This is a genomic window from Prevotella melaninogenica (genome assembly GCF_018128065.1).
Classification (GTDB): domain Bacteria; phylum Bacteroidota; class Bacteroidia; order Bacteroidales; family Bacteroidaceae; genus Prevotella.
Window position 1 is genome coordinate 310,172 of the sequence record NZ_CP072360.1, and the last position, 57,671, is coordinate 367,842.

Below are 57,671 nucleotides of genomic sequence, written 5' to 3' on the forward strand. Positions count from 1 at the left end.
TTGCAGCCGTTAAACCATAGAAAATATGAAAGTTAGTAAGTTAATCTTTACTTTAGGTATGATGGCTATTGCTATAGCCGCACATGGTCAGACATCAACAATATCAGGTGTATTGCTCGATTCCCTTACCCATGAGGGTGAGCCTTATGCCACTATCAGAGTCTACAAAGGCAAGAAGAGCGAGACACCAGTGGCTATGTCGGTGACAGCAAAGGACGGAAAGTTCTCTCAAAAGGTAACAGGACAGGGCAGTTATTTCGTTTCTTTTACTTCAATGGGACGTAAGGAAATTCTGCGTAAGGTACAACTTACGGCAACAGGTGGTACCATCAACCTTGGAAATCTCCTTGTACAAGACGATACAAAGCAGTTGAAAGATGTCGAGGTTGTGGCACAGAAGCCGCTTGTAAAGATGGAAACCGACAAGATGACCTACGATGTACAAAGCGACAATGATGTCAAGACAAATACCGTACTTGATATGTTGCGTAAGGTTCCGATGGTAACTGTGGACGGACAAGACAACATTACTGTCAACGGACAAGGTTCTTTCAAGGTCTATGTAGACGGAAAACCTAACGTAATGTTCTCTTCCAATCCTTCACAGATATTCAAGGCTATGCCTGCTTCGGCTGTGAAATCTATCGAAGTAGTTACTAATCCCGGTGCAAAATATGATGCAGAAGGAGTCGGTGGTGTGCTGAATATCATCATGAACACTGGTGATGGAAAGAGCAAGGCAAAGCTGAACGGATATAATGGTAGTGTGGCTGCCACCATGAGTAACAAGGGATACCGTGGCTCAACCTTCTTTAGCGGACAGCAAGGAAAGCTCACCTACAGTGCTAACTTAATGGTATCAAAAGGTAAGTCAGACGGAACAGAAACAGAGATACGCCGTACCTCATCTGTTGGGTCACGTATGGACTACTGGCAGAGGGGTAATACTAATTTTAATTTCACGATGGGTAATATTAGTTTAGGCTATGAACTCGATTCGGTGAGTAATATTGGTGCTACGTTCGGTTTGACTGGTTACGCGATGAAGAATGATGGTCATCCTACAACAACCTTCTCTGGTGGAGCCTATGGTACTGGCTTTACGTATGGCAACGAGATGACGATGGAGAATAAAAACAAGTCATTTAATGGAAGTGTAGACTATCAACGCTTCTTTAATAAGGAACGTACAAGCAGCCTGACACTAAGTTATCTCTTCACAACTTCCCCTGCGGAGAACAACAACCGACGTATTTATGATGCTTTGCCAGCAGGTGTGACAATTCCTTTATCAGATCTTTATTCTGCGGCTAAGACACGTGGAACAGAACATACAGTGCAGGTTGACTTCACAACACCATTAGGAAAAAAACAAACGTTGAGTACTGGTTTAAAGTTTATCTCTCATCGTAACTCGTCTGACTCTAAGTTTTATGATATCATAGGCGGTACAGAAGTCTATAATGCAGCCAACAGTGTGAACTATAAGAATACACAGAGTATCTTGGCTGAATATGCAGAGTACAGTGCAACTATGGGTAAGTTTGGAGCAAAGGCAGGTTTGCGTTATGAGCACACGTGGGAGAAGGTGAACTTTATCGTTGGTTCTGGTTCCGACTTCAAGAAGAATTATGGAAGTCTGGTACCCTCTGCCAGCTTCAGCTATAACATCTCTGGTGGTGTCAATTTAGGCTTGAATTATAACATGCGTATCAGCCGCCCGGGCGTTAGTTACCTCAACCCATACATTGATCGTTCTAACCCAACGGTCTTGAGTTATGGTAATCCAGACCTGTCGGTTGAGAAGAGCCACAACGTTAGCTTAGTATTCAATTACTTTACACCGAAGTTTATGATGAACATGACACTCGGTGAAGCTTTTGCCAACAATCAAATTGAGCAGTATTCGTTTATGAACGGAACAGTGCTGAACACAACTTATGGCAATATCGTACGTAGCCGTTGGACCAATTTCAGCACCTTTATGAACTATGCTGTCACCCCTAAGACACGTATCATGCTCAATGGAAGCTTTGATTATGGAGATATCCGTTCCCAGCAGTTGGGCGAATACAACCACGGCTGGCAAGCAAGTGCATTCTTGGGCGTACAGCAAACCTTCCCATGGAAGATAAATTGGAGTGTGTTTATGGGTGGACTGACAAAGAAATACTTATTGCAGGGACATAATGGAGGTTTTAATATGTTCACATCAACCCTCTCAAAGAGTTTTATCAAGGACAAGCTCAATCTTAGTTTGATGTACTTTGTACCTTTGACTGGAAAGATGCACATCAAGCAATACAGCCACGGTGCTAACTTTGAGAATCACATGAACATTACGATTCCAGCACAACACGTGGCATTGACCATCACTTGGAATTTTGGAAATACAAAGAAGCAGTTCCAAACACACAAGAGTAATATTTCAAATGACTTCCAAGAGAAGAAGAATGATCAGCAAATGAACGGTATTGGAATGGGTTCTGGCGGTGGTATGTAGCCATAACTTATATTTTTTCCATGAAGAAAGATATTTCTTTTCAGAAGAGGAAAGTACAAAGCCTCTGAACGCAAATGATCATCACACAAAAGACATCAAGAAGATGCTACCTTGATAATGTCCAATTCTAAGCGGACTGTAAAAGGTAAAGAAACAAGAAAATGCCACTTCCTAACACAATACTTGTGCGCCAGGAAGTGGCATTTGTCGGTATTTTACACCTGCTATTGAGGAAAGAGTTTACTCTGCTCTGAATATTTAAATGGATTGTCTGTCCACAACAGTTACGTCTTTTATTCTTTCTGTGCAAGTGTTTTTTGTCTTGTTTTCCTACTCTTTAACCTCCCAAATTTCGTTGGTTTCAAGCATTTCCATGAAAGTATGATAATGCTTCTGTGCTTTTATCTCTTCAATCTGTTGGTTGACAGCAGCATCATAGGTAGGTGCTTCGACATCACGGATAACGCCAAGAGCAATAGGGAAGCCGTCTTCATTACTCATCATAGCAAGTTTCAACTGCAAAGTATTATCTTGGCAATGAGCATCATGTATGAGAATATCATCACGGGTAACACCATTCTCTCCAATCTTAACAACTTTCAAGCCGAAACCTTCTTGTATAAGTCCATACTCATTGTTAGCACCAAAGATCAATGGTTCGCCATGTTTAACGTAGATAGAGTTTTCTTTTCTACCTGCAGAGGTATAAACAGAGTTGTGACAACCATCATTAAAGATGACACAGTTCTGCAAAATCTCACACACGGCAGCTCCCTTATGCTGATAAGCAGCCTTCAGGATATCGATTGTCTCAGTATTGTCGCTGGCAACACTACGTGCGAAGAAGTTACCGCGAGCACCAAAACAAAGCTCTGCTGGACGGAATGGGTCTTCTGTCGTACCGTAAGGACTTGACTTAGAGACGAAGCCACGTGGGCTGGTTGGTGAATACTGTCCCTTTGTTAAGCCATAGATACGGTTGTTCAAAAGTATCATATTCAGGTCCACATTACGGCGCATGGCATGGATAAAGTGGTTACCACCGATGGCAAGAGCATCACCATCGCCCGATACTTGCCAGATGGTAAGGTTCGGATTGGTTACCTTTGCACCAGTAGAGATTGCTGCTGCACGACCATGAATGGTCTGCATTGCGTATGTGTTAGCATAATATGGTAATCGGCTTGAACATCCAATACCACTGATAACGGCTGTTTCATGAGGTGGAACACCTAACTCTGCCATCGCTTTCTGCAAACTGGCAAGGAAGAAATGGTCACCACAGCCAGGACACCAACGTGGCTGTCCCTTCTTAAAATCTTGTGCTGTATATTGATTCATGACTTTTTTATTTAATTCAAAATTCACTGTTTGTAATTCAAAATTCAGAATTCAGAATTATGATTACTTCTATTTGCTATGAACTATTACAAGCAACTTGTCAACTTGTCAACCCATCAACTTGTATCGCTGTGGGTTATTACAAGCAACTTGTCTACTCGCTTATTCAAGTATTTTCGTATAGAAAGTACCCGTTTCTTCCTTTGGTAATGGAGCCTTAAGGAGCTTTTCAAAGGTTGACACCAATTCAGTGACAACGAATGGCTGTCCCTTAACTTGGTTATACTGATAAGGAGCGAAATGGTTGATACGGATACGAAGGAGGGCAGCAAGCTGTCCAAGATTCTGTTCAGCAACAACAACCTTCTTGTAACGACTAAGCACCTCTGCGGTATTCTTTGGCAATGGGTTTACATACTTAAACTGCGCCAAAGCAACCTTATGTCCCTTCTTGCGCAATTCTTTCATTGCAGAATAGAGGTGACCATACGTACTTCCGAAGCCAACAATGAGCAAGTCGGCATCCTTCTCATCACCCAAAACCTTCAAATCAGGCACAGGGATACGAGCGACCTTTTCCCAACGGATATGATCCATCTTGTCATGGTTCTCTGGATCGGTTGAGATGGCACCTGTCTCGCCGTCTTTCTCCAAGCCACCAAGGATGTGTGTATAGCCTTCCGTACCTGGAATAGCCCAGTAACGTGCCAATGTCTTAGGGTCACGTTTGTATGGAGTATACTTATACTTCTGATCTTCTGTAACGAAGTGAGGGCGGATTTCTGGCAACTCATCGATATCTGGAAGTTTCCAAGCAGAAGAACCATTAGCAATGAAAGCATCGGTAAGGAGCACAACTGGTGTCATATGTTCCAATGCAATCTTACATGCGTTGTAGGCTGCATCAAAGCAATCAGTAGGACTTGTAGCTGCAATAACAGGCATTGGACTCTCTCCATTACGACCATAAAGCACCTGTAGGAGGTCGGTCTGCTCACTCTTGGTAGGCATACCCGTTGATGGACCACCACGTTGTACGTCAATAATTACCAATGGAAGCTCGTCGATAAGCGCAAGGTTCATTGCCTCACTCTTCAAACATATACCAGGACCAGAGGTTGAAGTAGCTGCCAAGGCACCAGCGAAAGCTGCACCAATAGCCGATGCACAACCTGCAATCTCGTCTTCACACTGTACGGTTGTCACACCCATTGACTTATGTTTTGCCAACTCGTGTAAGATATCTGTTGCAGGAGTGATAGGATAAGAACCCAAGAAAAGACGCAATCCAGCACGTTCTGCAGCTGCCATCAATCCGTAGGCTGTAGCCTTATTACCTGTAATATCCATGTAACGTCCAGGTTCCTTCACTTTTGACTCAATACGATAGGTATTAGGAACAGAGGCATGTACGTTATGACCATAGTCATATCCTGCACGTACCACCTTAATATTCGCCTCAGCAATGGCTGGTTTCTTCTTGAACTTTGTTTCAAGATAGTTATTAACCAACTCCAAGTCGCGATTGAAAAGCCAGCAGACAAGACCCAGGGCAAACATATTACGGCACTTCAACATAGACTTGTTATCCATGCCTGTATCAGCCAAACAGTCCTTCACCATCTTTGTTATCGGACAAGCCACTACCCGATCAGGGTCAATACCCATCTCGCCTAAATAGTCATCACTACGAAATTCAGCCTTCTGAAGGTCTCTCTGACCGAATGAATCAGTATCGATAATAATCGTACTGTTAGGTTTACAATGTTTGTACTGCATCTTTAACGCAGCAGCATTCATTGCCACGAGAACGTCACAGAGGTCACCAGGCGTATAAACTTTGCCCGAACCGATATGAACTTGGAATCCACTCACACCGGTTAAGGAGCCTTGCGGGGCACGGATGTCTGCTGGATAGTCTGGGAACGTAGATACACCATTGCCGATAGAAGCCGATACGGTTGTAAAAATGTTACCCGCAAGCTGCATACCATCACCTGAGTCACCAGAAAAGTGTATTACAACACTGTCGAGTTCTTTCACTTCGATTTGTTCTTCCATAGATTATTTCTTGTTTATGTTAGTAAATCGTTTCTGTATTTCTTGCTTTTCCCGCTGTAGCGGTCATACTTATTTTATGATTTTCTCACCATTAGAGACATAAATTCCCTTGGGTAACTCACGCTCATTTGTCCCCATCTTAACCCCCTGCAACGAATAGATTTCGTTGCTTTCCTTGCTTTCTTGAATCCTTGTCATCGGAACACTGACACCTAATGGAATATGTTTTTTCTTCTGATAGACACGTATCCAGTCAATACACATCTCATAGGTATGATTCTCATTAGGGTTTTTCGCCCACGAACCATTGCCCACAGACTGATTGAGAATCAGGTAGAAATTGGACTTATCAAACGGCCATTGCTCTTGACTATCATTCTGTTTCTTATATTGAAACACACGTTTACCATCGGCAAAGAATGTCAGCACGTCCTCTTCCCACTCTACTGCATAGGTGTGATAACGATTCATTGGCATCAAAAGATTGCTTGAGTGTAGCTCATTTCTATGACTCTGAGTCCACGCAGAGTGTACTGTTGCATAACAACGCTGCTCATTATCAATCTGCTCAAAGATATCAATCTCACCGCCTTTCGGCCATCCAAACTTTGACTTTGGCATCATCCAAATAGCTGGGAAATTACCAATAAAAGGATTGACCAACGCCCGACACTCTACACGACCAAAGCGGAAAGTAAAGCTCTGACTGGTTTCAATACCACCCGTAAGCATTGACACATTGTCTTTTGACTTATCAGGGTTAGGAATGGCACGCAGAACGAGATTGCCATCCTTTATAAAAGCGACTTCAGGAGAATTGCTCAAATATCGCGCCCATGTTACTTTTGGACGTCGAGTACAGTATCTCCACACCTTAGCATCAGGCAACGTTCCGTCTGGTTCATTAAACTCATCTCTAAAGACAAGCATATATTCGGGACCAGGCGTTTCCTCATCAGCAGCCAACGCCTCTACTCCCTTTGCCGAGTTAGCGAGTTGTGCAAATGATGCTGTGGAGAACAATGCCATTGTTAGCACTGCAAGTATTCTCTTATTGTTCTTCTTTTGTAACATATTTTTATTAAGATATCATCCAAAGAGATATTATCAGAGAAATGTAGAATCAACCTGTATAATAGATGCTTACAGAAAGATTCTGACAAATTATAGGTTTACTTTTTCCTACGTTGCTTTCTCGACTTTCCCTTTCTTAGATTATCTTTTGTTTACGTTAGTGTATTCTGAGGACAAAAGTGCGAAATATTATTGAGAAAACAAAATCTTTTGAGGAGAAAAAATATATTTTTGTATCTTACGAGTAAAAAGCATCAAGATTTTAATTATAATACTAAAGTTTCCCACCCCTCTATTTCATGGGTATTTTAGCTAAATTGCTTTGTGAATGCTCATGAACATGACCATCATTCGATAATAGCAGTTGCATCCAGTGCTGAGAAGATGGTAGATAATCTTCTTAGTGTATTGTCTCACCATTAATGCGGAAAAGACGAATGGAAAGAATCAGTTGAACAGTGGAGATACCATCGTGTTTCTCTAAAGAAAGTCTACAGTGTAGACGTCCAAGACCAAGTTTTGATAATTTCTTCAAATCATTTCTACTGAAAAGGACAGCTATTCCACGTGTAGTGAATTACGTCACTGGTACGACACAGGAATAGCTGTCCTTCGTTTTATTTATATTTATTAGGTAGAAAAAAGTATCTACCACTTAATTCACGCTAATATTAGCGGATTGCTTGTGACAGAATTGAGATTGAAGAGTCTATACTCTATCGATCAAGTTTCCACGTAACACCGTCCTTGGTGTCCTTAACTTGGAAGCCAGCCTCAGCGAGGGCATCACGAATCTGGTCGCTAACAGCCCAGTTCTTCTCTGCTTTCGCCTTTGCACGGAGGTCGAGTACCATATCAACAACCTTACCGTAAGCCTCCTCACGAGTATCGTTATTAGCTCCTCGCTCATTCTGAAGACCGAGGATATCGAAAGCAAAGAGCTGCATAGCCTCGCTGAGTTCCTTAAGGTCGTCGGCTGATATCTGTGCCTTATGGTCGATGAGGATGTTCACCAAGTGGCAAGCCTCAAAGAGAGTTGAGATAGCAGCGGGTGTCATCAAATCGTCGTTCATTGCATCGTAACACTTCTGACGGAAGCCAGCAACAAACTTCTTTGTATTCTCATCAGATGCTGCAGCAGTCTGAATGCGTGCCAACTCTTCAATACCATTCATCAAACGCTCATATCCCTTCTCAGCAGCTTGTAGTGCCTCGTTAGAGAAGTCGACTGTTCCACGATAGTGAGCAGAGAGGATGAAGAAGCGAATCGTCATCGGAGAGTAAGCCTGTGTGAGCGTATCATGCTCGCCAGTGAAGAACTGTTCAAGCGTAATGAAGTTGCCGAGAGACTTGCCCATCTTCTGTCCATTGATGGTAATCATATTGTTATGCATCCAATACTTCACCATTTCATCACCCTGTGAAGCCACAGCTTGTGCAATCTCGCACTCATGATGAGGGAAGATAAGGTCCATACCGCCACCGTGGATATCGAAGTGATTGCCCAAATACTTGCGCCCCATCGCTGTACACTCACAGTGCCAGCCCGGAAAACCATCGCTCCAAGGGGATGGCCATCGCATGATATGTTCTGGCATAGCACGCTTCCAAAGGGCGAAGTCAATCTGATTTCGCTTTTCATCAACGCCTGCCAACTCACGTGAGTTATTAATCATATCAGTGATGTTACGACCAGAAAGAACACCATAGTGGTGGTCTTTATCGTATTTCTCCACATCAAAATAGATACTTCCATTGCTTTCATAGGCATAGCCGTTGGCAAGAATCTGCTTAACAACTTCTTCCTGTTCAATGATATGACCCGTAGCATGTGGTTCGATGCTTGGTGGGAGAACGTTGAGCGAACGCATAGCATCATGGTAGCGGTTGGTATAGTACTGCGCAATCTCCATTGGCTCCAACTGCTCAAGACGTGCCTTCTTCTCAATCTTATCATCACCTTCGTCAGCATCATGCTCCAAATGACCAACGTCCGTGATGTTACGAACATAACGAACCTTGTATCCTATGTGTTTCAGATAGCGGAAAAGAATATCAAAGGTGATAGCAGGACGTGCGTGTCCGAGGTGTGGATCGCCATAAACAGTTGGTCCACAGACATACATTCCCACGTTAGGTGCTGCAATCGGTTGGAAGAGTTCCTTTTTACGATGCAGTGTATTGTAAATAACTAAGTCTTGCATAATCCGTTGTTTATATCTTAATGATGCAAAATTACAAAATTATTGTCAGCCATGATGCGTCTACATAGAATTTTTATTATCTTTGTCATGTATTTGTAAGACATCAAGTAATAAGTCTACATAAATTATATTATCAATACTGACAAAAGTAAGCATCCAAAATTCGCCGTCTTTTGTGGATACCGCATTGTTGCTACCTTTGTACAAAAAAGATGTTTGCACTGAATGAAACAAATGTTTATCGGGTTTGTTGTTCTCCTGTGGATATGCGCCAGGGAATGCTTCGATTATGTCAATTCGTCCGTGGTAACGATTTTAATCCATCTGATGGTTGTGTCTATGTGTTTTATAATCGTTCTCGCAATCGTATCAAGCTGCTTCATTGGGAACGATGTGGTTTTGTCGTATACCACAAGCAGATAGCACAGGGTTGTTTAAGTGGTAAAATCATGCAGCAAACCAAGGGATTTTATGAACTTCGATGGGATGAATTGGTCCTTTATATAGAAGGTATAAATCCTCATTGTTATCGAAGAAAACGTTACAATAAACCTTAGAAAATTCTTGCAAAATCCAGATATTTTTCGTACCTTTGTATCATATAAATAACTGGTTTCTGATGAATACATCCAACAATAAGACTGCGTCTAACTATCATTTTTTAACTCGAGAAGATGTTATAAATCTTCTTGAGCAGAAAGACATGGAGCTTAAAAGTAAGGATGTAGAACTTAAGAGCAAGAATGTAGAACTTAAGCAGAAGGATGCAGAACTTAAGCAAAAGGACGAAGAGCTTAAGCAAAAGGATGCAGAGTTAGCAAGAAAATCTCAACGTATTCTTGAACTTGAGCGTATGGTATTCGGTAGACGTAGCGAAAAGCGTTTACCTGAGAGTCCCAACGGCTGGGCAGGTTCGTTCTTTGATAAAGATTGGGCAAAAGAAGGTAAACAACTTTCGGGGGAAATACCAACTATCATTAAGGAAGTAGAGAAGCAAGCTAAGCAGCGCAGGGAAGCAAGCTGTAACGCTCGTTCTACGAGAAAAGGCAAGCCATATGCCTCTTATGTTCCTAAGGATATAGAGCGTGTGGTTACTGAGATTTATCCAGACGGTTATGATGAAAACCGTATGGTTATCATCGGTCACGATAAGACAGAACACTTGTGCTTACGTCCCTCAAGCTTTTATGTTAAGGTTGAAGACCGCATCGTCTGCCGTTTGAAAGATGCAAAACCCACGGATGCAAAGATTGACATACTGGAAGCTCCTTTACAGAAGCAAGCTGTGGATTGTTTTGCCGATGCCTCTCTGCTGGCTGAGATTATCACAGGAAAGTTTGTCTATCATTTGCCAGAGTATAGACAAAGCACCAGATGGAAAGAGCATGGCATCAACATCCCAACCTCTACCATAAACAGCTGGGTTCACAGCACAGCTAACGCTTTATATCCTCTATATAAACTCCAAGCGAAGTTGATTTTACAGAGTCCCTACTTACAAGTTGATGAGACAAGCGTACAAGTTGCCGACCGTAAGGGTAAGACTCGCAAGGGTTATCTGTGGGGAGTAAGAGATGCGCTGCACTGCCGAGGGGTCTTCTTTCATTGGAAGGAAGGTTCACGATCGGGAGCTGTACCCGACGAACTCTTCAAAGGCTATCATGGTGCTATACAATCCGATGGGTATGAAGCTTACAGCAGATTTGAAAACGTTCAAGGCATAGAGCTCTTGGGATGTATGGCACATGTCCGGCGAAAGTTCGAGCATTTATCGACAAATGATAAGAATGCCGCCCATATCGTTAAGATGATCGCTGTACTCTACGAGTTAGAAGCAAACTTAAAACACAGTAACGCCAGCTACGAAGAGATTCAGGCTGAAAGAAAATCCAAAGCATATCCTATATTAAAGGCTCTTGAAGCATATATGAAGGAGGTACACAAGGAGTATCTCCCTGGCGAAGCTATGGAGAAAGCTCTGCGCTATGCCTTCTCCGTATGGATACGTATCAGCCGATACGTACAAGATGGGCGTTTCAATATAGACAACAATCTTATGGAGCAAGCCATCAGACCCATTACGTTAGGAAGGAAGAACTATCTTTTCTGTGGCAACAACGAAGGAGCTGAAAACAATGCCATCTTCTATACGTTCATGGCATGTTGTAGGGAGGCAAAGATAGAACCTAATGTGTGGTTAAGGCAGGTATTAGCAAAACCCTTGCTGGACATGGAGGATGAGGAATTGATTAAGCTGCTACCCATAAACTATAAATAGCATAGAACCCTTATATGAAGCCAGTCATATAAGGATTTTTTGTGAAGTGGCAAGACGGCGAATTTTGGATGCTTACTGACAAAAGATTATGATTATTACAACAACCCCAACCATTGAAGGTCGTCCTATCAAAGAGTATAAAGGAATTGTCACAGGAGAGACAATTATCGGTGCTAACTTCCTAAAAGACTTCCTTGCTGGCATCAGGGACTTCATAGGTGGACGTAGCGGAGCCTATGAAAAGGTGCTGCGTGAAGGCAAAGAAACCTCCATTCTGGAAATGATGCAACGTGCAGAAGTGCTTGGTGCCAACGCTATTGTTGGTATCGATCTTGATTATGAGACCGTCGGGCAGGGTGGATCTATGCTCATGGTCACCTGTTCTGGTACTGCCGTGGTTATATAAGAGACGGTTGTCGCAAGTCTTAAAAGGCTCTGAAATACAGAAAAGAGTGCTTCCTCTCGCTGAAGAATAGTGGGGAAACATATAGAACACATAAACAAAGCACGCCATGAAATCCTGCATGGCGTGCTTTGTTTATATATTTGCTGTCTTTTCAATCATCAAAGCCTATTGGACGAAACTGATGCTGTTCTTCACTATATACATAGCCAGCATCATGCAAGTAGGCTTTAAGTTTCTCTACATCTTCATTGAAATGGTAACAGAGTGACTCCAAAGTGTCAAACTCTTCATCACGAAGTAACATGTTTACACTGCTTACCAATATCGCAGGGTTTTTTGGTAAATAATCCATAACTTTATTCTTAAAAGTGTGAACGGACTACTTCATCGATTCTCCTATAAATTGGAGAGGTAATAAGTCCTTTACACTATTGATAACATATACGCCATTCGTACCATAAAGAAGAATACGAATAGGTTGTTTATAACGATCTTCTATCTCTAAAATAACTTGACGACAGGCACCACAAGGTACTATCGGGTCGCGCATCAAACCATACTCATTAGCTGCTGCAATGGCAAGAGTAGTGACTGCTTGACCTGGATAAACAGACTGAGCAGCAAAGATAGCTGAGCGCTCAGCGCATAAGCCCGATGGAAAAGCAGCATTCTCCTGATTGGCTCCGATAACTTCTGTACCATCGGCAAGCAGCAAAGCAGCACCAACACGGAAGCGGCTATAAGGAGAATAACTATTACCAGTTGCCTCAACAGCTCTTTGAATGAGGTGCTGATCAGCCGTAGAGAGTTCCTCTACTTGGCAAAAACCAATCTTAATGCTTATGTCTATTGTTTTCATATTTGATATTTATTATTGTTGGTGGGGGGTATAAGGCAAATTAGCCCTATTAGGCTTATATGCCCAATTAGCCTGATTAGCCTAATAACCTTAATTAGTAATCAGCTCATAACAGCCAATGTCTGGCTTACTATCACGCTGCTTACCATCATGATCAGTTGCAAAACGAGGGTCACCGAGGACAAGACCTGCATCAATCGCAGGATATTTCTCTCCTTTCTCAGCCTTCTTCAAATGAAAATCATACTTCTGTTTGTCACCATCTACCAGCACAAACTGCTTTGAACCACCATCAGGATAATCCTTACTATTCTCCCAAATGACATCTGTGAAACGTGCTAACAGAGCCGCATCCTTAGGCTTTGGCGTACGAAGAATACAATTATAGAACTGATAGTTGGCTGTAACACCATCCTTGTTACCGCCCATAAGCACATCATCTGCATATCCCGTCACAAGCGAGTTGACGACGTGGAAAGTCTGAAGTGGATAATCTTTGTTGTTTATATGGTTGCCAAAGCTCAACGCCGCACCACGATTACTATCGAAAGGATAGAACTGTGCGAAGGTACAATGCGTCAAAGTCACCTCACCACCCACAAAGGCTGCACAGTCCATCAGCGTGTTAGAGAACTGAGAGTTATAAGCAACAACCTTACTATTTATCGCTTGCAAACCATAGCCTTGACAGTTATGAACAGTAGAATTGACAAGTGTCAGCTTCGTACGAGCAGTTGTTGCCGTATCGCAAAGAATGCCATTATAAGTCGAATGAATATCCGTATAGGTTAGTACATTATCGTAACTATCCTTATGGAAACGTACTCCCTGCCACTGACCGCTGACCCTATCGTAAGGAAGATACTTAAACATCTTGTCCAAACGGTCGCCACGCAACGTCACAGGATGCTCAGCTGTACCCTCACAACGCAGCGTTCCATACACATCAAGGGCAGCCTTCTGCGAGAAGTAAACGGTTGTTCCAGCTGGAATAGTAAGTGTAGCACCTGCCTCCACCTTCAATGTATCTTGGAAAACGATAGGTTTCGTACTTGCCAACGTGGTATTCGTTGCAATCTTACGTCCCTTTATCAACTCTGCATCCCAGCTATAGACACGTAGGTTCACCTTCTGTTGCACACCACTTTCAAGCGTAAAAACGAGGTTATCTGCTACTTCTTGCGGAGTGGTTGCATTATTAAGCGGAGACGTCATCTCAACGAATACCTGAATACTATCCTTGTTGCGCACTTCTAATTCACGAACCTGATAGCCATTGGCAGCTGAAAGTTCAACCCCATCTACATTCACACGAAAGCCCGTCTGATTACCTTGTGCCAAACGAACATTCGTCAGTCGCAATCCATTACCCGACTTATTATACACCCAGAAAATCTTTGTAGGTGTCGGAACGTTGGAGAATGTGGTGTCGAGTCGTAGTGTGTCAGTCGAGAAAGAAAGCATATTGCTCCGTGATGTTGTGAAAGTATCATCATCGGAGCAGGCTGCCATCATCATAATGGCTGACAGTAAAAACAATATAGATAACTTCTTCATTCTTTTCTTTTTATGTTCTTATCTAACGACTCAAAAGGCTGTTTTATTGCCTTTCAACGGTTTACTCCAAGTCTACATGCTCAACATTGACTTGCTCATGTAGGAAGATACGTGCCGTTTCTTTGAACTTTTCTGGGTTTTCGGTGGTGAAATATTTCACTGTCGCATGCTTAGTACAACGAGCATCCATATCGGGATGACGACGAAAATAGTCTTGTAGGCTCTCCGCCACATACTCTCCTTGTGGTACAATTCGCACGCCACGTGGCACATGCTTTAATATCTTTGGCATAAGGATAGGATAATGCGTGCAGCCAAGAATGAGCGTATCAATCTGTGGGTCGAGTCGCATGATATGGTCGAGTCGCTTTTTCACGAAATAGTCAGCACCGGGACTGTCTGCCTCATTATTCTCGATGATTGGCACCCAAAGTGGACAAGGAACACCCGTTACTTTCACATCATTCCACAGCTTTTGTATTTCGAGGTTATAACTATTGCTCTTGATAGTTCCTTCAGTAGCCAACACGCCCACATGGCGAGAGTGTGTAAGCCTCCCTATCACCTCTGCCGTAGGACGAATCACACCTAACACACGCCTATCAGGGTCGAGATGGGGCAAGTCATTCTGCTGAATTGTACGGAGTGCTTTGGCAGAAGCGGTGTTGCAACCTAAGATAACCAATTGGCAACCGAGTTCGAAGAGTTTCATCACAGCCTGACGAGTGAACTGATAAACCACATCAAAGGAGCGTGAACCATAGGGAGCACGCGCATTATCACCCAAGTAAAGATAATCGTATTCAGGAAGTAGCTGACGAATACCATGCAGGATGGTCAGTCCGCCATATCCAGAATCGAAGATACCGATAGGTCCTGGCTGTTTAGAATACTTTGTCATTAGTCTTTTCAATTACAATTAATCGTTGTCCGATATCACCACGTACAGATTGGTGCGGACGCTCCGCACATCCTGTGCGGATGCCTAACACGCTTTGTGCTGAGCATCCGCACCACCCGTGTAGAGCCTTCTCTGCGGTAAAGACAATTATTTCAAGGCTGTTATCAACGCCTCTGTAACATCCTCTCCCATCGCTGTATTTACGAATGGAACACTGTTATTATCAGTATTCAGGATGAAAGCGTAACCGCTTTCTTTGCCCATCTGACGTACAGTATTGTTTAACTTTGTGCGAACAGGTGCGTAGATATCCTCTTCTGCCTTCTTCAGCAGCCGTTCAGATTCCTTACGGAACGCAATGTTGCGCTCCATCAGTTCCTCTAATTCAGCCTGTCGCTTGCGAAGAATAGATGGTTCCAACTTACGCTGTACTTCCAAGAAATCTTCATATCGGCTATTGAAATCATCAACAGAACGCTTCGTTTCTGCATCATACTTCGCTTTCAGTTCATTAAGACTACGTGTTGCTGTTGCATAGTCTGTCATTGCGTGTAACACTTTATCATAGCTAAAGTAAGCAAACTTAAATGCAGGAACACTCTGCTGTGCTACTGCCAAGAGTGGCAAAAGCATGAAAGCAAGGGAAAAGAATAGCTTTTTCATTATTTCTTTTATTATCTCTACAATATAAAAACAAAAATGAGATCATCGCAAGAACATATATCCGTGCGGTGACCTCACCCTTTTATCTCCTCAGAAACAGTGTTAGTTCGTTGATTGGAAAAGCTCTTTTCCTACTCAATCAACAGATAGGATGATTAGGAATGCTATGATAACCAGTTAGGCTAATTACGCAAGAAAAGCTTAACTCCACGCTAACTTAAGGAGAATCGACCACGGGGCAAAGGCACCCGCAATATTTTACTTCATCTTAGCCAACTGAGCCTTTACCTCTGCAGTGATATCCTTGCTGAGTGCCTCGTTGATATACAATGGCTGACCAGCAGCCTTCTCCATGATGTAAACGTAGTTACCTGCCTTTGCAACAGCTGCGATAGCGTTACGAACCTTCTCAAGGACAGGACCGAGCTGCTTCTGCTGTTCCTCGTTGAAAGCCTTCTGGTTGTCCTGAGCTGTCTGCTGAATCTTGCTGTACATATCCTGCAAGTTCTTCTCTGTCTCAGCCTGCTTTGTAGCGTTCATAGTGCTCTTAGACTTGTCGTATGCCTCTGCCTGACGCTGCAATTCTGCCTGCATGTCTTCGAGCTGCTTCTGATACTCCTTACCCTTAGCCTCCAACTTACTCTGAACAGCTGTAGCCTCTGGGAGTGACTGGAGGAGAGCCTGTGAGTCAAGGTGGCCAAACTTCTGTGCGAACAATGTCATTGGTGCACAGAGCATCAACATCAAAAATAACTTTTTCATTTCTTTTTATTGTTTAATTGTTTATTATTTTGCTTTTTATCTGCGGTGATAGTATTCCTAGGGTCCCTAGGACTACTAGGTTAGCTAGGACTACTAGGGTGTCTAGGACTGCTAGGATATCCAGCTTCTTCCAAATTCCTTACTGATAAGAATATCCCAACTTCTGCAGCACCTCATTACTGATATCCACCTTTGGCGAACCATAGATAATACCAGCTGCATTACTTGAACGGTCAATAACCAAACTATAACCACGCTGGTCAGAGATATCCTTTACAGCATTGTAAATCTCATCTTGTATAGGAGTAACCAAGCTGGTACGCTTCTTAAAAAGCTCGCCTTCTGGACCAAAGTACTTACGCTTGAGGTCAGACGCCTGCTTTTCTTTTGCAAGGATAGCCTCTTGCTTTTTCTTCTTCTGGTCTTGCGAAAGGAAGACAACCTCGTTTTGATAGTTCTTATACATTGTTGAAGCCTCTGTGTTGAGTGCCTCAACCTCAGCCTGCCACTTCTTACTTACCTGATTTAACTGCTCATTTGCACGCTCGTAAGCTGGCACATTCTTGAGGATATACTCCATATCAATCAGCGCAAACTTCTGTGCAGAAGCTGTCAAAGGTAAAAGAGTAAAAAGGTAAAGAGGTAAAACGTATCGCAATACACTCTTAAAAATATTCTTCTTCATCTCTTTTAATTCAAAATTCAAAATTCATAATTCACAATTATGATTACCGATACTCACTTAATTTATTGCTGCAAGCAACTCATTCACTCGTCAACTTGTCAACTCGTCAACTAAACTAAAACTCCTGTCCAAGGATGAAGTGGAACTGGCTGCCACCCTTTGTACCAAATACCTTATCGAATCCATAAGCCCAGTCGATACCCATCATACCCACCATTGGGAGGAAGATACGAACGCCAAGACCAGCAGAACGTTTCATATCAAATGGATTGAACTTACTTGTCTCTGTCCATGCGTTACCAGCCTCAACGAATCCAAGACCATAAATGGTTGTATTACCCAAGAGGAATGGATAACGAAGCTCCAATGACATACGAGTATAAGCATAACCCTCAGCACCGTATGGAGTAAGTGAACCATTCTCATAACCACGAAGACCGATTGTCTCCTCAGCGTAACCAGTAGAGTATCCACTCATACCATCACCACCCATGTAGTAGGTTTCAAACGGACTTTTCTTGTTTTTATTGTAGCTACCCAACAATCCGAGTTCAACACGAGTCATCAAAACAAAACATTTCTGACCACTTGTGAGGGCTGTAAAGGTACGAGCCTTGAACTTCCACTTATGATATTCAACCCAACGATATTTCTCCTGTTGCTCCTGTGAGTAGGTAGGAGAGTTGCGGTCGGTTGCCAAGTGTGCGTAGTCCTTACCATCCCACTTAGACCAAGGTGGAGTGATTGTCAATGATACTGAGAAGTCAGAACCACGACGTGGGAAGAGTTGGTTGTCTGTTGACGTACGATTAAGCGTGATATTAAGGTTCAAGTTGTTTGCTGAACCATTTGACATAATGAAGTAACGCCAGTTACGCAACATGTAACGCTGATACTGCAACTGGAGTGACAAAGTGAAATAGTCATCAGGCCAGTTAAGACGTTTACCCCAACCAGCATAGATACTGAAGAGTTTTACGTACTTGTTCGGGTCATAATAATTCTCGTAACTGTTGTAATTGTAGTTACCATAACCGTAACGATAGTTGTTATAGTTATTCAAGTAACCACTGTTATAATAGTTACTTGATACGTCCGTCTGCTTTGAGAAAGACATACCCACATTGAATTGGATAGGACGTTTACCTCCCAACCAGTTGGTTGAGTACTGAGCATTGTATGACTGGTAGTAAGTACCGTTAGTCTGTGCGCCCAATGAGAGTGTCTCACCATCACCGATAGGCATAATACCACGATGTTCGCGGTTCCTATGGAAAAGGTTTGCCATTGAGAAGTTATTCAACTTCAAACCGACACGACCGATAACACCCGTCTGACCCCAACCAAGTGAAAGTTCAACCTGGTCGTTTGATTTCTGCTTGAGGTTATAATTGATGTCAACAGTTCCGTCCTCATAGTTTGGCTCTGGTACTGGGTTAATAGCCTCTGGGTCGAAGTGTCCCATAGAAGCCAACTCACGTGCAGAACGCTGGAGTGCCTCCTTAGAGAAGAGGTCGCCTGGCTTTGTACGCAACTCACGACGTACAACATTCTCGTAAAGACGGTCGTTACCATTAATCTTCACACGGTTAATATGTGCCTGCTGCCCTTCAACGATACGCATCTCAAGGTCGATAGAGTCGCCGACAATATTTACCTCTGTTGGTTGCAAGTTATAGAAGAGGTAACCATTGTTCCAATAAGCATTGCCCACAGCATCCTCATCCTGTGAAAGACGCTTGTTCAAATAGGTCTGGTTGTACACGTCACCTTTCTTCATATCAAGCAAACGAGACAGATAGTCGGTTGAGTAAACAGTATTACCTACCCATTTGATATTACGGATATAATACTTCTTACCCTCATCAACCTTTACATAGATATTAACATGCTTTGGATCAACGTTCCAAACGCTATCCTTCAAAATCATAGCATCACGGTATCCATGCTCATTGTACTTCGTGATAAGATTCTTCTTATCCTCTGCCCAACGCTCTGGTGTAAACTTCTTCGACTTTAAGATATTAGAAAGCTTGCCTGCCTCATGGGTCTTAGCAAAGGCACCCTTGCTAAACATGGTTCCCTTAATCTTCTTATCGCCCAATTGGTTGTCGCCATCAATGATGATAGAGCGCACCTTCATTTTCTCCTTCTTATCTACATCGATATCAAGGATGACCTGATTCTTTGCTGCAACATCGTCACGCTGACGGATAAAGACCTCAGCATTCTTATAACCCTTGTCTTCAAAGTACTTCTTTGCAAGTATTTTCGCACGGTCAAGCATATTAGGCGTAATCTGTCCACCCTTCAAAAGACCGAGTTTCTTCTCCATATCCTCACGTTCAGTCTTCTTCAAACCATTATAGTTGATGGTTGAGATACGAGGACGTGGTGTGAGGTGTATCTTTAGATAGATATCATCTCCTACGATAGAGTCAGCAGTAATGGATACATCAGAAAAGAGTCCGTGCTTCCAATAACGCTTCACAGCATCAGTAACAGCTGTACCTGGAACCTCTAACTCTTGTCCAACACTGAGTCCAGAGATACCTGTGAGGACATAATCCTCATAGCCATCAATACCAGTAACAGCCAGTCCTGCTAACTTGTAAGTCTTAGGAGTACCTGAATAAGTGATGTCTGGGTTTACAATCTTCTGCTGTGCACTCGCCACAAGCGAAACTCCGGAGAATGCAAGGAGCATCAACACCTTATTTATTTTAGTCATCTATTGCGTAACTTAATTGTTTTCTTTTTCTTCTACTTGTTTCTCAGTCTTTCCAAAGCGACGCTGTCTGCTCTGGAAACTCGCTATGGCTTTCTGCAAATCCTGTTCATTGAAGTCAGGCCAATAGGTATCACAGAAGTATAGCTCAGAGTAAGCTATCTGCCATAAGAGATAATTGGAGATGCGAAGCTCACCACCCGTTCTTATCAAGAGGTCTGGGTCGGGCATAAAGTTTGTTTCCAAATGCTCGCTAATCATCTCTTCTGTAATCGTTTCGGGACGCAGTGGCTCAGTGCTATTTGCCTGATGTTCTGCAACGATCTCCCTCAACGCTTTTGTTATCTCCCAACGTGCACTGTAGCTAAGTGCTACAACCATCGTCATTGCAGAGTTCTTTGCGGTATGCTCTTCCGTCTCACGCAGCTTCTTCTGCACCTCTTTTGGCAGACGAGCCATATCGCCAATAACGCGGAAACGCACATTATTCTTCATAAAGATTTCATCTTCCAAAGACGTAAGCACAAGCCCCATCAATGCAGCAATCTCATCCGTAGGACGATTCCAGTTCTCTGTTGAGAAAGTATAGAGCGTGAGAAACTTCACACCCAATCGTACACATTCTGATGTTATGCGACGAACGGTATCTACTCCTGCTTGATGTCCGTAGGAGCGTGGCTTATTGCGTTCGGTTGCCCAACGTCCATTACCATCCATTGTGATGGCAATATGCTGGGGTATTCGTGTCATATCTAATTCTTCTGCCATATCTTTTGAAGAGATAAACCTATGTTTTGTGTTGTACAGCACATACGTCTGTACATTTCAGACATTACCTTATATAATAAGGTCGGAACTTCTATCCCTTACTCGTCCTCGTTATGACAAGTCTTACACTTTGCCATGAAACTATAAGAGAACGTCAGTTGCAGGGTTGAATAGCTATCTGTATTCTTAAAGAGTCCACTACTCTTAATGCCGTAGGGGTCTTTCTGACCGTCTAACTCATCGCTCAACGAGAAGTGTAACGCCCATTCCAATCCTACGTTCATACGTTCATTCATCTTATACTTCACACCCAATCCAATTGGAAGATTAGCTGTGAGCGCCGACTTACGGTCGCCACCCTTGATATTAACATAGGTGGCACCCAATCCTATTGTCACGTATGGGGACAAACGCTGTGCACCACGATAGTCACGACCTGTACCGTATGGCAGGAAGTTATATTCGTATGCAAAGCCCACGTCAACCAATGAGTTGTCAAATGTATAAGGAGCTGAAGCAAAACGTGGATAGTAAGTCTTGACATCAGCCGACGAACCTTTCATCTTTCCAAACGATACGTTCATCTTTAATCCCATATAGGGACTGAGATTATATCTTGCTAAAACCGTTCCCATCGGCTGCAAATCCTTCAGCAACGACTCATTGAAGTCGCCTAAGTAACCCATCATACCGACACCAGCACCAATCTCCATCTTATATTCTGGGTCAGACTGCGCCAAGAGTGGCGTAGCTGCAAGGAAGAGCAGAAGGTTGATGACGATACATTTCATTGTTACTCAATATTTATTTATCGTTTTCTTACAGACGACTAAGGTCCAACTCCCAGCCAACTCTATTGAGTCTGCCACGCCAAACCTTTGTACCACAGATTATCCATAGGTATTCATCGCTATCAACGGTAGCTGTGAAAGCTGTTGACGCTTGTAAATCTGTTGGATAAGTGAAAGACTTATCGCTCTTCCATGTGATACCTCCATCACGTGAGAGAAGCATAGAAGCTAAATTACCACTATTATCAATACCTAATGCAAGGGCAGATTTATCATAGTTTACAACCGAAAGGCTCTTGTAAAGAGGAAGCAGGAACTTATTAGCATTACTCTCAACATAGTTCCAAGCTGCATCCTGTCGGTAAGAAAGCTTCGTCCATGAAACATTCTTTGTACCATTTGACAATGTTCCAACAAGCAGCACACGATACAAATCTGATGTAACTGCTGTGAGCGAAGAGTTAATATTGTTTGCTGGAAGTAGTGATGCATTACTGTCTAATGTCTCGTTAGTCCACGTAGCACCATTATCTTTTGAAGCCAACAATGTTCCAGTAGTTGACAAGGCAAACAACTCTGCAGGCGATGCTGCCACTAACTGCTTCAAACTGCTGTTGGTTGCAACTGTTGTCCAACTGCTGCCATCTGTAGAGTTATATACCACACCATTATCGATAACGAAAAGCTTTGTACCCTGCACGGCTACGCTCTTATAAGCATTTGCTGTAAAAGTTTTGCTAAGCTTTGTCCAGCTGTTGCCATTGTCCTTTGTCGCAGCATAGCCAACCGTCTGACTACCATTCGTACCGAAGACAAATACCTTACTACCTGTACTAACAGCTTTCATTGCTGTAAACGACGAAAAGTTGCTGTTTGCTTGCAGTGCTTGCCAGCTGAACACGTTTCCCTTCTGCTTATGAACATTCACAGAAACCTTATAGTCCCGATACTCGCCTCCATTGTTTGAATAAACACGGAACATGCGAGGAGTACTAAAATTAATGGAATCATTGTTGCGGTAATAAGTATACTTCTCGTCAGTTGTTGATTTTATAACAATGGTTCCGTTATTCTTTGCCACAACCTTTGCTAACACGTTGGCTGTCTTTGTACCGTATGGCAAAGAGTCAGGGTTATAAATCAAACCCTGAGCCTGATCAATATAAAACTTAACTTTAGCAGCATTGAACTTGCCTGTATAAGTACTATCGCTACCGTTCTTAGCAACGGTATCACGTACTTGTTTCAACTGTCCCAAAGAAAAGCTCAAAATAGCTGTGTCTTTGTAACTTACACCATTGTTCTCGTCATCGCTATTAAGACAAGAAGTCATTGTCAAAGTAGCCACCATTAAAGCTACAAGAGTATATATCTTATTACGCATCAGATACTAATAATTGAATTTAGCTGCAAATTTAATCAGAATTCTTCAGAATCAACGTCTTTAACGAGGTTAATTATGTAAAATATCGAAAATAACTGCTTTTTTTTAAGTTTGTTTAGTAAGTATTGTCATAAGAACGATAAACTTGAAGAAAAATAAGGAGAAAAACACATTTTACCACCTTCTGCTTTCTTATTAGCTTAAACACAAATGTTTCAATAGCTTGCTTTTCTCGCAGACTCTTTATCTATCAACTCCAAACCCTATTCATTCATCGTCATTCAGCACAGTCTCTGAATGATCATTCTTCGTATTACGTTGCTCATCAATACACTTCGAAAGAGATAATGTAAATCACAATCGAAGAAGAAAAATAATGAAACGAGTTTTTCAAACGAATAATGTGCTTCCAACTAAAAGAACCTTTTGTAATAAAAATTCACAACTCCAAAACGTATTGAGGCTTAACAGCACTTGAATTAACGCCCAATTGGCTTGTAAAAGATGCCCTTTTGAGGTCTTACTAACGCCCTTTTGAAGTCCAATTAAGCACCTTTCACTTCGCATTCTCGTAACTAATTGATTACAAGAAACTTAAAGAGGCCTTAAAATGGGCATTTTTAATGGAGAGAAAAGTTTTTTGGATTAATTGTTTGTAAATATATTTCGCACAGACATACGTCCTATTTACTTCTAATTTTTTGTTACGTTTAACCTACTCAGCAGCTAATATAGAAGAGGAAGACCGAAAGCTAACCAACATATCAATCTTTTTCAAAGATAAAAAGAAAAAAACTCCCACCTACATTGCTGCAGATGGGAGCTGTAATTATTTATTCAGAAGTATTTCCGAAAGACTTAGAGCTGTGGACCAGCTGCTACGAGAGCCTTACCAGCCTCGTTATTCTCGTACTTCTTGAAGTTCTTGATGAAACGTTCTGCGAGGTCTTTAGCCTTCTTATCCCACTCAGCTGCATCAGCGTAAGTGTCACGTGGATCAAGAATGTCAGTAGCAACACCTTCGAGCTGTGTAGGAACAGTGAAGTTGAAGTAAGGGATCTGTTTTGTTGGAGCAGCATCAATAGAGTGGTTCAAGATAGCGTCGATGATACCACGTGTATCGCGGATAGAGATACGCTTGCCAGTACCGTTCCAACCAGTGTTAACCAAGTAAGCCTTAGCACCACTCTGTTCCATCTTCTTAACAAGCTCCTCAGCATACTTTGTTGGGTGGAGCTCCAAGAATGCCTGACCGAAGCAAGCAGAGAATGTTGGAGTAGGCTCAGTGATACCACGCTCTGTACCAGCCAACTTAGCTGTGAAACCAGAGAGGAAGTAGTACTTAGTCTGCTCTGAATCCAAGATAGATACTGGAGGCAATACACCGAATGCGTCAGCTGACAAGAAGATTACCTGCTTAGCAGCTGGACCCTGAGACTCTGGACGCTGGATGTTCTTAATGTGATAAATTGGGTAAGAAACACGAGTATTCTCAGTTACGCTCTTATCACAGAAATCAATCTTACCATCCTTATCAACAGTTACGTTTTCGAGGAGAGCATCACGTGTGATAGCACCATAGATGTCTGGCTCTGACTCCTTATCAAGGTTGATAACCTTAGCGTAGCAACCACCTTCATAGTTGAAGACACCCTGATCATCCCATCCGTGCTCGTCATCACCGATGAGCTTACGCTTTGGATCGGTAGAAAGAGTAGTCTTACCTGTACCAGAAAGACCGAAGAAGATAGCTGTGTTTTCACCATTCATGTCAGTGTTAGCAGAGCAGTGCATAGAAGCAATACCCTTCAATGGCAAGAAGTAGTTCATCATAGAGAACATACCCTTCTTCATCTCACCACCATACCATGTATTGATGATAACTTGCTCTTTAGAAGTAACGTTGAACACAACAGCTGTCTCTGAATGCAGACCAAGCTCCTTCCAGTTCTCAACCTTAGCCTTTGAAGCATTGTAAACGATGAAGTCTGGCTCCTGATCGAAGTCTGCCTCTGACTTTGGACGGATGAACATGTTTGTTACAAAGTGAGCCTGCCAAGCAACCTCAACGATGAAACGAATCTTCATACGTGTGTCCTTGTGTGTACCGCAGAAACCGTCAACAACGAAAAGACGCTTGTTTGACAATTCCTTCTTAGCGATATCCTTTACAGCTACCCAAGCCTCCTTAGAAGCGCGGTGGTTATCATTGTGATACTCCTCTGAATCCCACCATACATTGTCGTGAGAGTTCTCGTCGTCTACAATGAACTTATCCTTAGGAGAACGACCAGTGTAGATACCAGTCATTACGTTTACAGCACCAAGCTCAGTTTCCTGACCTTTTTCATAACCCTGAAGGCTCTCTTTTGTCTCTTCATTAAACAATACCTCGTAAGAAGGATTGTAAAGCACTTCTGTTGTACCTGTAATACCGTACTTTTCAAGTACGCTCTTATCAAACTTTGCCATTTCTTATAAATGTATTTAGTTGAAAATTGATTTAAACTATATTTTTACGTTGCATATAAAGACACCGCAAAGGTAATATAAATATTAAATTCACACAAAAATAGCGAAAAAAAAGTATCAAAGTATTTGCTTAGAAAGGTTAAAGAAATTAAAATAATAACGAGTATAACTATATTTGCAAATTAGACTTTGCAAAACCTCGAATTTATTTCTTACTTTTGCCGAAATTTTGCAGAGCAAGTTGCTAACATGCTTATATATAACACCTAAGATAGAAAAATGGACATTATTAACTTTTCAGAACAGAACTCTATCATTAATCAGTATTTGGCTGAAATCCGTGATAAGGATTATCAGAAGAATCGTTTGCTCTTCCGCAACAATGTTATGCGTATCGGAGAGTTCGAAGCTTTTGAGATTTCTAAGACATTGAACTACAAACCAAAAGATGTTGTTACACCATTAGGTACAGCTCAGGTTAATGTACCAATCGACAAGATTGTTTTGGCAACTATTTTCCGTGCTGGACTTCCTTTTCATAATGGCTTCCTTAACATTTTTGACCACGCTGGTAACGCTTTTGTAAGTGCCTATCGCGAATACAAGGATGCAGAGCATCATGAGGTGGGTATTCACGTTGAATATCTTGCTACGCCTGACATCAATGGCAAAACACTCATCATCGCTGACCCAATGTTGGCAACGGGTGGTTCTATGGAGCTTGGCTACAAGGCTATCCTTTCTAAGGGAACGCCTCGTCACGTACATGTTGCTTGTCTTTTGGCTACACCAGAAGGCATCGCACACATCCGCAAAACCTTCCCTGAAGACTCAACAACCATCTGGTGTGCAGCGATTGATGAAGGACTGAATGAACATAAGTACATTGTTCCGGGCTTCGGTGATGCTGGCGACTTGTGCTATGGAGAGAAGTTATAAAAAGCTAAGACGATATTAAACTATTGTCTTGTTGTTTGATGTATTCATCAGTATACCATTTTTTTAGTCCAAATGTACGAAAGGGTTTGGATTTAGCAAGGACTTCCTAAGGTTTATTGCAACGTTTTCTTCGATAACAATGAGGATTTATACCTTGCTATATAAAGGACCATTTCGTCCCATCGAAGTTCATAAAATACAATGGATTGCTGCATGAATTTACCACTTAAACAACTCTGATTCATCTGCTTGTGATACACAGCAAAGTCGCAAGTTCCCAATGAAGCAACCTGATACGATTACGGGAATGATTATAGGTGACTTCTATGTCTTGTTGATTTCAAATATACATAAGTATTTGTAAATAAGTATTTTAAACTAATATAATTTCATGTCACACAAGTTTGTGCAACACAAACTTGTGTGATTACTGTTTTATTACTATATTTGCAGTCGTAAGATAGACTAAAACCGTAATGATTATGTGCAAGAAGTTTGTTTATGGAGTGGCGGTTTCTGACTATAACTTCATAGGAAGGGAGGCGGAAACAAAGCGCCTTATGAATGATTTCAGAGGTGGTATCAATGTTATTCTGATGTCTCCTCGCCGTTTGGGAAAGACTTCCTTGGTGATGCGTGTCTGCGATAAGCTAAAGTCAGAAGATATTATTACTGTGTATTTAGATATCTTTGGCTGTAAGAGTGAGTATGAATTTTACAATCGTTTGGCATCAGAAGTGTTGAGGCAGACGGCATCAAAGCAGAGTATTTGGCTTGAGGAGGCAAAGGAATTCCTATATAGACTAACGCCAAAAATATCATTCAGTCCTGAGCCAAACTCTGATTTTACACTTTCTTTGGGAATAACACCGAAGACACATACGCCTGAGGAGGTGCTTGAGATGGCTGAGAAGATTGCAGTAAAGAAGGGAAAGCATATCGTTGTTTGCATAGATGAATTCCAACAGATAGGTGAGATGGCGGATAGCAAGCAGGTGCAGGCACGTATGAGAACTGTTTGGCAGCATCAGAAGCACGTGTCTTACTGCCTTTTCGGTAGTAGACATCACTTGATGAGCAGTATCTTCCTGCATCGTAGTATGCCTTTCTATCAGTTTGGTGACTTGATCGTGTTGGATAAGATTCCAACGGCTGAATGGGTGGAGTATATTGTTAGTCATTTTGCAGATGGTAATAGAACCATCAGTCCAGCCTTAGCAGAGGAAATTTGCAGGTTCACAGATAATTATTCGGCTTATGTTCAGCAGTTGTCTTGGATCGTTTATACACAGAAGGAAGAAGGAGAAACGGTGGATGAAATCGATGTGAAACAGGCTACGGACGACCTCTTAGCTACGAATGAAGTGCTCTTCATGCAACTGGTAGAGCCACTTTCAGAGTATCAGCTTAACTTCCTACGTGCCATTACCTCTGGTGTTACGAAAGACTTCGGATTGGCAAAGGTGCGAGAGAAGTACCAGTTGGGAAGTTACTCGAATATCAACCGATTGAAGACTGCCCTCCTTGAGCGTGACTTGATTGAGAAACGTGGAACAGAATTGGTAATCACCGACCCAGTTTTTGCCAAGTGGTTCCAACGGAAAATGATGTTTTAGAGAGAATAGAAGTGAAGAAAACAAAAGGCGTCAAGCCAATAGCTTATCGTATAGAGGAATAGTATGATACGATAAAAGCTATTGGCTTGACGTCTTTTATTTCGTTGTTGCTCTTTTTATTTCGTGACAGCTATGTTTTATTATTTCGTTATCATCTTTCTTGATATGCGTAAGAGGATGGCAAAAAGGATGCAGGCAGAGACGAAACCAACGATGGCATCAATGAGATAATGCGCTTGGATATAGACTGTGGCACAGCAAAGGAGGAGATAGAGAGGTGCCAATGCTGCTAAGAACTTATAGTTACGATCGTGCCAAAGGAGCAACATACAGATGGTGCTGACACCAACGTGTGAGCTTGGGAAGGCTGCAGTAGGACGTTCTCCAGTGGCTTTGGCAGACTCAACAAGGTGATAGAAGATACCATCTGTGTATCCAGGACTTGGTAAACAAGTCTGGTTGTGATTGAAGTAATCGTGTATATTAGGGAAGACACCTGCTACAACGTTCTGCATACCTATTGCCTTGTAATAGAACGTAGGACCAGCAACAGGCACAAAGAGGAAGACAATGTAATAAAGGAAGAACGAAGACAAGATGATGAAGGTTGCTCTGTTGAACTCCTTATAATACCATCCGAAGTAATAGACAGCTGTTGCGGCAATCATTGGATAATAGGCTGCATACCCCATATCGAATAACTCGCTGAAGACAGAACCAGGCAAAGCCTTTGAGAAGAGCAGAGCTGGTTGACAACCAAAGAGGTCTTGCTCCCATTGTGCAAAGAGATAGTCGAGGTTGGGCAGGTGCCTATTGATTTCAAACGTGTCAGGATACCACCAAGCAAGCAGTCCTAACTGTACGCCAACACGTGCAAAGCGAGTCGCTCTACAAGGTACTATGCGATAGACAAGCCACATGGCAGCTGTCAACGCCACGATGCGAAGCCGTCCGAAGATCATTGCCTGTGGGTTGTTTAAGGTGGTGTACATAAGGAAGATGACGATGAGTGTCAACAGCAAGTAAGCCATTACCACCCACTCGTATGCCATAAGTCCTTTTACGGGTTTCTTTTCTAATTTGAATAAGTCTATGATGAAATGTTTCATTGTTTTGTTGTTATTGGGCCAATTGGGCTTATTAGGCATATTAGTCCAATAAGACCAATAAGCCTAATAATAATTAGCTATTTTATAGCCAGCCTTCTTTTTTATACCATTTTATCGTCTCTTTCACACCTCGTTTGAGGTCATATTCAGGCTTATAGCCTAACTCCTCAATCGCAGGACGGATGTTACAACGCCAGTTACGTTGTTTTAGAATCTGGTATTTATCATTGTTCAAAGCAGAAATCTTACCCGTCATTTGTCCGATAAGGTCGCCGAAGAACGTTACGACACGCAGCACCCATATCGGAGCTGTGATGCGGATCCACCAAGGGCGACCTAATTCCTCGTGGATGAGGTCGCTAAAGGTAGTACTCTGGTAGACATTACCATCGCTTAGGAAGTAGGCACTGCCCGTCTTTCCATGGTCGAGTGCGAGGAAAGTAGCCTGCACAACGTCCTTTACATATACAAAAGTGATATCTTGCTGTTTGTAGCCAACAGCAAAGTCGCTGTGTCCCTTGATACTCTTTGCCATCAGGAAGTAATCTTTCTCACGTGGTCCATATACGCCAGTTGGGCGCAAGATGACATAAGGGAAAGAAGATGGCAGCAACTGTTCAGCCTCTAACTTACTCTTACCATAAGCCGTGTTAGGCTGTGGAGTATCTGTTGGCTCAATCTCTTTATAAGGTTGTTGCTCTCTGATAGCACCAAAGATACTAAGACTTGAGAGGAAAACAAATCGCTCTAATGGCTGGTGAAGGGTTTGAAGTGCCTCTGCAAAGTTACGTGTACCATCACGATTGACACGGAAGAAGTCTTCCTTGTTCAGACATTTCGTAACGCCTGCTGCATGAACAACATAGTCAAACTGATGTCCAGAGAGCTGTTCTTTTAGTTTACCGACAGATGAGAAGTCTAATTCTATGAAATGAATACGCTCATCTTGTAGGTATTCTCGTGAGGAAGTACGGCGTACTACCGCCCAAGTTTCCATACCCCTGCGCAGTGCTTCCTCCACGAGAAAGGAGCCAATGAAGCCCGATGCGCCTGTTATAAGTATCTTTTTCATTAAAAATTTCTTTGCAAACGTTTGCAAAGATACGAACTTTTTCGTTACTTTGTAGAAAATAACAAAACTCAAGTTTTGGTTTTTAGATGTTTTGTATAGAATGAAGTACATTGCAACTAAGTATCAAATCGTGTTGTCCGAACCTCTCGGACACGTGTTACGGCTATTCTGGACAATTTGTCCGAAGCCTTCGGACAAAAGTGTTCGATGGTCTTTTGGACCACTTAAGATAACCATTACTTGAGCTTCAAACTACTAATTCCACTATGAGGAAAGAAAAGAAAGGCAGCAAGCGATTGACCAAGAAACAGCTTGCGGAGAAACTCATGAGTTTCTTTCAGACACAACCCGAAGAGACATTTAGCTTTAAACAGATATTTCATGCACTCAAGCTCACCACCCATCCTGCCAAGATGCTGGCAATAGATGTGATGGAGGAATTGGCGTGGGACGACTTCCTGTCAAAGGTTGGAGAGAGTGCTTACACGTTGAATACCAAGGGACAGGTGCAGGAGGGTACCTTTATCCGCAAGGCAAATGGTAAAAATACATTCCTGCCAGAGGACGGTGGTACACCCGTCTTTGTCTCTGAGCGTAATTCTATGGCGGCTTTGAACGGCGACCATGTGAGAGTTCAGTTTATGGCACGCCGTCAGAACCATATCAAAGAGGCAATGGTCATCGCGATACTGCAACGGAAGAAAGACACCTTCGTTGGAAGGTTGCGTGTCGAGAAGGACATTGCCTTCCTTGTAACACAGGAGAATCTCTTTATTCACGATATCCTTATCCCTAAGAAGAAACTAAAGGGAGGAAAGACAGACGACCGTGCTTTGGTGAAGATTACCAAGTGGCCTGATGCCGACCATAAAAACCTTGTGGGCGAAGTGGTGGATGTCTTAGGTGAGGCAGGTGATAATGATGTGGAGATGAATACCATCCTTGCACAGTACGGATTGCCTTATAAATATCCAAAACGTGTCGAGGAGGCTGCCGAGAAGATTAGTGCTGAGATTACAGCGCAGGACTATGCGGAGCGTGAAGACTTCCGTGACGTATGGACTTGTACGATAGACCCAAAGGATGCAAAGGACTTTGACGATGCACTCTCTATCCGAAAGCTGGAGAACGGATTATGGGAAGTGGGCGTACATATTGCTGATGTGTCGCATTATGTCAAAGAAGGCGATATTATCGACCGTGAAGCTCAGCAACGTGCAACGTCGGTTTATCTTGTAGACCGCACTATTCCGATGCTTCCCGAGCGTCTTTGTAACTTTATCTGTTCGCTCCGTCCAGATGAGGAGAAACTTGCTTTCAGTTGTATCTTCAACCTTGACGATGAAGCAAACGTAAAGGCTTACCGCATTGTGCACACTGTTATCAAGTCGAATCGTCGTTATGCTTACGAAGAGGCACAACAGATACTGGAAGACAATGGCGTTGTTGATGGTATTGGCGAACCTGCTCCAAAGCCGGGAAAGGCTGGATATAAGGGCGAGAATGCCGAACAAATCATCACGCTCGACCGTCTTGCAAAGCAGATTCGTGCACGTCGTATGAAGGCGGGAAGTGTTAAATTCGATTCTGAAGAGCTCCACTTCGACATTGATGAGAAGGGCAAGCCAATCCGTTGTTACTTTAAGCGTTCAAAGGATGCCAACAAGTTGATTGAAGAATTTATGCTATTAGCTAACAGAACAGTAGCTGAAAGCATCGGCATAGTGAAGAAAGGCAAGAAAGCAAAGACCCTTCCTTACCGTGTTCATGACAATCCTGACCCACAGAAGTTCGAGAACTTGCGTGAGTTCACAGCTAAGTTTGGTTATAAACTCAAGTCTGCCAGCACTAAGGGTGCTACTGCTCGTGCGTTGAACAAGCTGATGGACGATGTTCAGGGTAAGCGTGAAGAGAAGGTGATACAGACGATTGCACTTCGTTCGATGATGAAGGCGAAATATACTACGCACAACATCGGTCACTTCGGACTTGCTTTCGATTATTATACCCACTTCACTTCTCCTATTCGTCGTTATCCTGACACTATGGTTCATCGCTTGATAACACGCTATCAGAATGGTGGTCGCTCGGCTAATAAGGACCATTACGAGGAACTTTGTGAGCATTGTTCAGATATGGAGCTCGTTGCACAGAATGCTGAACGCGACTCTATCAAGTATAAGATGGTTGAGTTTATGAGCGAGCATATCGGTGAATGCTATGATGCACACATATCTGGTATTCAGAGTTTCGGTATCTATGCGGAGATAGATGAGAACCATTGCGAGGGTATGATACCAATGCGTGACCTCGATGATGACTATTACGACTTCGACGAGAAGAACTATTGTCTTGTTGGTCGTCGTCGTCACCACGTCTACCAGCTTGGTGATCCTATCCGCATACAGGTGGCTAAGGCCGATTTAGAGCGTAGACAACTCGACTTCGCACTTGATGATGGTCGCCCATTAAAGGCTAAGCAGACCGCTGCAGAGTATGCTGTAAATAGGAAGAACGACCGAAAGAGCAGCAAGCGTGGTAGCAAGAGCCGCAGAAGAAAGTAGTTATCAAGGTGAGACGAAAGATATTCTTTTCACACAAAGAGGAACTATGGAACTCATGGAGTCATAGTGGAGGAATCGTACTGGGCGTAGTGTTCGGTACGATTTTCCTTGTTTGGTGCTCTAAGGAGCGGTCTGGTTGGGCAACAGTGGGTGTGATATTATATCTTGTCGGGATGCTTTTCAGTTATATCACGTCGACCGTCTATCATGCCCTCTCTGCTCATTCTGTATGGAAAGAACGGTTGCGGAAGTGGGACCATGCCGCTATTTATTGGCATATAGCAGGTTCTTATTCGCCCATAACACTGATAGCCTTGCGCAATCATGGTGCTTGGGGATGGGGCTTGTTTGCCTTTGTATGGCTCTGTGCAATACTTGGCACCATCTCATCCTTCCGTAAACTGCGTGACCATAGTAACTTAGAAACGTTGACATTCATCGGTATGGGGCTATCAGTATTGGTCGCCTTCAAACCATTAGTCGATGCTTTAGAAACGCAATCACTCGTCTGGATCTTTGCAGAAGGAGTCATGTATATCACTGGTGCACTGTTTTATTCGCTCAACAAGCGTAAGTATATGCACACAGTATTCCACTTCTTTGTCCTTGCAGGTAGTATTTGTCATATCATAGCTGTGTGGGGAATCCTAATGGAATACCTATGATTTGTATTCATATAAACACAAAAAGAAATGTTTAAACGTAGTTTCTTGCTTTCCATAATACTCATTCTTGCGGTCGTGAATACGCAGGCGCAGGAACGACAATACACTCGTCTGAAAGGTTATTATCGTGTCTATCAGACCACAAACTCCATGCTTAGCTATTTTATTGACGGTATGATGGAGTTTTATATACCGCTTTCTGACACTGCTACTGAGGCTTCAGAAGGGAAGAAAGGATCGCCTTTTGTTGAACGAAAGTTCCTCGGTGAGCGTCGTCGTAAGGCTCCGAAAGCCAATGGCGATGATACCTTTGTGCGCATTTCATTACCTAATCTGGAACGGCAGACGCTCCTTAAGAGTATTGACAGCGAGGAATACTCCACTCGTAACAATGGAGATGTGTACCGATGGGCTGATAAATGCGGTAAGATAAGCAAGGAAAAGCGGAAGATTAATGGGAAGACAGAGGTCGTGACAATCCTTGAGATGGACGAACTTGTTGGACAACCAAAGCACGAAATAGATATGAGTCAGCTGCGTATGTATGGTATTGTGGCTCGTATGACGCAGTATGATGAGAGCGAGAGTTACCTCTCTAACAATCTTCTCCTTGCCTCACAGAAGCATCAAACCTTCTTTGCTCACTACCGTGGAGAGGATGATGACGAACGAATTGACGTATGGAGTGAGTTCTATGTATCGGACCGTATGACTATCACTGAGAGTGAACTCAAACGTATTAAGAAAGAGAAGAACAGCGTTTGGACCTTCTCTATTCCTGCTGTTGTCCCACCATTAGACAAGGAAGTGGCTGAGGCTTGGACTAAGATGGTAGAGTATTGAGGGAGAGTAGAGACGAAGGAGTTAAGGAGTGAAAGGGAGTGAGAGGAGTTAAGACAAATGTTCTATAGTTAACTTAGCGATTGTTTTTAGTGCTGGTTATGGGATAATGCAGCATTATCAAGAACCAAGTGCAAGACAGAAACGGTAATATTGAATTGAAGAATGAAGAAAAGTATCTTTATATTCTTGACATGTTTTGTGTTAATAAGCTGTGGGCAGCAACGGAGTAGGGTGGATATTCCAAAGGAGAAATTCACTATTGATCTGCGTCTTCCTGCTACCCCAGTGAAGGATCAAGGGGCGAGCTCGCTCTGTTGGGTCTATGGTATGCTTGCAACCCTTGAGACAGAACACATCATGCGGGGTGATTCTGTAAACTTAAGTCCTGACTATGTGGCACGTATGTACCTTAGTGAGCAGGCAAATCGTCGTCGTTTACTCCCTAATAAGGTCATTCAGAAGGAGGCTGGTATCACAACGCGTGGTATGTGTACCATGGCACTCGACCTTATACAAACCTATGGTTTGCAGCATTATGATGCCTATCGTCATAAGCCAGATATGGACTATAACGTTCTTTGTCGTAAGTTGGATAAGGGCAATGATGCGGAGAAACTATTGGATAAGTATATCGGTCCGCTACCAAATCAGGTCTTTATGTTAGGCGCATTATACACTCCATTAGAGTTTGCACATAGCGTATGCACTGATGATGAGTATGTAGCACTAACCAGTTTCACACATCATCCTTACGGACAACGCTTCCCTTTGGAAGTACCTGATAGTTACTTTCATAACACTTTCCTTAATGTTCCACTCGACACGATGGTGAACCGCATTGTTCAGAGTTTACGAGCAGGACATCCTGTGTGCTGGGAAGGCGACATATCAGAGCCCGGTTTCTTATTTGGAAATGGCTTTGCTGTGTTGAAACATGAAGACAAAAAGATGACAGCAGAGCGTCGGCAGGATTCTTTTGAGGCACATCGTACGACGGATGATCACGTTATGGAAATCGTTGGATTGGCCCACGACCAGCACGGCCGTCGCTTCTTCCTCTGCAAGAATAGCTGGGGAACAGCCAATCGCTACGGTGGTTTTATGTTCTTAAGTGAGAACTATGTGCGCATGAAGACCATTGCCGTGGTGCTTCGAGCTATTTAATACAAATACAATACAAGGTGATAGGGACTGAGCACTCAGCCCCTATTTTTGTTTCTATACCACGAGAGTTCTCCTAATAATACTTAACAGCCACAGAATAAGCCTAATACGTCCTAAGTATCAACGTAAGCATCCAAAATTAGCCGTCTTTTGTGGATACCGCATTGTTGCTACCTTTGTACAAAAAAGATGTTTGCACTGAATGAAACAAATGTTTATCGGGTTTGTTGTTCTCCTGTGGATATGCGCCAGGGAATGCTTCGATTATGTCAATTCGTCCGTGGTAACGATTTTAATCCATCTGATGGTTGTGTCTATGTGTTTTATAATCGTTCTCGCAATCGTATCAAGCTGCTTCATTGGGAACGATGTGGTTTTGTCGTATACCACAAGCAGATAGCACAGGGTTGTTTAAGTGGTAAAATCATGCAGCAAACCAAGGGATTTTATGAATTTCGATGGGATGAATTGGTCCTTTATATAGAAGGTATAAATCCTCATTGTTATCGAAGAAAACGTTACAATAAACCTTAGAAAATTCTTGCAAAATCCAGATATTTTTCGTACCTTTGTATCATATAAATAACTGGTTTCTGATGAATACATCCAACAATAAGACTGCGTCTAACTATCATTTTTTAACTCGAGAAGATGTTATAAATCTTCTTGAGCAGAAAGACATGGAGCTTAAAAGTAAGGATGTAGAACTTAAGAGCAAGAATGTAGAACTTAAGCAGAAGGATGCAGAACTTAAGCAAAAGGACGAAGAGCTTAAGCAAAAGGATGCAGAGTTAGCAAGAAAATCTCAACGTATTCTTGAACTTGAGCGTATGGTATTCGGTAGACGTAGCGAAAAGCGTTTACCTGAGAGTCCCAACGGCTGGGCAGGTTCGTTCTTTGATAAAGATTGGGCAAAAGAAGGTAAACAACTTTCGGGGGAAATACCAACTATCATTAAGGAAGTAGAGAAGCAAGCTAAGCAGCGCAGGGAAGCAAGCTGTAACGCTCGTTCTACGAGAAAAGGCAAGCCATATGCCTCTTATGTTCCTAATGATATAGAGCGTGTGGTTACTGAGATTTATCCAGATGGGTATGATGAAAACCGTATGGTTATCATCGGTCACGATAAGACAGAACACTTGTGCTTACGTCCCTCAAGCTTTTATGTTAAGGTTGAAGACCGCATCGTCTGCCGTTTGAAAGACGCAAAACCCACGGATGCAAAGATTGACATACTGGAAGCTCCTTTACAGAAGCAAGCTGTGGATTGTTTTGCCGATGCCTCTCTGCTGGCTGAGATTATCACAGGAAAGTTTGTCTATCATTTGCCAGAGTATAGACAAAGCACCAGATGGAAAGAGTATGGCATCAACATCCCAACCTCTACCATAAACAGCTGGGTTCACAGCACAGCTAACGCTTTATATCCTCTATATAAACTCCAAGCAAAGTTGATTTTACAGAGTCCCTACTTGCAAGTTGATGAGACAAGCGTACAAGTTGCCGACCGTAAGGGTAAGACTCGCAAGGGTTATCTGTGGGGAGTAAGAGATGCGCTGCACTGCCGAGGGGTCTTCTTTCATTGGAAGGAAGGTTCACGATCTGGAGCCGTACCCGACGAACTCTTCAAAGGCTATCATGGTGCTATACAATCCGATGGGTATGAAGCTTACAGCAGATTTGAAAACGTTCAAGGCATAGAGCTCTTGGGATGTATGGCACATGTCCGGCGAAAGTTCGAGCATTTATCGACAAATGATAAGAATGCCGCCCATATCGTTAAGATGATCGCCGTACTCTACGAGTTAGAAGCAAACTTAAAACACAGTAACGCCAGCTACGAAGAGATTCAGGCTGAAAGAAAATCCAAAGCATATCCTATATTAAGGACTCTTGAAGCATATATGAAGGAGGTACACAAGGAGTATCTCCCTGGCGAAGCTATGGAGAAAGCTCTGCGTTATGCCTTCTCCGTATGGATACGTATCAGCCGATACGTACAAGATGGGCGTTTCAATATAGACAACAATCTTATGGAGCAAGCCATCAGACCCATTACGTTAGGAAGGAAGAACTATCTTTTCTGTGGCAACAACGAAGGAGCTGAAAACAATGCCATCTTCTATACGTTCATGGCATGTTGTAGGGAGGCAAAGATAGAACCTAATGTGTGGTTAAGGCAGGTATTAGCAAAACCCTTGCTGGACATGGAGGATGAGGAATTGATTAAGCTGCTACCCATAAACTATAAATAGCATAGAACCCTTATATGAAGCCAGTCATATAAGGATTTTTTGTGAAGTGGCAAGACGGCGAATTTTGGATGCTTACGTATCAACTCACCTCCTGCCTGCATGGCAGGGACCTCAACCTCCGAAGAATACTAAACTCTCCATCTGGTAGACGATACAAACTAAGCTTACTGTCTTCCTCAGCAGCACATGAGATTTGCGCCGTCTGACTATGTGTATTCTTCAGTTTTATGGGTTGGTAAAACATTAGATAACCTCTTTCTCCATTAAACCCATTCGGTATCTGCCTCTCCATACCATACCTGACTTTATTATAAATGGCAAAGCTATCCTTCTCGTTAATAGTTCCATTCGTTTCTATCCTTACCTTCACAAGCTGCTTGCGAGGGATGAATATATTCTGTTCATATACCTGTCCTTGCTGTAAACGACCTGGCATTCTATAATCCCAATAGAAGAGCTTCTTCTCACTCAACGGACGTACTGCTGTGATATCAGTAGGTAATAGATACACTTTGTCATCCAACTTACTCAAATCCAACGTCATCTGTAGATGGTATACGAAGCCTGCATCAGGTGAATAAGTGGTTAAAGACTTTAATTCTTTGTCTTTTAAGTTGAAAAACATTATGTAGTTACCATCCTTATCCGCCGTTGCTTTGGTCTTATGAAGACAAAAATATAAAGAACATTTTGAGGTTCATAATACTTTCTTTTTAAATAGATAGGAGATTTAAGATGGGTTCTATGAATTACCATAGAAATCAAATCATTAAATCATGGGTTACATTTTGTTATCTTTCTGACTCTCTTCGGTTTAAATTGCCAATTCATTCCGTCGTTATGCCTGCATAACTTTTTCGTCCACTATCAATTTCCCTCGAAGATAGTCTCGAAATAGAACCCACCTTAATTCTATAGTTTTATGTTTATTTTCCAGATAAGTCTTATCAATGTTTATAGGGTGATGACAGTTCTTTTATCTTTCAATGGTAAGGGTAATAAATTTATATTGAATTACAAATTTAATTATTAGAATTTTGTATTGTAGGATTAAAGACAGGTTAACAAGGAAAAGAAGACAGGGTAACATAAGAACTCATAGTTTGTTCTTATGTTACTCTACTTTTTTGTTTTATGTTACTCTGTCTTCTTTACTATGTTACTCTGTCTTTCCCATTATGTTACTCTGTCTTCTTCCTCTCTATTCTGTCTCTTTTGTCAGCTCGTCTATTTGCTTGATGATATCGGAATTAATGCGTTGCATGTGGAGATATATCCATATACCAATCGCCATTCCCATGACTAAACCAATACCACCGCCAACCATCATACCATAAAATAAGGAAGTATTTTCTCCTCCATTCGCAGCACCTGCCCCATTGTATAATTCTATAAATAACCACGGAGTCCATATTGTCATTAAGGATATACCGCATAATAAGGATTTTTTGCGAAGTTTTTTCATTCGTTGTATTTGTAGAGATGCTGCTATGAGGTCACCATTAAGAAAGTCTTTCTTATTGACATGGTTGATATAAGCATCGAAACTGACACTGAAAGTCATAAATATAACGGTGAATCCGTAGAACCACCAAGATAGGTTAAATATCTCCCGAACTTCATAATAGGCATAATAAATAAATAGTAATACTAAGAATGACACCCATGTGTACTTCTTCATAAACGACATCTTATTGAGCATTGATTGTCTGATAAGCTTATCGTTGATAAGTGTTTGGTTATCAAGTTTATTCTTGAGGATGCCTAACTGCTGGCGCATTTCCTCAAACTCTGTATGCTTTGTTTCCATTGTAGTTTTCTTTTTAATGTGATTGTTGAGTGTTGTTGGGTATTAGGCTAATTAGACCAATTAGCCTAATAGGGCTAATAAGACCAATAAGACTAATCCCATTCATTAATGGTTACTCCCCTACTCCTTTGTTGTTTCACTCGTTTTTTTTAAGTTTCTCCTTGATTCTGAATAGTCTCACAGAGACATTCTTCGTACTGATACCGACGATTTCGCCTATCTCTTCATAGCTCATATTCTCCAACCAAAGGAGGATAATAGCACGGTCGAAAGGACCTAACTGGTTGATACGGCGGTTGAGTTGTTGTACCTGTCGGCTGTCTTCATCGCTATCCGTGAAGGGATTAATGTTCATTGAGAGTGGAATCGTTTTCCGTTTCCGTTTCTTTCGGTCACAAGAGATGCAAGTGTTGAGGCTGATACGATATAACCATGTGCGCATATCGCTTTCTCCTCGGAACTTCTGCAGACCCTTCCAAAGGTTTATCAGCACCTCTTGAAAGAGGTCGTTCACCTCATCTTCATCCTTTGAGAACATATAGCAAACGGTATAGATGGTGCTTTTATGTTCTCTCACGATGCGTGAGAAGTCTTGTTCATTCTGTAGGTTGTCCATCTTGTTTAAAGGTTTATTTTGTCCATTAGACACACATAGTAAATGAAAAACTACACGATAGAGATAAAATATTTTATTTATCGTGTGCAAAAGTATTGTTTTATGAGGATAAATACAAGTCCTCGAAGGCTTTATTTAGTAGACATGACAGACTCGTTTTCATCATTCAAAATATTAGATTACATGATTCCTAATGATTTATAACCGTTTTACCAAGTCTCAACAAATATTTTAAAACTATAATTTAATAGTTGAAAAATTTTGCTGTTTTAATTATAATTTCTATCTTTGCCAAAGATAGGAACGTCTGAAAGAATTAGAAGTAGTTTCCGGCGTATTCGCTGGAGTTTGATACGAAGTATCGTTACTATTGTTAACGAAGGTTCACAATAAAAGTAATTCCCTTACAGCGTTCCTATTTTTTTGTTTAAAACAAACGCACTATGGCTACCAGAACAATAAACGGAAAGGAATATACAAAGGCTGATTTTGAGAATCGGTTGCGTTATTTAAATGATTCGAAAGAACTTGCTACACTGCTGAACGAACTGAAAGAACCATTAATATATTCTGCCTTTCGTGGGAAGCAGCTTAGTTTCTTTGCTGATACTAATAATATTCAACGACGTTGCAAGACATTCCGACTTCGCAAGAAGCACGGTGGCTATCGTGAGATTACTGCTCCGAAAGGAGCTCTGCGTGGTGTCTTACAGGCATTGAATATAGTGCTTCAAACCTATGATGAGCCTACTCCTTGGGCGTTTGGCTTCGTTTGTGGTCGTTCTGTGGTTGATAATGCACGTCCACACGTGGGCAAACGTTATATCCTGAACCTTGATTTAAAGGATTTCTTCCCCACTATTACACGCCAGCAGGTGGCTGACTGTCTGACGGCAGAGCCTTTCGGCTTCTCGTCATTGGCTGCAAAACTCGTCTCAGGACTGGCTACTGTGCGCACAAAGAACAATGAAGAAGTTTTAGCACAGGGCTTTGCAACATCGCCAACACTATCGAACTTTATTTGTCGGGAGATGGATAAGGAGATAGCGAGTATAGCTACTGCACAGGGAATTACCTTTACCCGCTATGCTGATGACCTCACTTTCAGTTCTGATGCAGACATACTTCGTTCACAGGGAGAGCTTGTACAACAGGTAAAGACTATCGTTGAGCGTTATGGTTTCCGACTGAATGAAGAGAAAACCCACTTGCAACGTCGTGGAAGACGGCAGGAGGTAACGGGCTTGATGGTAACGGAGAAAGTGAATGTAAGCCGCCGTTATGTGCGTGAAATCCGTTCCTTGCTGTATATCTGGGAGCGTTACGGTTATGAAGATGCCTGTCAGGCAGCGTGGAAGAGCTACAGGCAGCAGCATGGAAAGACAAAGGGACATCAGCATTGCGTACCTCTTAATGCTGTTCTGAGGGGTAAACTGAACTACATGAAGATGGTGCGTGGAGCCGATGATCCACTCTATCAGCGTTTTGTTAGTCGTTATACTTCTTTGCAACAACGAAGTAAGGGAGATATAAAAGAGGTGGCATATAAGGCTTATATGGGTAAGTATCTTTCAAATTCAACAGAAGATAGGATGACAAGTGCTGACGTTTTGCCAAATGACAACACATCATCACGTCAGCTTGGAGCTACAAGCAGCAATCCTTATGACCCAAGAAAAAAGAGCAAACGCATTCTTAACTTTATAGTGATGGTGATTATATTGCTTGCTATTATACTCATCAAATTGTTTTTAAAATCACTCCTGTAAGCTGTAAAAAGTAAGTTAATAAGTAGCGTAATTCTCATCTTTCGTCATGTAGATGACTACCTTTTGCGAATTATTTTCATGAAAAGAAATATTTCTTTTCATGAAGAAAAATATTTATTTACGTGAAAAAAAAGAATTATTTTCATGAAAATAATTCGCTGTTTACTTAATCTTATCGACTGGTAGTATAACTTCTCCCAATGAAATCATGGCATTGAAGAGGCTTATATACTGATAATTAGGAATATCAGAAACCATGATTTCACGCTCTTGAAGCAGTCCACAGTTGAGCAGTCGTTGGCGCATCGTACCGCAAAGGAGTGGCGTAGAGGGCGTAAACCATTGTTCTCCATCATAGAGTGCAATGTTAGTATAGGAAGTATCTGTAAGGTGATTGTCACGAACAATAAGTATTTCGTCGCAGTCACCTTGCTGTTTTTTTAGTTCGTTAAGTTGAGAGCGGTCTGTGCTCTTATAGGGATAGCTGATGTTATTGTCGTAGACAAGGCGCAAGAAGTTGATTTCCTTACGTATATAAGGAGTACAAATGATGTCGTGGATGCCCTCTTTATCATAGATAAAACGTAGCTTTGAGCATTTTATCGGTAAGCTAACAGACTGCAGAAGGTCAGCTATACGCAGCGGTTCTGTCAGTCCTAACATTTCCTTGCGTGTGTGGTTCATTCGCTCTTCGTGGTAAGCAAGGTTGCAGATGCAGCCGTCTACTACCTTTATGGTTTCAATATATTGGCACATAAACCTTCTCTATCACCTCTTTATATTCGTCATCATTATTGCTCTGAGCCGTAATACCTCCCCCAGCCTTATAATGGAACTGTCCGTTATCATCCTGATCAATGAATCGAATCATCACCGCACTGTCTAATTGTCCTTTGCTATAACAGCCCATCACACCCGTGTAAAAGTCTCTTTCATAGCCCTCAGCCTCATCAATTATCTCCATTGTACGTGGCTTAGGTGCACCCGTAATAGAGCCAGCAGGGAGCAAACGGAAAAGCAGTGTACCGACGTTCTCACGATAGTCCTTGGGAAGCTGTCCTGTAATCTCCGAACTTGTTTGTAGGATTTCGCCCTTGTTTGTAGTCAGATGGTCAACATAACGATAGCGTTTCACCTGCACTTGCTCGGCAATCATGCTCAAGTCATTGCGGATAAGGTCGACGATGGTAGCGTGTTCAGCCGCTTCTTTCTTATTTTCCATCAGTTCCTTCTCAGCGTCAGGACGTGTTGCATCAATCGTCCCCTTCATTGGAAAGGAACTAATAAGCCCTTCTTCGTTGATGCGAACGAATATCTCTGGAGAGAAACAAACGAACTTCTCTTTTAGCCAACAGCGGTATAACGCCTTTGAACGCATGAAGATATCGTGCAGGGAGAGATTGGTATGGACAGGAATCTTGCACGTGAGGTTGGCTAAATAGCTATCTCCCTCACGCTCTCTTTGCTTAACAAGGTTGATACGTGGCTCATAGTCTTCTCTTGTGAGTGGTTCTGTAAACCATTCCACAGCCTCGCTTTCATAGCTTTCAGTCACAGGAATATTCGTAAGACTTGGGAAGGCAAAAAGCAATTCGTGAGGGTTAATGTCCGTAGACTCCTCTACGTAAGCGCCATCGGCTTTATAATTGATGATAAAGATAAAGTCTTTATCTTCCTTAGCTAATGAGTTCATACGCTGAATGGCGTATTCACGGTCGTGTAGTGTCATGTGGTTGATGCTGGTGATTATAGTTTTATTACGGCTTAATAATAATCTTAAGGTGGTAAATTTCTGGTGTGATGCGTTGTTCGATATTGTATCTTCCTGGATAAATCAATTCCAAACGGCGATACATATTCTCTAATCCGATGCCCTTTCCACTTTTGTCAGTGTCGTTCTTCGGATAGTTACTGTTCTCACAGAGAAAGACTATCTTGCCGTTATCTTCCGTGATGGAGACGTGGATAAACGATGGTTTATTGGCACTGATACCATGTTTAAAAGCATTCTCAACAGGTGTCAAGAATAACAATGGCGCAATGAGCAACTGTGAGTTGTGGATGATGAATTGGCTCTTTATCTCTACATTGTTGCCCGACCGTAGTGTCATCAGGTTGATATAGTTCTTGATAAAGGCGATTTCACCATTAAGACTCACCTCCTTAGGCTGTGTCTCATAGAGTGCATAGCGTAGGAGTTCAGACAATTGACCGATTGCTTTTTGGGCATTGTTTGGACTTGTCTGGGTGAGTGAGGCAATGTTATTGAGCGTATTGAAGAGGAAGTGTGGGTTTAGCTGGTTCTTTAGCCATGCTAATTCAGCTTCCGTCATCTTCTGTTTCTCTTCTCTAAGCTGCCTTCTGAGCGTACTATGACGGATATAATAACGCACAAAGATAGCTGCAACAACCATTGCATAGTTAAGAATCATCCACATAACCCCAAACTGATAGAAGCCTATCCGTATCGGAGCATTCGGTAAATCGGCGTTATAAATGCTGAAAATGTGGTGGTTCCACAGAACAATGAATAGGAGATTGATTACCCAGAAGGCCCAGTGCTTTATCTTGCTTTTCGCCTCAAAGAGGTAAGGAACAAGCAGATAGAAGTTTGCCATGAAGACAATCAGCAGCAAGAAGAGTACGAAGGCATTGACTTGCATTGACTCTTTGGCTGCATTGACATCGTGTTCAAGCAACATGATGACCAATGACCAGATGGAAACAAGGAGCGCATAAATGCCTACCTGTGCGCCAAGAACGGACAGGTTGTAGCGACTCAGGCAATACTTCTTTATTTCCTCCAATACCTTCATGTTGCAAAGATAGTCTTTTATAAGGAAAGAAGCAAGTAGAATCGATACTACATTTTTACTTTTTCTTGTTTTAACACAGCAAGGTAATTATCGGTAAATCAGTGCTTTATAAGGGTAGATTGTTCCGTTTGTTAGGCAAATAAGCCTAATTGGTACAATCTTTCAATCAGATTAATCGGCTTTTTATGCCTAATTAATTAAGCTCTATTTGCTATTTATCCCCCATCACTAAGTCCCGCATCTATTATCTCCTCTTATCAATAGTATGATTTATTGTAAGGGAATTAGGCCTCCGCACCATTGGTGTTTATGGTCCGCACGAATGGTGCTAAGCATTAACACCACTCGTGCGGAGTATTAACATCACGGTAAGAAACGACAAAAAAGAGGCGTTCCTGCCGTTGGGATGATTACGAAAGACACCGATATTGAATTACATCTATGGAGTCTTAATCGTCGATTTAAGCCTTATTCTGATCTGCCTTGATTAATGCAAGCAATCGCTCAACCGCTTCTTCTTCAGGTATATTATGCTCAACGCATACCTGTTTGCGGTAAAGACTCACCTTCTTAGGACCTGCACCCACGTATCCATAGTCTGCATCAGCCATCTCACCGGGTCCGTTTACAATACAGCCCATGATTCCTACCTTCAGTCCTTTCATGCCCTTGGTAGCTTCCTTGATGCGAGCAATCGTCGTACGGAGGTCGTAGAGTGTACGTCCGCAGCCCGGACAAGAGATGTATTCGGTCTTTACCATACGCAAGCGACCTGCTTGAAGAATACCGAAGGCGGTCTGCTCAACATCCTCTTGTGAGAGGTTGCCATGGTTCATCAGCCAAATACCATCGGTAAGTCCGTCCATCATCAGTGCACCCATATCTGCCGCAGCCTCTAATTGGAACCTTTCTTTGGCTGTAGTAGGCTCTGACTCTTGGCTATTCTTGCTTTCTTCCTTTTCTTCGGTGGTCGAATGCTGATACATCTGTGCGAAGATAATAGGGTTCTTTACCCCTGCTATCATCAATTGATGCGCCAATGCACGCTGGTCGCCGAGGCGGTTCTGATGGCTTGTCATACAAACCACTACCACCTCTGGATGTGTCTTCAAACATGCAAGGAACTCTTCTGAAGGTGTTCCATACTTCAAGACGAGGAACTTAACATCTGTGTTTATCGCACTGATGAAAGGCATTCCCGTCACAGGGAAGATTGGGTAGACATTCTCTAAGGACTGTTTACCACTGTTGGCAAGGTCAATATAGGCATCATAATCAAGGATATACTTCTGCTTCTTGCCCCGTTTCTCAGGCAGTTCGCCTTGTACATAGATATAGTCTGGCTTTGGTAAGTCTGGTGATGACACCTCAGCAGTAGCCTGATCAGCCTTTCGAGTGGCAATAACAACAGGAACATTCTCGCCACCGATGTTTCCTGCAGCCACTGTCTCACGTCGGTTAGGGCGGAGATAGTCAAAGCCTTCATACTGTTCAGCAGGGATGAGAAGATGTTTCTCGTGTCGACGGATATACCATGTAAGGTGTTTAGCCACTGGAATCTCGCACTCTGGCTCTTCACTCAGTGATACACGGATCGTGTCACCGATACCATCAGCGAGTAAGGCACCAATACCTACGGCACTCTTGATACGTCCGTCTTCACCTTCACCCGCCTCAGTAACACCGAGGTGGAGTGGATACTGCATACCTTCCTTGTCCATCTCAGCCACAAGAAGGCGTACGGAACGAACCATCACAACCGTGTTTGAGGATTTGATAGAGATGACAATGTCATGGAAGTCGTACTTGCGGAAGATGCGGAGGAATTCCATACAGCTTTCTACAATACCTTCCGGTGTATCGCCATAACGGTTGCGAATACGGTCAGAAAGGCTACCATGGTTGACACCAATACGTACAGCGGTGTGGTTCTCTTTACAGATATTGATGAAAGGAATCAGTCTATCCTCAATCTTCTGTAGCTCCTGAGCATATTCCTCATCGGTGTACTCCAACTTTTTGAACGTACGAGCAGGGTCGACATAGTTACCCGGATTGATACGAACTTTCTCTGCATAGAGTGCAGCTACGTCTGCAACATTCGCATTGAAGTGAACGTCTGCACAGAGCGGAGCCATATAATTATCTGCACGTAGTTGTGCATTGATATTCTTTAAGTTCTCAGCCTCACGCTTTCCTTGCGTTGTAAGGCGTACAAGTTCTCCTCCTGCATCAATGATACGCTTAGCTTGTGCAACACTTCCTTCGGTATCATCCGTGGAAGTAGTAGTCATTGATTGTATGCGTACAGGGTTCTCTCCACCGATGTTGAGCGATCCAACATGGGTGACAGAGGTTTTCCTTCTTTCAAAGTTGAATAAATCAATCATTGTTCTATTTATATAATAGGGTGTCTTCCAAAGCCCTTTTGGTAGGATGAATGACTGCCCCAAGTCCCTCTGTGAGAGGGGATATAGTAAGAGGTAATAAGTGGTAACGACCTTTATCCTAATGGTTTCCCGTAGATACTCCCCTTTCTTGGAGGCGTTAGCGGCGGTCTTAGCACTTAAACTTATAATCCTTCAGCTCAGCCAACTCCTTGTTAGCCTTCTCTATCTTCTTTCCTAATGAAGCCTTCCAGTTGTCAATCTTCTTTGCAATAGCCTCATCACCGAGTGCAATCATCTCAGCAGCAAGGATGGCAGCATTCTGTGCACCATTGACGCCAACAGTAGCAACTGGAATGCCGGGAGGCATCTGAACGATAGAAAGTAAGGCATCAAGTCCGTCGAGCATACCCTTAATTGGCACGCCAATGACTGGAAGTGGTGTAGAGGCAGCGATAACTCCGGGTAGAGCAGCAGCCATACCAGCAGCAGCAATGATTACCTTCACGCCACGACTTTTCGCTTCTTTCGCAAAAGTCTCTACTGCATCAGGTGTACGATGAGCTGAAAGTGCATTCACTTCAAAAGGAATCTCTTGCTCTTCCAACCACTTACAAGCTTTTTCCATTACGGGTAAATCGCTTGTTGATCCCATGATAATACTAACTAATGGCTTCATATTCTTAATGTATTAAGTGTTTATTCTTTATTTATTTTGTAACTAAATATTATGAAGACAGATACTATTTTCTGTCAGTTTGCTGTTTATTCTTCTCTAATCAGTTGTCTTACCGATTCCTATTCATTTTATACAAGGATAATTGTAATGAATGAACAGACGACACCTAAGAAGAACCCTGATGTCACCTGTTCTAATGAATGTTGCCTAAGAATCATTCTACTGCTGCCTACCATGCCCGAAACGATGAGCGTAAGACAAAGCCACCACATCGGATTGAAGTTGAACAGTAGTGAAAAGGCAAGCAGAGAACCCGTCACACCACCGATAGCTGCCGTATGCGTTGATATCTTCCACCACACGTTGATGATAGCACATAGAATCTGAATAATCAATGCTACCATAAGTATTGACGTCAGCATGTGAGGCAGGTGTAGGATGTTCATGATATAAAAGCACGTGAAGTAGCAAAGAATAGAAATCACGTAAGGAACCATTCTTCGCTCTCGTTGCCCTAACTGAATCAATGTCCAGCCGTGGTATTGGCGGTAAAGGTGGATGAGTAAGGTAGGGATAAGGACCGTAAAAGCATAAACCAAAAAGACATAAGACAGCTTTGCCTGCCACGGGAACATACTAAGATAGCTAAAAGTAAAGATAGCTAATATGCCCACAACGGGTAAATAGAATGGTGTGAGAACCATACTCACGACCCTTGCTGTTAATATAATGTTCTTTTCGTTCATACTTTAACACCTAACATTCACCACCCATCACCCATCAACATCACTCCTTCCTCAGTCTTGCAACAGGCAATCCGAGCTGTTCGCGATACTTGGCAACAGTGCGGCGTGCTATTGGAAAACCTTTTTCTTTCATCACTTTGGCAAGCGCATCATCGCTGAGCGGTTTACGTTTATCCTCTTTGTCGATTACTTCTTTGAGTGCCAACTTGATTTTACGAGTAGACATTTCCTCACCATCCTCCGTTGTGTAGCTATCAGTAAAGAAGAAACGCAGTGGGAAAGTACCCCAACGTGTCTGTGCATACTTGATGTTACTCACACGTGATATGGTAGAGATATCCAGTCCTGTACGGTCGGCAATATCTTTGAGAATCATTGGTTTGAGGTCAGCCTCATCTCCATCTTGGAAGAACTTTCGCTGAATGTCAATGATAGCCTTCATCGTCACCTGTAGTGTATGGCGTCTTTGCTTTACCGCTTCGATGAAGCCTTGCGCCTTGTCTACCTTTTCTTTGGCATAAAGCAACGCCTCCTTCTCCTGTCGGTTCATACCAGCTTTGTTGTTGCGGTAGGTCTCCAGCATGTCATTAAAGGTCTGTGAGACGTGCAACTCTGGTAGGTTACCATGGTTTAAGGTGAAAGTCACCGTACCATCATCCTCCGTGTCAACGATAAAGTCGGGTGTTATCTGTTGCAGGTTACGACCTTGTGTCTCGCCCATAGATGAACCTGGCTTCGGATTTAGTTTACGAATCTCACGCTGAAGTGCCTCTACTTGAAGGTCAGATAGTGAGAGTGCGTTTTGAATCTTGTCCCAATGCTTTTTTGTGAAAGCTTCAAAATAATTAGTAAGGATGGTGCGGATATACTTATACAGATGTCCGTCACGCTCCCATTCTCCATTCTCAACCTTACGGTCTATCTGTAACAAGAGACATTCTTGCAGGTCTCTTGCACCAATACCCGCTGGGTCAAAGTCCTGTAGAATCTTCAGTACCTCTTCCAATTCCTTTGTAGATGCATCTATCCCATAGTAGATAGCCAACTCATCGCTGATGCTATCGAGGTCTTTCCGCAGCAATCCGTCATCATCGAGACTACCGATAAGATACTCCAAGATACTCTTCTGTCGCTCGGTAAGTTCTCTTTCGCCCACCTGCTCATTGAGTTTATCAATGAAGGAAGTTGTGTCTCCATACACAATCTCCTCATATTCAGCATTATTTCGTTGCTGTCTTGAATCGTATGTAGGCAAATCATCATCCGAACGCATACGCTCTAATGCCGAGTCGAGGGCATCTTGTCGCTCTTCTCGTTCCTGCAGCGTGTCGAAATCATCGTCTTCTGAATGCTCTACAGTATCGTTGTTATCAATGTTATCGGTCTCCTCCCCGCCTGCTTCTAATGCGGGATTATCGTCGAGTTCGGCATTGACACTTTCCTCTAATTCTGTCAGTGGCATCTCCAACAACTTTACTTGCAGCATCTGCTGTTGTGAGAGCCGCTGTACCTGTTGTTGTTTCTGTGTCTGAATTTGTACTTGTTCCTGTGCCATTGTTTACCTGAATTGTGCTACAAAAGTACTAAAAAAACAAGTATAATCAAGTGAAATATTCCTTTAATTGTGCTGCAAGGGCAGAAAGTTTCTCAGGGTTATCATTTCCATAGCGGTTCCACACCTCTTGACAAGGCATTAATAAGGGTGATATCATGAGGTCATCACGATTCAGATAGGGGTCGCAGAATTGGAACACATCCATTACCTCCACAACCATTTGTGGCTTTATCTTCATTAGTTTAGCAAGGTCTATCACCTCAGGTGTCTCCGCTGCCATTGTAATAGGGGTAAGACGGAAATAGAGGTCGAGAATCATGATGAGCATAAAGGGCTTTAGCTCCGTAACACCCTCCACAGGAAGAAAGTCATGCTCAAATGTTTCGCGCACCTTTACGCCGTCGTAGAACTTCTTAGGTTGCCCAAACCCTTTCATCGACCGCAGTTTCTTTACGTCTTTGTTTAGCTTCCGTGTGTTCTCTCCGTAGGTCTCCCAAATCAGTTTAATGATAGGCGTGTCACGGTGGCGCAGCTTAAAAAGCTGTTCATAGAGGTTCTTTGGTGGTATGTGTAGCTCCAAACTGAGGTCTACCAATGCACGTGAATACATCGGTTTCATTCCCTCTGGCTTTTTTAGGTAAAGCTGTAGGAGTAGCAGCCAATAGTCATCAGACCATAAAGGATGTGTTGCCATAATCGTAAATTCCCATCCCCTACCCTCTCTTTCTTCAAAGATTAAAAGTGAAAAACTTAGGTGTAGGAGTGTATCTGTTTGTCTTTCGCAAAGATACTCCTTTTTATTATAATGGCAAAAGAAAGTGACAGAAAGTTAACGAGTTAAAGGGTTTACGAGTTGACAAGTTGTTTGTGGCATATAAATAGGCTCAAGTGTATTTGTTTATACGCATAAATACGTTCTTAATAGGGCATAAAACAAGAATGTTAAGCTACTGTTTTATTTACAAATTTCCCTCTTAGATGAATCATTAAACTACAGTTTCTAAATTATTTTCATGAAGAAAAATATTTTTCTTCACGTAAAAAAATATTTCTTTTCACGTAAATAAATATTTTCTTCATGAAAATAATTTGCTTTTGATAAGTACCTTGACTCTCAAAAGAGGGTCTATCTAATGATTTCCTATACTAAAATGGGTGATTAAAAACCATTCTTTGGACTTAAATAAACGTTGTTCTCCAAGCCAAATAACGCATATTATGCAGTCCTGACTCTCTGTTTTTACTTCTTTCCCCCACCCACTAAGTCATCATTCTGGATGCTTCGTTCTGCCTTCTTGACACTTGCTCTCAGCTTACCAAAGTTCCATGAAAGACGGATTCCAAAGCGTTTAGGTTTCATAACAGCACGTTCATAACCAGTATAATCACCTTGAACAATACGATAAGTACTTGATCTTTCTTTGATGAAAGGCGATTCTGCTGATAAAGATACTGTCAACTTGTCTTTAAGGAAGCGACGAGTCAATGTAAAATCATAATAGAACCAGTGCCCTTCAATGGCATACGGGTTGTAAACTCTGTTGCCATATTCACCTCCAAGACTGGTTGACAACGTTAATTTCCATGGTATTTTCTGATCCCAATTAAAGTAGATACCACCACCGCATCCGCTGTTCTTGAGATAAGGTGTGGGTAAGGTGATTCGGGCATAACGCATGGAAGCATTGAGTGTAAACGATGTTCCGGTGAAAGGAGTCCATTCTGTGTAGGATGAAATACCAAAGACCTTGCTTTTCAGTATGTTCTGATACGTATAGACATTTTTGTGGTTCTGCTCATACATGATGTGAGCGATACCATTGTTGGTAAATGAATAATAGGGATTAAGTTGCAATGTGAATTTTGGTGCAACCAGCATATATGCAAGTTGTAGCTTTTGGTTACGGCTGCTTCCTAAGTTTGCATTACCAAAGGATTCTGTTGTTGGCGTGCTGATAACGGCTGGATTGAGATAGTTGATGCCGGGTCTGTTGATGCTGGTGTTATAGCTTAATTTCAGCGTTTGTCCATCACGGATTTTGTATTGTAGGCTTGCTGATGGTACGCAGTCATTGAGATCAGTGTGGAAATCAGCATTACTACCATCGGGATAGGATGCTTTCATGCGAGTAAATTCATATCTTAAACCTGCACGGGCAGCCCATTTGCCAGCGGTGAGGATATATGACAGGTATGCAGCTGCTACTTGTGCGTTATGCTTGAACTTGCTTTCCATGTCAGGTGTAGTCCCTTGATAGTCCATTAATGACGTACTGTTGTTGTAGCGAAGAATATATTTTGTTCCGCTTTCTAACTTATGGTGTTTTCCAAAGGGTCGTACATAGTCGATTTGGAAGGTATGTTCCGTGAAGCGTTCACGGGTGTTCCGGTCGTAACTTGTATAGCTGACAGGGAAGTTTACCATATTGCTATATGCCTGACGGAATGTAGTGTGATGTCGTGTAGCAGCTAACATGTAAGAGAGTGTGAGCACTTCTCCATCTAAATGGGTCTTGTGTTGATAGTCAAAACGTCCTCCAAGATTAACATATGAGTAGCCCGGTGTGGTCATATCATTATTGAATTTGTAAATCAGTTGGTTATTCTTGTCCCACCGTTCATTCGTGCTCTGTGTGTTAGCATCGGCTTTATAGCCGAAGAAATTGGTTGATGCGGTCATCAGGTTGAGTGAGTCAATCTCGTAACTGGCATTGATATTGCCGAAATGTATTGTTGCACCCGTGCTGTTTTTACCATATTCATGCGTGTGTTCGCCAGTCTTTACGTAGTTGTAGGCTTCCTCTCTATAATTTTCTGTCTGGTTCTTGTTCTGGTTTGCATAGTTATAATTGACGGATGTCGTAAGTTTTCCCACCTTTGTGGTGAGATAAGTTCCAAGTCTTACAGAGCCATGAGAGTCAATATTCGAGTTCACATTGCCTGACACTCCTTGTAGTTTAGTATTGCTCATCATGACGATGTTGAGGATAGCCGTAGTCCCTTCTGCATCATACTTGGCACCGGGATCGGTGATAACCTCAATCCTTTTGATGGTAGAAGCAGGTATTGCCTTGAGAATGTCCTTAAGGTTCTGCCCTGAAAGACTTGGGTCAGGATGTCCGTTCCTATACACCTTGAAACTTGTAGAGCCTTGAACTCTGATATTTTCCTGTCCGTCAACGGTGACAAGGGGTATTTTCTTGAGTATTTCTAAGGTTGTCTTCGTCTGTGCAGTCTTGTCATGTTGCACGTCATACGTTAGCTTGTCAATATCATTCTTGATAAGCTGACGCCTTTGTGTTACGACGACTTCCTCTAACTTCTTTGTCTTGGTGGAGTCCGTTTTGGTTGTGTTTTGGGCTGACAGTGCTGTTGCCGAGAGGCAAGCAGTGAGTAATAGTATCAATTTATTGCACATAGTCAAAGCGTTAAGTTTATAGTTATCAATATGATGCAAAGATACTTTTTTCCTTATAAACTTCAATTAATTTTGAAAGTATTTTTATATTTTTGTTCTTATATTCCGTAATTTAACCCTTTTACAGTCTTTTTCCTCTATTCATGATTCAAGTAAATTACAATGCAGATATGCGCATAATGTTTGGTTAGAGAGCAGATTGTCGAACAGAATGAATCCTCTTTTAATGTATTGATTAATAGTGGTTTGATAAGATTTTGTCTATATTTGTTTGTCAATAGAGCCTTATCAATGGTTTAATGTAGCAACAAATCCCGCTTTTCCTACCCTTAACTACTGACGTATTGAGGCTTAGCACAAGTGGTGTTAAGGCTCCGCACCAATGGTGCGAACGCTTCGCACGTGTGGTGCGGAGGAGTGAAAGTCATGCAATATGTAGTTAAGATAAGAGCAGTTTATTGTTATAAAGGACTTATTCAACCCTAAGTAAACAAAGAATATTATATTTTTTCGTTCTATAATTCCCATCGAAACGCGGTGTTTTACGGAAACTTTTTGTAATTTTGCACATTAGTTATAATAGAAATAAGAATGGAATACAACTTCATAGACATTGAGAAGAAATGGCAACAGAAGTGGGTTGAGAATAAGACCTACAAAGTTGTTGAAGACGAGAACAAGCAGAAGTTCTATGTGCTTAATATGTTCCCTTATCCATCAGGAGCCGGATTGCACGTCGGACACCCATTGGGTTATATTGCAAGTGACATCTATGCACGCTATAAGCGACTGAAGGGTTTCAACGTGTTGAACCCTATGGGATATGATGCTTACGGACTTCCTGCTGAGCAGTATGCCATTCAGACGGGTCAGCACCCACAGCTGACAACCGATACAAACATAGCTCGTTACCGTGAGCAGTTGGATAAGATAGGTTTCAGTTTCGACTGGGATCGTGAGGTGCGTACCTGTGACCCACGTTATTACCACTGGACACAGTGGGCTTTTGAGCGTATGTTCGACTCTTATTATGACTATACAGAACAGAAGGCAATGCCTATCAAGGACCTTGTTCGCCACTTTGAGGAAGAAGGAACACTGAACCTTAATATCGCACAGGGTGAAGAACTGATTTTCTCAGCACGTGACTGGTCGAGCATGGATGAGCAGGAACAGCAGGAGAAACTGATGAACTATCGTATAGCTTACCTCGGTGAGACGATGGTAAACTGGTGTCCGGGACTCGGAACGGTGCTTGCCAATGACGAGGTTGTCAATGGTGTGAGCGAGCGTGGAGGCTATCCTGTCGTACAGAAGTTGATGAAGCAGTGGTGTCTTCGTGTGTCTGCTTATTCACAGCGATTGCTTGATGGATTGGAGACTGTCAACTGGTCTGACTCTATCAAGGAGACACAGAAGAACTGGATTGGGCGTTCTGAGGGTACAGAAGTTGAATTCAAATACCAGACTCCAGTAGTAGGTGGAGGTCAGAAAGAGGGTAAGTTCACTATCTTTACAACGCGTGCTGACACGATGTTTGGTGTTAGCTTCATGGTATTGGCACCAGAGTCAGAACTCGTTGCAGAGCTTACTTCAGAGGCTCAGAAGGCTGAGGTAGAGGAGTATTTGGCGTATGTAAAGAAGCGCACGGAGCTGGAGCGCATGTCAGACCGTAAGGTGACAGGTGTCTTCTCTGGCTCATACGGTATCAATCCATTCACTGGCGAGCAGATTCCTATTTATATTTCAGAGTATGTCTTGGCTGGATATGGAACAGGAGCGATTATGGCTGTGCCTGCTCACGACAGTCGTGATTATGCCTTTGCAAAGCATTTCAACCTCCCTATCATTCCATTGATTGAGGGTGCTGACGTCTCTGAAGAGAGCTTTGATGCAAAGGAAGGAATCGTAACCAACTCTCCTGCTGCAGGAAAAGAGAGTATGGACGGTTTCTCTCTCAATGGCCTTACGGTGAAGGAGGCTATTGCCAAGACCAAGCAGTTTGTTACTGAGAAGGGTATCGGTCGTGTGAAGGTGAACTATCGTCTGCGTGATGCTATCTTCTCACGCCAGCGTTACTGGGGTGAACCATTCCCAGTCTATTACAAGCAGGGAATGCCTTATATGATTCCAGAGGAGTGTTTGCCTCTCGAATTGCCTGAAATCGATAAGTACGAACCAACAGAAAGCGGCGAACCACCATTGGGTCGTGCTAAGGTTTGGGCTTGGAATGAGGCTGAGCGCAAGGTTGTTGAGAAGTCATTGGTTGACGATAAGACTGTATTCCCATTGGAGTTGAATACGATGCCAGGCTTTGCAGGTAGCTCAGCATACTATCTTCGTTACATGGACCCACACAATGACGAGGCACTTGTGGGCAAAAAGGCAGACGAGTATTGGCAGAATGTAGACCTTTACGTCGGTGGTACCGAGCATGCAACAGGTCACTTGATTTACAGTCGTTTCTGGAATAAGTTCCTCTTCGACTGTGGTTGCAGCTGTAAAGAGGAACCATACGAGAAGTTGGTGAACCAAGGAATGATTCAAGGCCGCTCTAACTTCGTTTATCGTATCAACTCTGACGACCATTCAAAGGCACCAGTCTTTGTCAGCTTGGGTCAGAAAGACAAGTATGAAACTACTCCTATCCATGTTGATGTCAACATTGTTCATGCTGATGTACTCGATGTTGAGGCTTTCAAGGCATGGCGTCCAGAGTATAACAATGCTGAATTCATCTTCGAGGATGGTACATCATCATCAGAAGGCATCAACACCCAGCACCCAACATCCCCCACCTACAAGTGCGGTTGGGCGGTAGAGAAGATGTCTAAGTCAATGTTCAACGTTGTCAATCCAGATGTTATCGTTGAGCAATATGGTGCAGATACCCTCCGTCTTTACGAAATGTTCCTCGGTCCTGTAGAGGCAAGTAAGCCTTGGGATACGAACGGTATCGATGGTTGTTTCCGTTTCTTGAAGAAGTTCTGGAAGCTTTATCAGCAGGAACTCAACGACAATGAGCCTTCAAAGGACTCACTGAAGAGTGTTCACAAGCTCATCAAGAAGGTGACTGGCGACATTGAGCAGTTCTCTTACAACACAGCTGTTTCTGCGTTTATGATTTGCGTTAACGAACTTGGACAGCAGAAGTGCGCTAATCGTGAACTGTTGAAGAAGATGATTATTGTCATCGCTCCATTTGCACCTCACATGGCTGAAGAGTTGTGGGAGCAGTTGGGTGGCGAGACAAAGAGTGTCTTCGATGTTGAATGGCCTGAATGGGATGAGTCTTATCTCGTAGAGAATGAGGTTCAGCTGACAGTGTCTTTCAATGGTAAGGCACGTTTCCAGATGACTTTCCCTGCTGATGCAACAAAGGAAGACATCGAGAAGCGCGCATTAGAAGACGAACGAAGCCAGCACTATATCGACGATAAAACAATCCTAAAGATTATCGTTGTGCCGAAGAAGATTATCAACATCGTTTGCAAATAACTATTCAATAAACCATAGAAGAGGCTGTATGGAAACAGGGTTACAGGTTTGTTTCTCTAACAGCGGTAATCTCCAACGGAAAGGAAGTCCGTATGTTAGTATCCACTACAGTCGTGTTTTGATACAGCCTCTTCGTCTTAACCATTCTATGAGCCTATGACCATTGATCAACAACTCATCCGATCCGAAGCCAAAGATTATTTTTTCTTGACCGTTGGCTTAATTATTTACGCTGCTGCCTTCACTGTATTTCTAATGCCTTACGAGATTGTAACGGGTGGAGTGACGGGTATGTCTGCCGTAATCTACTATGCTACAGGTTTTAAGATTGAGAATACTTACATGATTATCAACATTTCGTTGTTGATAGTTGCTTTGAAGATATTGGGCTTTAAGTTCCTGATGAAGACCATCTATGCTATCTTTGCCCTTTATTTCCTATTGATTTTTGCGCAGGATCTGATGCCTAAGGATGCTGCAGGACACATGGTGAAGATGCTCGGTGAAGACCAAGCTTTTATGTCATTGATTATTGGTTGTAGCCTTACAGGTACGGGATTGGCTATCGTCTTCCTTAATAATGGAAGTACGGGTGGTACGGATATCATTGCTGCCTGTGTCAATAAGTATCACGATATCTCGTTAGGACAAGTCTTGATGGGTGTTGACATCTTGATTGTGGGTAGCTGTTTGTTCTTCCCTCAGTTTGGTGA

General features: G+C 42.5%; 46 protein-coding genes (1 of these 46 cut by a window edge). 15 read left to right on the plus strand and 31 right to left on the minus strand.

Features of this window, described 5'->3' with window-relative positions:
* Positions 1 to 25: 25 nt before the first annotated feature.
* Positions 26 to 2,503 carry a TonB-dependent receptor domain-containing protein gene (locus J5A56_RS07200; RefSeq protein ID WP_021671423.1) on the plus strand — a complete coding sequence of 826 codons (2,478 nt, stop codon included), beginning with the start codon at positions 26 to 28 and terminating at the stop codon, positions 2,501 to 2,503.
* A 330-nt stretch (positions 2,504 to 2,833) separates the two neighbouring features.
* On the opposite strand, the gene J5A56_RS07205 is transcribed toward J5A56_RS07200, so the two are convergent.
* The 5 genes from J5A56_RS07205 to cysS all read right to left on the minus strand — a co-directional run bounded on the left by J5A56_RS07205 (position 2,834) and on the right by cysS (position 9,183).
* Entirely contained in the window at positions 2,834 to 3,844 is a 1,011-nt protein-coding gene (locus tag J5A56_RS07205; protein ID WP_036919386.1) for a 2-oxoacid:ferredoxin oxidoreductase subunit beta, read from the minus strand.
* Positions 3,845 to 4,006: 162 nt separating this feature from the next.
* Complete coding sequence (locus J5A56_RS07210; RefSeq protein ID WP_021671420.1) at positions 4,007 to 5,905, minus strand: 2-oxoacid:acceptor oxidoreductase subunit alpha; 1,899 nt, start codon at positions 5,903 to 5,905, stop codon at positions 4,007 to 4,009.
* A 69-nt stretch (positions 5,906 to 5,974) separates the two neighbouring features.
* Positions 5,975 to 6,979, minus strand: a complete 1,005-nt coding sequence (locus J5A56_RS07215; protein WP_021671419.1) for a glycoside hydrolase family 16 protein — start codon at positions 6,977 to 6,979, stop codon at positions 5,975 to 5,977.
* 400 nt (positions 6,980 to 7,379) lie between these two features.
* Positions 7,380 to 7,514, minus strand: a complete 135-nt coding sequence (locus J5A56_RS13755) for a hypothetical protein (RefSeq protein ID WP_021671418.1) — start codon at positions 7,512 to 7,514, stop codon at positions 7,380 to 7,382.
* Positions 7,515 to 7,695: 181 nt separating this feature from the next.
* Positions 7,696 to 9,183, minus strand: a complete 1,488-nt coding sequence (gene cysS / locus J5A56_RS07220; RefSeq protein ID WP_021671417.1) for a cysteine--tRNA ligase — start codon at positions 9,181 to 9,183, stop codon at positions 7,696 to 7,698.
* Positions 9,184 to 9,395: 212 nt separating this feature from the next.
* Between cysS and tnpB (J5A56_RS07225) the strand changes: the two genes are divergently transcribed.
* From tnpB (J5A56_RS07225) to J5A56_RS07235, 3 genes are all read left to right on the plus strand, one after another.
* On the plus strand, positions 9,396 to 9,740 hold the full coding sequence (gene tnpB / locus J5A56_RS07225) for an IS66 family insertion sequence element accessory protein TnpB (protein ID WP_211815579.1): 345 nt from the start codon (positions 9,396 to 9,398) through the stop codon (positions 9,738 to 9,740).
* A gap of 62 nt (positions 9,741 to 9,802) precedes the next feature.
* Complete coding sequence (gene tnpC / locus J5A56_RS07230) at positions 9,803 to 11,461, plus strand: IS66 family transposase (RefSeq protein WP_211815580.1); 1,659 nt, start codon at positions 9,803 to 9,805, stop codon at positions 11,459 to 11,461.
* An 88-nt stretch (positions 11,462 to 11,549) separates the two neighbouring features.
* Positions 11,550 to 11,867 carry a heavy metal-binding domain-containing protein gene (locus J5A56_RS07235; RefSeq protein WP_021670440.1) on the plus strand — a complete coding sequence of 106 codons (318 nt, stop codon included), beginning with the start codon at positions 11,550 to 11,552 and terminating at the stop codon, positions 11,865 to 11,867.
* 151 nt (positions 11,868 to 12,018) lie between these two features.
* Here J5A56_RS07235 and J5A56_RS07240 read toward each other — a convergent pair whose 3' ends face one another.
* The 12 genes from J5A56_RS07240 to pckA form a co-directional block, all read right to left on the minus strand.
* Complete coding sequence (locus J5A56_RS07240; RefSeq protein ID WP_021670441.1) at positions 12,019 to 12,219, minus strand: DUF4250 domain-containing protein; 201 nt, start codon at positions 12,217 to 12,219, stop codon at positions 12,019 to 12,021.
* Between the two features lie 27 nt (positions 12,220 to 12,246).
* A complete protein-coding gene (gene cdd, locus J5A56_RS07245) occupies positions 12,247 to 12,726 on the minus strand; it encodes a cytidine deaminase (protein ID WP_021670442.1) in 480 nt (159 codons plus the stop codon).
* Positions 12,727 to 12,816: 90 nt separating this feature from the next.
* Entirely contained in the window at positions 12,817 to 14,283 is a 1,467-nt protein-coding gene (locus J5A56_RS07250; protein WP_021670443.1) for a hypothetical protein, read from the minus strand.
* A 61-nt stretch (positions 14,284 to 14,344) separates the two neighbouring features.
* Entirely contained in the window at positions 14,345 to 15,184 is an 840-nt protein-coding gene (gene murI / locus J5A56_RS07255; protein WP_021670444.1) for a glutamate racemase, read from the minus strand.
* Positions 15,185 to 15,331: 147 nt separating this feature from the next.
* Positions 15,332 to 15,847 (minus strand): OmpH family outer membrane protein, encoded by a 516-nt coding sequence (locus J5A56_RS07260; RefSeq protein ID WP_021670445.1) that lies wholly within the window; start codon positions 15,845 to 15,847, stop codon positions 15,332 to 15,334.
* A gap of 258 nt (positions 15,848 to 16,105) precedes the next feature.
* Positions 16,106 to 16,609, minus strand: a complete 504-nt coding sequence (locus J5A56_RS07265) for an OmpH family outer membrane protein (RefSeq protein WP_021670446.1) — start codon at positions 16,607 to 16,609, stop codon at positions 16,106 to 16,108.
* Positions 16,610 to 16,748: 139 nt separating this feature from the next.
* Positions 16,749 to 17,294 (minus strand): OmpH family outer membrane protein, encoded by a 546-nt coding sequence (locus tag J5A56_RS07270; RefSeq protein ID WP_021670447.1) that lies wholly within the window; start codon positions 17,292 to 17,294, stop codon positions 16,749 to 16,751.
* A gap of 115 nt (positions 17,295 to 17,409) precedes the next feature.
* The gene (locus tag J5A56_RS07275) at positions 17,410 to 20,025 is read right to left on the minus strand and encodes a BamA/OMP85 family outer membrane protein (protein WP_021670448.1); all 2,616 of its coding nucleotides are present in this window, start codon (positions 20,023 to 20,025) and stop codon (positions 17,410 to 17,412) included.
* Positions 20,026 to 20,037: 12 nt separating this feature from the next.
* Positions 20,038 to 20,790 carry an isoprenyl transferase gene (locus J5A56_RS07280; protein ID WP_021670449.1) on the minus strand — a complete coding sequence of 251 codons (753 nt, stop codon included), beginning with the start codon at positions 20,788 to 20,790 and terminating at the stop codon, positions 20,038 to 20,040.
* 98 nt (positions 20,791 to 20,888) lie between these two features.
* On the minus strand, positions 20,889 to 21,581 hold the full coding sequence (locus tag J5A56_RS07285; RefSeq protein ID WP_021670450.1) for a DUF6089 family protein: 693 nt from the start codon (positions 21,579 to 21,581) through the stop codon (positions 20,889 to 20,891).
* 28 nt (positions 21,582 to 21,609) lie between these two features.
* Positions 21,610 to 22,965: a DUF6242 domain-containing protein gene (locus J5A56_RS07290; RefSeq protein ID WP_021670451.1), complete on the minus strand. Its 1,356-nt coding sequence runs from the start codon at positions 22,963 to 22,965 to the stop codon at positions 21,610 to 21,612.
* Positions 22,966 to 23,823: 858 nt separating this feature from the next.
* Positions 23,824 to 25,437 carry a phosphoenolpyruvate carboxykinase (ATP) gene (pckA, locus tag J5A56_RS07295; RefSeq protein WP_021670452.1) on the minus strand — a complete coding sequence of 538 codons (1,614 nt, stop codon included), beginning with the start codon at positions 25,435 to 25,437 and terminating at the stop codon, positions 23,824 to 23,826.
* Positions 25,438 to 25,716: 279 nt separating this feature from the next.
* On the opposite strand from pckA, the gene upp reads away from it, so the two are divergent.
* Together upp and J5A56_RS07305 are read left to right on the plus strand one after the other, a co-directional pair.
* On the plus strand, positions 25,717 to 26,376 hold the full coding sequence (gene upp, locus J5A56_RS07300; protein ID WP_021670453.1) for a uracil phosphoribosyltransferase: 660 nt from the start codon (positions 25,717 to 25,719) through the stop codon (positions 26,374 to 26,376).
* A 482-nt stretch (positions 26,377 to 26,858) separates the two neighbouring features.
* Positions 26,859 to 27,992 (plus strand): AAA family ATPase, encoded by a 1,134-nt coding sequence (locus J5A56_RS07305; RefSeq protein WP_036918368.1) that lies wholly within the window; start codon positions 26,859 to 26,861, stop codon positions 27,990 to 27,992.
* Positions 27,993 to 28,132: 140 nt separating this feature from the next.
* On the opposite strand, the gene J5A56_RS07310 is transcribed toward J5A56_RS07305, so the two are convergent.
* Complete coding sequence (locus tag J5A56_RS07310; RefSeq protein ID WP_036918377.1) at positions 28,133 to 29,101, minus strand: phosphatase PAP2 family protein; 969 nt, start codon at positions 29,099 to 29,101, stop codon at positions 28,133 to 28,135.
* An 82-nt stretch (positions 29,102 to 29,183) separates the two neighbouring features.
* The gene (locus J5A56_RS07315; RefSeq protein ID WP_036918371.1) at positions 29,184 to 30,173 is read right to left on the minus strand and encodes an NAD-dependent epimerase/dehydratase family protein; all 990 of its coding nucleotides are present in this window, start codon (positions 30,171 to 30,173) and stop codon (positions 29,184 to 29,186) included.
* 266 nt (positions 30,174 to 30,439) lie between these two features.
* Between J5A56_RS07315 and rnr the strand changes: the two genes are divergently transcribed.
* From rnr to tnpC (J5A56_RS07345), 6 genes are all read left to right on the plus strand, one after another.
* A complete protein-coding gene (gene rnr / locus J5A56_RS07320) occupies positions 30,440 to 32,737 on the plus strand; it encodes a ribonuclease R (RefSeq protein WP_021670457.1) in 2,298 nt (765 codons plus the stop codon).
* An 8-nt stretch (positions 32,738 to 32,745) separates the two neighbouring features.
* Complete coding sequence (trhA, locus tag J5A56_RS07325; RefSeq protein WP_021670458.1) at positions 32,746 to 33,402, plus strand: PAQR family membrane homeostasis protein TrhA; 657 nt, start codon at positions 32,746 to 32,748, stop codon at positions 33,400 to 33,402.
* A 27-nt stretch (positions 33,403 to 33,429) separates the two neighbouring features.
* Positions 33,430 to 34,245, plus strand: a complete 816-nt coding sequence (locus tag J5A56_RS07330; RefSeq protein ID WP_021670459.1) for a hypothetical protein — start codon at positions 33,430 to 33,432, stop codon at positions 34,243 to 34,245.
* 162 nt (positions 34,246 to 34,407) lie between these two features.
* Positions 34,408 to 35,409, plus strand: a complete 1,002-nt coding sequence (locus J5A56_RS07335) for a C1 family peptidase (RefSeq protein WP_021670460.1) — start codon at positions 34,408 to 34,410, stop codon at positions 35,407 to 35,409.
* Positions 35,410 to 35,598: 189 nt separating this feature from the next.
* Positions 35,599 to 35,943 (plus strand): IS66 family insertion sequence element accessory protein TnpB, encoded by a 345-nt coding sequence (gene tnpB, locus J5A56_RS07340; protein WP_211815581.1) that lies wholly within the window; start codon positions 35,599 to 35,601, stop codon positions 35,941 to 35,943.
* Between the two features lie 62 nt (positions 35,944 to 36,005).
* Positions 36,006 to 37,664 carry an IS66 family transposase gene (tnpC, locus tag J5A56_RS07345; protein WP_211815582.1) on the plus strand — a complete coding sequence of 553 codons (1,659 nt, stop codon included), beginning with the start codon at positions 36,006 to 36,008 and terminating at the stop codon, positions 37,662 to 37,664.
* 79 nt (positions 37,665 to 37,743) lie between these two features.
* Here the strand turns inward: tnpC (J5A56_RS07345) and J5A56_RS07350 are convergent, their stop codons facing one another.
* The 3 genes from J5A56_RS07350 to J5A56_RS07360 all read right to left on the minus strand — a co-directional run bounded on the left by J5A56_RS07350 (position 37,744) and on the right by J5A56_RS07360 (position 40,090).
* The gene (locus tag J5A56_RS07350; protein WP_021670565.1) at positions 37,744 to 38,289 is read right to left on the minus strand and encodes a hypothetical protein; all 546 of its coding nucleotides are present in this window, start codon (positions 38,287 to 38,289) and stop codon (positions 37,744 to 37,746) included.
* 576 nt (positions 38,290 to 38,865) lie between these two features.
* The gene (locus J5A56_RS07355; protein ID WP_021670566.1) at positions 38,866 to 39,474 is read right to left on the minus strand and encodes a hypothetical protein; all 609 of its coding nucleotides are present in this window, start codon (positions 39,472 to 39,474) and stop codon (positions 38,866 to 38,868) included.
* A gap of 136 nt (positions 39,475 to 39,610) precedes the next feature.
* Positions 39,611 to 40,090, minus strand: coding sequence for an RNA polymerase sigma factor (locus tag J5A56_RS07360; RefSeq protein ID WP_211815583.1), 480 nt, complete (start codon positions 40,088 to 40,090; stop codon positions 39,611 to 39,613).
* A gap of 443 nt (positions 40,091 to 40,533) precedes the next feature.
* On the opposite strand from J5A56_RS07360, the gene J5A56_RS07365 reads away from it, so the two are divergent.
* Positions 40,534 to 41,859, plus strand: coding sequence for a reverse transcriptase family protein (locus J5A56_RS07365; protein ID WP_021670568.1), 1,326 nt, complete (start codon positions 40,534 to 40,536; stop codon positions 41,857 to 41,859).
* A 162-nt stretch (positions 41,860 to 42,021) separates the two neighbouring features.
* Here the strand turns inward: J5A56_RS07365 and J5A56_RS07370 are convergent, their stop codons facing one another.
* From J5A56_RS07370 to J5A56_RS07410, 9 genes are all read right to left on the minus strand, one after another.
* Entirely contained in the window at positions 42,022 to 42,615 is a 594-nt protein-coding gene (locus tag J5A56_RS07370) for an aminotransferase class IV (RefSeq protein WP_021670569.1), read from the minus strand.
* A complete protein-coding gene (locus J5A56_RS07375) occupies positions 42,599 to 43,588 on the minus strand; it encodes an aminodeoxychorismate synthase component I (RefSeq protein WP_021670570.1) in 990 nt (329 codons plus the stop codon). Before J5A56_RS07375 ends, J5A56_RS07370 begins: the two co-directional genes overlap by 17 nt.
* A gap of 28 nt (positions 43,589 to 43,616) precedes the next feature.
* Positions 43,617 to 44,675 (minus strand): sensor histidine kinase, encoded by a 1,059-nt coding sequence (locus J5A56_RS07380; protein ID WP_021670571.1) that lies wholly within the window; start codon positions 44,673 to 44,675, stop codon positions 43,617 to 43,619.
* Between the two features lie 461 nt (positions 44,676 to 45,136).
* A complete protein-coding gene (locus J5A56_RS07385; protein WP_021670572.1) occupies positions 45,137 to 47,065 on the minus strand; it encodes a 4-hydroxy-3-methylbut-2-en-1-yl diphosphate synthase in 1,929 nt (642 codons plus the stop codon).
* Positions 47,066 to 47,234: 169 nt separating this feature from the next.
* Complete coding sequence (gene purE, locus J5A56_RS07390; RefSeq protein ID WP_021670573.1) at positions 47,235 to 47,741, minus strand: 5-(carboxyamino)imidazole ribonucleotide mutase; 507 nt, start codon at positions 47,739 to 47,741, stop codon at positions 47,235 to 47,237.
* 128 nt (positions 47,742 to 47,869) lie between these two features.
* Positions 47,870 to 48,487, minus strand: coding sequence for a phosphatase PAP2 family protein (locus tag J5A56_RS07395; protein ID WP_021670574.1), 618 nt, complete (start codon positions 48,485 to 48,487; stop codon positions 47,870 to 47,872).
* Between the two features lie 40 nt (positions 48,488 to 48,527).
* On the minus strand, positions 48,528 to 50,042 hold the full coding sequence (gene rpoN / locus J5A56_RS07400) for an RNA polymerase factor sigma-54 (RefSeq protein WP_021670575.1): 1,515 nt from the start codon (positions 50,040 to 50,042) through the stop codon (positions 48,528 to 48,530).
* A 46-nt stretch (positions 50,043 to 50,088) separates the two neighbouring features.
* Positions 50,089 to 50,736, minus strand: coding sequence for a hypothetical protein (locus J5A56_RS07405; RefSeq protein WP_021670576.1), 648 nt, complete (start codon positions 50,734 to 50,736; stop codon positions 50,089 to 50,091).
* 546 nt (positions 50,737 to 51,282) lie between these two features.
* Complete coding sequence (locus J5A56_RS07410) at positions 51,283 to 53,460, minus strand: outer membrane beta-barrel family protein (RefSeq protein ID WP_021670577.1); 2,178 nt, start codon at positions 53,458 to 53,460, stop codon at positions 51,283 to 51,285.
* 591 nt (positions 53,461 to 54,051) lie between these two features.
* Between J5A56_RS07410 and J5A56_RS07415 the strand changes: the two genes are divergently transcribed.
* Together J5A56_RS07415 and J5A56_RS07420 are read left to right on the plus strand one after the other, a co-directional pair.
* Entirely contained in the window at positions 54,052 to 56,958 is a 2,907-nt protein-coding gene (locus J5A56_RS07415; protein ID WP_021670579.1) for a leucine--tRNA ligase, read from the plus strand.
* Positions 56,959 to 57,114: 156 nt separating this feature from the next.
* Positions 57,115 to 57,671 carry the 5' portion of a YitT family protein gene (locus J5A56_RS07420; protein ID WP_021670580.1) on the plus strand. It continues 430 nt past the right edge of the window, so only the first 557 of its 987 coding nucleotides appear in the window; it begins with the start codon at positions 57,115 to 57,117; its stop codon lies beyond the right edge, outside the window.

Coding starts and splice junctions, on each gene's coding strand:
- J5A56_RS07395 (WP_021670574.1), bottom strand. CDS start 48,487: ATGAACGAAAAGAACATTATATTAACAGCAAGGGTCGTGAGTATGGTT.
- pckA (WP_021670452.1), bottom strand. CDS start 25,437: ATGGCAAAGTTTGATAAGAGCGTACTTGAAAAGTACGGTATTACAGGT.
- J5A56_RS07210 (WP_021671420.1), bottom strand. CDS start 5,905: ATGGAAGAACAAATCGAAGTGAAAGAACTCGACAGTGTTGTAATACAC.
- rnr (WP_021670457.1), top strand. CDS start 30,440: ATGAGGAAAGAAAAGAAAGGCAGCAAGCGATTGACCAAGAAACAGCTT.
- J5A56_RS07305 (WP_036918368.1), top strand. CDS start 26,859: ATGTGCAAGAAGTTTGTTTATGGAGTGGCGGTTTCTGACTATAACTTC.
- tnpB (WP_211815581.1), top strand. CDS start 35,599: ATGTTTGCACTGAATGAAACAAATGTTTATCGGGTTTGTTGTTCTCCT.
- cysS (WP_021671417.1), bottom strand. CDS start 9,183: ATGCAAGACTTAGTTATTTACAATACACTGCATCGTAAAAAGGAACTC.
- J5A56_RS07380 (WP_021670571.1), bottom strand. CDS start 44,675: ATGAAGGTATTGGAGGAAATAAAGAAGTATTGCCTGAGTCGCTACAAC.
- J5A56_RS07370 (WP_021670569.1), bottom strand. CDS start 42,615: ATGTGCCAATATATTGAAACCATAAAGGTAGTAGACGGCTGCATCTGC.
- J5A56_RS07260 (WP_021670445.1), bottom strand. CDS start 15,847: ATGAAAAAGCTATTCTTTTCCCTTGCTTTCATGCTTTTGCCACTCTTG.
- J5A56_RS07205 (WP_036919386.1), bottom strand. CDS start 3,844: ATGAATCAATATACAGCACAAGATTTTAAGAAGGGACAGCCACGTTGG.
- rpoN (WP_021670575.1), bottom strand. CDS start 50,042: ATGGCACAGGAACAAGTACAAATTCAGACACAGAAACAACAACAGGTA.
- J5A56_RS07240 (WP_021670441.1), bottom strand. CDS start 12,219: ATGGATTATTTACCAAAAAACCCTGCGATATTGGTAAGCAGTGTAAAC.
- J5A56_RS07235 (WP_021670440.1), top strand. CDS start 11,550: ATGATTATTACAACAACCCCAACCATTGAAGGTCGTCCTATCAAAGAG.
- J5A56_RS07285 (WP_021670450.1), bottom strand. CDS start 21,581: ATGAAATGTATCGTCATCAACCTTCTGCTCTTCCTTGCAGCTACGCCA.
- upp (WP_021670453.1), top strand. CDS start 25,717: ATGGACATTATTAACTTTTCAGAACAGAACTCTATCATTAATCAGTAT.
- J5A56_RS07365 (WP_021670568.1), top strand. CDS start 40,534: ATGGCTACCAGAACAATAAACGGAAAGGAATATACAAAGGCTGATTTT.
- tnpC (WP_211815582.1), top strand. CDS start 36,006: ATGAATACATCCAACAATAAGACTGCGTCTAACTATCATTTTTTAACT.
- J5A56_RS07405 (WP_021670576.1), bottom strand. CDS start 50,736: ATGGCAACACATCCTTTATGGTCTGATGACTATTGGCTGCTACTCCTA.
- J5A56_RS07360 (WP_211815583.1), bottom strand. CDS start 40,090: ATGGACAACCTACAGAATGAACAAGACTTCTCACGCATCGTGAGAGAA.
- J5A56_RS07355 (WP_021670566.1), bottom strand. CDS start 39,474: ATGGAAACAAAGCATACAGAGTTTGAGGAAATGCGCCAGCAGTTAGGC.
- J5A56_RS07275 (WP_021670448.1), bottom strand. CDS start 20,025: ATGACTAAAATAAATAAGGTGTTGATGCTCCTTGCATTCTCCGGAGTT.
- J5A56_RS07410 (WP_021670577.1), bottom strand. CDS start 53,460: ATGTGCAATAAATTGATACTATTACTCACTGCTTGCCTCTCGGCAACA.
- J5A56_RS07250 (WP_021670443.1), bottom strand. CDS start 14,283: ATGAAGAAGTTATCTATATTGTTTTTACTGTCAGCCATTATGATGATG.
- J5A56_RS07310 (WP_036918377.1), bottom strand. CDS start 29,101: ATGAAACATTTCATCATAGACTTATTCAAATTAGAAAAGAAACCCGTA.
- J5A56_RS07315 (WP_036918371.1), bottom strand. CDS start 30,173: ATGAAAAAGATACTTATAACAGGCGCATCGGGCTTCATTGGCTCCTTT.
- J5A56_RS07215 (WP_021671419.1), bottom strand. CDS start 6,979: ATGTTACAAAAGAAGAACAATAAGAGAATACTTGCAGTGCTAACAATG.
- J5A56_RS07290 (WP_021670451.1), bottom strand. CDS start 22,965: ATGCGTAATAAGATATATACTCTTGTAGCTTTAATGGTGGCTACTTTG.
- J5A56_RS07200 (WP_021671423.1), top strand. CDS start 26: ATGAAAGTTAGTAAGTTAATCTTTACTTTAGGTATGATGGCTATTGCT.
- J5A56_RS07280 (WP_021670449.1), bottom strand. CDS start 20,790: ATGGCAGAAGAATTAGATATGACACGAATACCCCAGCATATTGCCATC.
- J5A56_RS07350 (WP_021670565.1), bottom strand. CDS start 38,289: ATGTTTTTCAACTTAAAAGACAAAGAATTAAAGTCTTTAACCACTTAT.
- murI (WP_021670444.1), bottom strand. CDS start 15,184: ATGACAAAGTATTCTAAACAGCCAGGACCTATCGGTATCTTCGATTCT.
- tnpB (WP_211815579.1), top strand. CDS start 9,396: ATGTTTGCACTGAATGAAACAAATGTTTATCGGGTTTGTTGTTCTCCT.
- J5A56_RS07415 (WP_021670579.1), top strand. CDS start 54,052: ATGGAATACAACTTCATAGACATTGAGAAGAAATGGCAACAGAAGTGG.
- J5A56_RS07330 (WP_021670459.1), top strand. CDS start 33,430: ATGTTTAAACGTAGTTTCTTGCTTTCCATAATACTCATTCTTGCGGTC.
- J5A56_RS07270 (WP_021670447.1), bottom strand. CDS start 17,294: ATGAAGAAGAATATTTTTAAGAGTGTATTGCGATACGTTTTACCTCTT.
- tnpC (WP_211815580.1), top strand. CDS start 9,803: ATGAATACATCCAACAATAAGACTGCGTCTAACTATCATTTTTTAACT.
- J5A56_RS07375 (WP_021670570.1), bottom strand. CDS start 43,588: ATGACACTACACGACCGTGAATACGCCATTCAGCGTATGAACTCATTA.
- J5A56_RS07265 (WP_021670446.1), bottom strand. CDS start 16,609: ATGAAAAAGTTATTTTTGATGTTGATGCTCTGTGCACCAATGACATTG.
- purE (WP_021670573.1), bottom strand. CDS start 47,741: ATGAAGCCATTAGTTAGTATTATCATGGGATCAACAAGCGATTTACCC.
- J5A56_RS07385 (WP_021670572.1), bottom strand. CDS start 47,065: ATGATTGATTTATTCAACTTTGAAAGAAGGAAAACCTCTGTCACCCAT.
- J5A56_RS07335 (WP_021670460.1), top strand. CDS start 34,408: ATGAAGAAAAGTATCTTTATATTCTTGACATGTTTTGTGTTAATAAGC.
- cdd (WP_021670442.1), bottom strand. CDS start 12,726: ATGAAAACAATAGACATAAGCATTAAGATTGGTTTTTGCCAAGTAGAG.